The sequence below is a fragment of the Collinsella sp. CLA-JM-H32B genome, from assembly GCF_040098065.1.
In the GTDB taxonomy this organism is placed as follows: Bacteria; Actinomycetota; Coriobacteriia; order Coriobacteriales; family Coriobacteriaceae; genus Collinsella.
In genome coordinates, this window is record NZ_JBBNNA010000005.1 from 57,672 (window position 1) to 113,701 (window position 56,030).

The window sequence follows — 56,030 nt, forward strand, 5'->3', positions numbered from 1 at the left end:
GGTATGACGGGCCGATGCGGGCTCGTCGCTGATAGGCGCGACCACCGTGGTCAGGTTGTCGTCGCCCTCGGGGCCCTCATGCGCAATGTCGGTCACGCGGTCGTCGCCCTCGGGGCCACCCAGCACGGAGCGGGCGGGGTTGCCGGACTTTTTAGCACCGGCACCGCGCGAGCCGCGCGTCGTACGACGGCGTGCACCCTCGCCAGACGTAGGCACGCGCTTGCCCTGGAGGAAGCGGATGGCGTTGATGACATCCATCTTCACAAACACAACCACCGCGGCGACGGCGAGCACGGCCGCGAGAACAAACGCGGCGATCGCTACGTAAAAGTAAACGTTTTCCATGTTCGCCCCTCCTTAATCCTCGGCGACGACGGCGTTGGAATACACCGTGGTGATCTTGCGCTGGACCTCGTTCTCCAGGCGCTGGATGGTCTCGTCGCGACGCTGCTCGGCTTCGTCATCCTTAGGCGAGACGGACTTAAGACCCGAATCGACCTTCTTGTAGAGCTTCTCGGCCTGCGACTTCTTAATACCGGCGGCCTTGAACTTATCCATGTAGGTCTCCATGGCGTTGGAGATCAGCGCGTAGCTGTCCAGGCGCACCGTCTCGTTGGACTCGCTGGCAATCTCGTCGGCCAGATCCTCCAGGTTGCCCCAGTACTCCTTGTACATGGAATCGGAATCGTCGTCGGTCTTGACCGCGATGGCGATCTTGGTCGTGAACTGCGCAATGCCGTTGTAGATCTTGGCCTTGTCGCGATTCTCGAACGACGGATCCTCCGCGGCGTTCTTAAAGTACTCGGCAGACGCCTTGATGCGCGTGGTGCGGTTGGCGTCCTCGTCGTCCTTGCTGCCGCCATAGGAGTAGAAGTACCAGTACAGACGTCCCATCTCGTAAGACAGCTCCGAGAACCTACTCGAATTCTCGAGCTCGGTCAGGTTCTGCTGATACACGTCGTCGAGCTGCGCCTTCTCCTTGGTGGTAAAGGTGCCGTCGGCCTTGTAGGCATCGATGAGGCCCTCGTAGCCCTCGACGTCGCCCGGACGATAGCCAATGGCGGCGAGGTAGGCCTGCTCGGCCTTCTCGGGAGCCGACTGGGTCTGGTCGCGGCCGAGCTTCATCTGGTAGTCGAACTTCTCGGTAATCGTGGACTCGCGCAGCGCCATGCTGCCAATGCCCACGACCAGGCACACCACGCACGCGATGACACAGCCAAAGAAGGTCTTGACCTTGCGGGCCTGCTTATCGCGGAACTCGCGAGTGAGTTCCTTGTAGATCTCCAGGTCGGCAGCCAGCTCGTCGCAGTCCTGGTAGCGGCGGGCACGCTCGAGCTCGCAGCACTTGGGGATGATGACGTCGGCAAAGCCCTCGCCCACGTTCTCGTTCTTGGTGTGAACGTTGGGCAGCGGGAACTCGACCGGGGGCGCCTCGCCCACCAGCAGGTGCCACATGGTGGCGCCGATGCCGTAGATATCGGTACGGGCGTCGGTCTGGGCCTTGCCGTACTGCTCGGGCGCGGCGTAGCCCGTGGTACCAAAGGCGATGGTGTCCTTGCGGGCCTCGTCCTTGTACTCGCGCGCGACACCCAGGTCGATCAGCTTAATGTAGCCATCGGGGTGCAGCATGATGTTGGAGGGCTTCATGTCGCGGTAGACGATGGGCGGGTCCTGACGGTGCAGGTAGCCCAGGGCGTCGCACACCTGCAGCATCCACTTTTGCACGTCCTCCTCGGACTGCGGGCCCTCGCGGCGCACCACGTCGGCCAGGGACGTACCCTCGACGTGGTCCATGATGACGTAGATGAAGTCCTCGGTCTTCTCGATATCGACGATGTCGACGATATTGGGGTGATCGAGCTTGGACAGCAGCTCGGCCTCGCTTGCCAGCGACTGCTCGATGGGGCGGCCGGTGGGGTCGGTCGCGTTGCGGTCGACCTCTTTGACAGCCCACTGCTTGTTGGTGAGCTGCAGGTCGGCGGCCAGGTAGACACGGCTCATGCCGCCCTTGCCGATCACCGACAGAATCTTGTAGCGGCCCTTGATGACGTCGCCTACGCGCTTACGGCGCGCGTCGACCTCTCGCCTGCTTCTGGTAGACGGCATGGGTTATCGACCTCCCTGAGGCTGGACGCGCAGCACCAGCGCGGTAACGTTATCGGCCTCTTTGCGATCCATGACGAGCTGGGCCGTCTCGGCGATGCGCTGCGTGACGCAACCGGGCTCAAAGCCCTCGCGCTCCTCGCGGTCCAGGTCGGCGGCGGTGCAGGAGGCATAGGCGCCGCGACGACGCTCGGCGTCCCAGGCGTTGGCGTCCAGGGCGTCGGGGCCTAGGCGACGACGAAGCTCGGTGTCGGTGAGCACATGGCGGAAGCCGTCGGAGCACAGCAGGTAGATAGCATCGCGATCGAGGTTGCCGTGAATCAGATCGGGCACGACCTCCTTGGTGGAACCCAGGCACTGCAGCAGCACGTTGCGGCGCGGGTGCGTAAGAGCTTCCTCGGGCGTGATGCGACCGGCCTCGACCTCGCGGCGCACAAAGGTCTGGTCGACCGTGAGCTGGTTGGTCGCCGACTCGGTGAGCTCGTAGGCACGCGTGTCGCCCACGTGCACGATGGAATAGCGGCCGCCGATGGCGAGCATGGCGGTAAGCGTGGTGCCCAGGTTCATATGCTCGGCCATGCCGTAGCGGATCAGCGCCATGTTCATGTCCTGAACCAGGCCGCCCCACTGACCGTCGACGAAGTTCTCGAAACCGCCGACGGAGCTCTCCATGGCCTCCAGGGCCACGGGCAGCTTGTTGTCGAACCAATCGGACAGCATGTTGATGACCGCGGCAGAGGCGAGCTCGCCGCACTCAAGGCCACCCATACCATCGGCGACGGCGACCAGGGCGACATCGCCCACGGGGGTGGAGGCGACCTTGATCAGGTAGCTATCCTGGTTGGATTCGCGCGTTCGGCCGACATTGGAGTAACCGGCCCCTTCGAAAAGCATCTGCGCTCCTTTCTCGAATATCTCAACGTGGGTCGCACGCCCTTAGGCGGGCTGGACCTCGAATGCAAAGTTCTCGTCACTCATGCGCACGGTGTCGCCGTCGACGAGTGCAACCGGGAAGCCCGGATCGATGCGCTCGTTGTTGACGAAGGTGCCGTTGCGCGAGTTGTCGTCCTCGATGGTGCAGGTAGCACCGTCGGTAACGAAGATCGCGTGGCTGCGCGAAACCGTCGTGGAGCCCTTGACCATAAACGAGCTGTGCTTGGACTTGCCAACCACAAAGCGACGACCGCGGACCTCAAAGCGCTCGCCGGTGGCAATGCGCGTGAGGTAGAAGCGCAGGTGGCGCTCGGGAGCTGCGGGCGCGGGGGCCGGCTCGGGCTTGGGAGCGGGCTTGGGCTCAGGCGCGGGCGCAGGTGTGGGCTCGGGCTTGGGCTCGGGCTTGGGCTCGGGAGCAGGCTCGGGCTTGGGAGCGTGGACGGCATGCGCAGGCGCCTTGGCGTCGTTCGCATGGGAGCCATGGCGCTCGACCGTATCCTGGGAGAACAGGGACTCGTAACCCTCGGCGACCTTAAAGTCGATCGGGTTGAGCACGCCAGTGCGATCCGGGCGGGACTGGGCGATGGGCGCGTCGGCCAGGTCGTCCTCGTCCTCAGGCGCCGGCTCGGATTCGGGCTCGGGCTCAGGCTCAGGCTCAGGCTCAGGCTCGGGCTCCGGCTTCGGCTCAGGCTCGGGCTCGGGCTCCGGGGCAGGCTGCGGCTCGGGCGCGGGCGCAGGTGCAGGTTCGGTAGCGGCGATCGGCTCGTCTTCCAAATCGGAAAGAACGACCGTACCCAGCACGGGGCCGGGGGCGGACACGTCCAGGTCCTCACCATCATCGAGCACCGTCGTGCCGTGGTCATCGCCGCTATCGAGCACCGTGGTGCCGTGGTCATCACCATCGCCATCGTCGAGCACGGTGGTGCCGGCATCCATGAGCATCGCGCTCACGCTCACCTGCTTCAGATGGCGCGAGAAACCCAAGATGTCGAAGGGGCCGGACTTCTTAAAGAAAGAGCTCAGCGACGTCAGCGCGTTCTGGGCAATATCGTCGGCGGGCTTGACCGCGGCGGCGACCGACTCAAAGAAGACGCGGACACCATCCAGGTTGGGCGTGATGCCGGTCATGGGCAAAAACACAAAGCGGCATCCGGTGCCGGCGGCGTCCATAACCACCTCGTCGGCGGCAAAGCGCAGGTTCATAAGCGGCATCTGACCTGCAACCAGAGCATCAAGCGCGCTGGAGATGCTCTCGAGCAGCTCACAGGTCTCGGCGCCGTCAAAGGGGCGCGCCAGACGCTGCTCCAAGGTCTCGCCGGCAATGCGATAGCGCATCTCGAGCACGCCATCGGGGTAGCGCATAAGCGCGCCGGGCAGCAGGCAGGGCACGACGCCGCCGGTTACAGCTTCATAGAGACGCTTGTCGAGCTGACGCTGGTCGGCGACCACGTAGCCGAGTGCCATAGAACCGTCACGCTGCTGAATAACTCGTTTTTCCATTTGGCTAACCAATCGTCAGAACATGCGCGTCGCGCGCGCAAAACCAATAGGTAATTCGGCCGGCGAGCACAATGCGGTCGCCGATTTCGAGCGGAAAGGCCCGGGGGCCCTTCTCTCCCCCGCTGTCGAAAACGCAGGAAAGGGCATCGTCCTCACCGCGCAGGACGCGCGTGCCGTGAGTGCTTCCGCCATCCTCCAAAAACCAGGTGCCATCGAGCATGAACACGCGACAGTGCAGACGCGAGACCACCGGGTCGGCCTCGATCGCGTCGCAGCTGCTAAAGCGCCCGATCGAAAAGGGCCGGTCGGCATCCACGCACCACACGCCCGAGATACACGGTCCGTCTCCGGCCGTGGTGCGCACCAGGCAAGCGCCTTTGGACACGCGCTCGCCGCACGTCGCCGGCGAGTCATCGGACTCCGCAGGCGTACGAGAACAAAGCGTGCGGGCGAAGCGATCGTCCAGGCAGCCAAAGGCCATGGTGCGAAAGCAGGCAGCAAAGAGCTCGGCAAGCGGGGCACAACCGCAAGCGGCCTGTTGCTCGCCCCAGCGCACCACCTCGCGCGACTCGCAGGCCATGCGCAGCGGATCGACCTCGCGACCGGCGCGACGCTCGCTTTCCAGTCCGCGAAGCAGCTCGGGCCACGAGGTGTGGAGCGCGTAGTCAAACAGCTCCGCATCGTCCAGCTTGGTCGTCTCGTGCAGCATCTCGATCAACGAAGTCGCGGCCTTGGAGAACACCGAGCTGTCGTCGGCATAACCCTGCTGCATATCGGCTGCATAGCGGCTCGAATGCATCAGGCGGGACAGCGCCGCGGCCGTACGCTTACGAACGACCGGGTTGCTGTGGTTGATATACCTGCCACGGGTGCCCACGAGCGCGTAGATGTGCTTGTGGTTGCAGCCGCCGCACGTCAGGTTTCTGATGGTCTCGGCAAAACGGTAGAACGCACTGTCCCAGCCATGCTCGTGAACGCAATCGCAAACCTGAGAGGAGCTCGCCATAAGGCCCCCTTTCCTAACTCCCCGGCACCCCAAACTTTAGGGGTCGCCGCATTCCCGCGCTGTTGCGCAACACCTCGGGAACAGTCCAGTAACTCAACATCGCCGCCGGTGCGGGCGGCATTACAGCAGCGTGACGGGCGTCACCACATCCATCACGTGCCGATCGCCAATAAAGTCGCCCTTAAGCTGCACGTGGCGGCGAGCCAGGTCGTCAAACATGCGGGCCATCTGAGCCGCCTTTGGACGAGCATCGGGGTCGCTGGCCAGGCACGCCGCGATGGCGGCGCGCACGTCCGCCGGCAGGCCCTCGTCCACCGCAATGGCTTCGGCGCCCGTGTCTCGGCAAGCCCCGAGGAAATCCCGCCACGCGCTGCCGGAGCCACCGACATCGGGTGCACCCGGCAGGTACGGCAGGCTGCCGCAGAGCGCCTCGTGGGCAAGGACGCCCAGCGAGAACACATCGGACGCGGGCAGGGCGTAGCGTGCCCCATCGGCCTCCCCCAGCAGCAGCTCGGGCGCCAGATAGCCCGGCGTTCCATGCGGGCGGGCGCGATACGCCCCCTCCTCGGCCAAAAACGAAAAGTCCAGATCGATGAGGGCGGCCCGGGGGATATCCCCCAAAAGGTCGGGCGCCAGATCAAAGGGGTCGCTCTCGAACACGATGTTGGAGGGCTTAAGGTCCTGATGGACAAACGTCCCACCAAAGGCGGCCTGTGCCTGGGCAAGTGCCTTAAAGCACGAGGACACGAGCAAAAGCGACTGCGCAAACGAGAGGGTGCGCACGCCCGTGGCGCAGGTGCGCACCACGTCGGCAAACGACACGCCCGGAACCATGACGGTCACCACGGCCAACACCACGTCATCCCCGGGCAGGGCGACGAGCTCGTGGAAGAGCACGCGCGCCAAGCCATACGAGGAGGGCGTGAGGGTACCGCCGGCATCGGCCTGCGTGTCCGAGACACGACAGAAGAAGTCGCCCTGGCGACGCAGGTGATCGATGTCGCCGCGGATGAGCTTGAGCGAGCACGAGGTGCCACGCAGCCCGTCAGCCGTGCAGGAGCCGACAAAGACCTGCGTGCCGCCCGCCGCGCTCGAGACGAGCTTGAGCCCGTCGACGCCGGCGAGCTTGGCAACCATGTCGACCTTGGCGTCGATCGGGGCCGCCGCGACGTTCTTCTTATCGGTCGTCTGATCCATCTTGGTAAGCACCTGCCTTTCTTTGCTACCAATACCATGAGGGCAAAAATCAAAAAGTTGTTGCGCAACATTGCCTCTCATCGCAAATTTTTTTGTTTTGCCTGCTGAGCGAGGGTAAAGACGAAAAAGAAAAGCGGCCGGGGATGCTGTCCTCGGCCGCTATGGGTCACGAATCGGTCGTATTGAGCGCCGGTTTTCTAGTGAGCCGACGGAACAGTCTGCTCGCGCAGCACAAAGGTGAGCACGGCGGCGGCAATGGCAAACAGCGCCGTAAAGATGGGGGTGGTCGCCGCAGAGCCAATAGCACTCATCATGTTGGCGTACAGCAGCTCAAAGGCCAGCACCGAGAGCACCATGAGACCACAGCCAGCGGGAAGCACGACCTTGAGGCCCTGGGTGAGGTAGAGCACGATGCCGGCGATCGTGGCGAGCATGCCGAGGGCCCAAAAGGCGGTAACGGCCATCGAGATAAAGGAGACGCCGCCGGAGGAAACCTTGCCGTAGTTGGGATTCGTGATGCTCACAGCATGACCGTGGCCCGAGTCGGAATAGTCATCGTAGTAGGAGCTGCTCAGCGAGCTGGCGAGGTCGGACGCCGAGTCGTACATGCTCTGGTAGGTAACGGCGACCTCGCCGGCCTTGCCCAGGCTCCAGACGTTGTAGCTCTCGTCAAAGCCCAGGCTCGACGAATAGTCGGTGTTCTGGCCGGCAAGTTGGCTTAGGAAATTGGCGCCCTGGCTCGCGTAGCTCGATGCCTGCACCACCGTGGGCGAGATGCTAAACCACGGCATAAAGGAGAGAACGATCGCGACCACCGCAAGAGCGCAAGGGATGATGCGGGCGATGGACAGGGCCGGATGCACGGCAGAGGCGGGGGCAGCCGCATGCATGGCAGGCGCCGCGGCAAAGGCGGGGCCGGACTGGGGCTGAGCGGCAGGTACGGGCTGAGCCGGGGCGGCCGCGTGCGCAGGGGCAGCGGTCGTCGCCTGGATCTGTTGGCCGCAAACAGGGCAGAAACGAGCGCCGTCGTCGATCTTGGCGCCACAACCGGGACAGAACATATCGGGTACCTCCTTGGGGTCAAACAACAAGTCGTGCGGACCTTTGAGGTCCACACGACCATATTCACCGCTCAGCGCGCAAACTTGTTGCGCAACATGAAAAAGTTTTTGAGGTATCGTCCCCGACTGTCTAAGCCACGGTCAGACGCTGCCGATTACGCCAACTTGTGGCCACAATTCATGCAGAAGGCGTGACCCGCCTGGATGGGAGCGCCACACGAGGGGCACGTGGCAGCACCGTCAGCAGGGGCAACCTGGGCATCGACCGGCACGGGAGCCGCCTGGGCCTGGCGAGCCAACTCGGCCTGGATCTCGGCCATGGACTTGCCGCAGCCCGAGCAGAACATAGAGGACTGCTGCAGACGGTTGTGGCAAAACGGGCAATCGATGAATGCGGACGCATAGGCCGCTGCCTGCGCTTGGCGCTCGAGCTCGTCGATCTGGGCCTGAAGCTGTGCGCGCTCGTTGTCGATTGCGGCGATGCCGTCAAAGAGCTCCTCGCGGCCCTGACGCAGCTCGGCGTTGTCCTTGGTCGCCTCGTACAGGCTGGCACCCAGCTGGCCGGCAAGCTGCTGGCGGCGCTTAAGGGCGTCATTCATCTGGCTCTTGATTCTGTTAACCTGCAGGGCACGATTGGCATCCGCAGCCGTACGATCGAGCGATGCCTGCATCTCATCAAGAAAACCCATGGTGGGTCCTTTCTCGTCTAGGTATCGGGCACTATGACCCTTCTCAAAACGTGGCTATCATCGCACAGCAAAACGCCACCCGCATGCGTAACGGTGTTTTTCAACAGCACCGTTACGCGGAATGAGCGAAACTAGTCATATTCTTGACTCATTGGGGCGCGGCTGCATACCGGCGCCTCGGCAAAGCAATCGATTCCCAAGGGGGCGAACGTGGACAACCAGGGACAGCAGGAACTCGTCGTGCTCGATACCTTTGAGCCGGCAGTAGCCTTCGATCCCGCCAATCGCGACGAATCGCGACGGCGCTTTTCGATGTTCCTGGTCCATGCCGACGCGGGCAAGGGCGGCACGGGCGTGGTTCAGCGCGCCACCAACACCGCCGGCGAGGTCTTTGCGATCAAGCGCTTGCGTAATCTCGATGGCTCCGACGAGCGCATCGCCGCCGGCATGCGCGCCGTGCTGTTCGAGGAATATCGCAACCAGCTCACCGTCTCGCACCTTAAGGGCTTTCCACGCGTATACGGCTATGGCACCAGTAACGGCGAGCCGCTCATCGTTATGGAATGGGTCGAAGGCTCCACGCTCAAGCACATCACCCCGCAGCTCCCCCACGAGGACGGCGGCGTGCGCGGCGACGCGGTAGCTGCCATCGGCGTGGCCGTGCTCTCCATTCTCAATAACGTACGGCACCTGGACACGGGCGTTGCCCACCGCGACATCTCGCCGCGCAATATCATGGTCGCCACGAGCGAGCGTTCGCTCCAAGACCAGCTTGCCACACTCGACTTTGATATCCGCCTCATCGACTTTGGCAGCTCCACGGCGCTCAATCCCATCGACCCCACCTTTACCGTGCGCGCCGACGTCTGGCGCGGCGGTACGCCCGAGTACGCGCCGCCCGAGATGCTCACCCACGACATCGCGGGTATCGAGACCAGGCGCTTGAGTCCCACGGTTGACATCTACGCGCTCTCGAGCGTGCTCTACGAGCTGTATTGCGGACACACTCCGTTTAACCTGCAGGCGCTGGGCACCGCATCGCCCTACCGTGTCAAAACCGAAACTGCCTTTGAGGTGCCACAAGCCCGCACGGCCGCCGACGAGGCGCTCGTCAGCATTATCGTGGCGGGACTCGCCGTCGACCAAGAGCGGCGTCCCTCCGTCGAGCAGATGCTCGACCTGCTGCGCCGTTGGCAATCGAGCGAGCTGGGCGACTGGCCCACGCCCGAGCCGGTCTGGGGCAGCAGGGTCATGGACGCCCAGACGACCTATATCGGCCCGGGGACAAGCGTCGACGAGCCCGTGCCGGCCACGTTCGACACCGCGCAGCCGGTCATGTTTCCGCTGGACGATGACGTCGCCGCTCCGGTTGACCCGTTTGCGGCCGCGCCTGATGCCGCTGCCGAAGATGCCCCGTTGGACCACGGACATCGGGACCACGCATCCTATCTGCCCGTACCGGTTGTGCTCGAGGCGCCCCGGGCCGCCTATGGCGCCGATGCCGCCGTGTCGACTGCGGCGTCCATGCCCGCCGCCCCGGCAACGTCCGCAGTGCCGAGCATGCACGCACCCGCGACGCCCGCGGCAGGCACCGCCGCACCCGTCGCACAAAACGCGATCTTTGGTGGCGCAGCGGCAGGCCCTTCTGCATCCGCTGGCTCCGCTGGTTCCGTCGCCCCTGCCGGCCTTTCCTCGACAGCGTCCGCGGCCACCACGACGACCGCAGCGGCAACGTCCGTCTCGCGCCGCGCTTTTCTCGCAGCGGGGGGCCTCGCCTTTACGGCACTTGTCGGTGGCGGCACCTACCTGCTGTCGCGGAACCTACACAACGGCAATGACACCGCGGTTTCGGCAGACGCCAAAAGCGACGACAGCTCGTCCAAAAGCAAAAAAGACAGCGACTCCGACGCTTCGGACAGCTCCGACACCTCCGCAACGTCGTCCAACACCATCAGCGTGGAGATGCGCTATGCCGCCCAAAGCGACGGCAAGTGGGGTCTGATCAACGACACCGGCGCCTGGAAGGTCAAACCGACTTACAGCGACATGCGGCTTTACGGTGCCGGGCTTGCCGCCGCGCTCGATTCCGCCACCGGTATGTGGGGCTATATCGACCAGGACGGCAATTGGGCCATCGAGCCGCAGTTCTCGGACACCCGGCCCTTCAACGACTACGGCGCCGTCGCCCAAGATGCGCAGACCAGTTTTTGGGGCGTGCTCAACCGCCAGGGAAAGTGGATCGTCGAGGCCAAGTACTACGCCATGGGCGATATGGTACTGGGCAACTTTGTACCCTATCGCTCCAGCAACGAAGAGGACAGCTGGGGCTACATCTACATCAAGACCGGCAAGCGCAACGACGTGCCGCCGACCTTTAGGGGCCTGGGCGGCTGGGATTCGGCAAACGGCCTGGGGCCAGCGACGCAGGACGGCACCACCTGGGGCTACATCAACGGCTACGGCCAGTGGATAATCGAGCCGCAGTTTAAATCCGCACGCCGCTTTGCCAGCAATCGCGCCGCCGTGCAGTTCGATGACGGCTCGTGGGGCTATATTCTGCCCGACGGCACGCGCGCATTTTCTGCCACCTTTGCCGAGGCGCGCGAGTTCGCCAACGGCTGGGCACCCGTCAAGGACCAGGCGACCGGCCTTTGGGGCTGCTCGACGGTGAGCGGCGCTTGGCAAGTCGAGCCCAAGTTCCGTGCCATGGGCGACATCTTCTACACCTCCACCGACGTCTTTTTGCCTGTACAGGACAACGAAAGCGGCAAATGGGGCGTGCTCGACGACGCCGGCGATTGGCGCGTTATGCCCAAATTCGACGCGATTATCTAACACCAGCGCCCCAACCCGTTTATAGCAATGTAAAGACGGCGTTGACGTGCATGTTTTAGTCCGTCCAATCGGATATAGTAGATTGAACTGTCAAATTGCATGCAAGTTCGGTCTGCGTGCTGCGACCGCAAGGAGGGGACCAATGGATCGAGAGACACCGCGCTCCGTCATGTTCGACGATCTGCGCAAGTTCGGCGGAATCACCAATCGTGATACCGCTTGGATGCTGCTGCGCTCCACCCCTATGGCCGGTGGCAAAGCACCACGCGACCGTGTGGACGAGCGAACGTTCCTATCGCGCGAGGTTGTTCACGCCCCCGTCGAGCGTCCGCGCCCCGAGCTGTTTGCCGATATCACCCAGACGGCCCAAAACATCACCGCTCGTCTGATCTCCAACCTCGGTGGCAGCGAGATGGCTCGTGCCATGGTGGCAGAGCACTATAGCGGTGAGGCTGCCGACGCCATGCGCGAGTCGCTGAGCGCCTATGGACTCGACGACCGCATCTACCGCAACGCCTGCGATCGCATCGCCGCGCCCGGCACAACGGCCGCCGATTGTGCACTACCGCTGGTCACGCTGTTTGTGGCGTGCGGTTGCCTGTGCGATCCCCAAGCCGCCGTGCAGGTGACCGAGACGCTCATCGCCGACAAGATGGGCGGGCACTTCTCCACCACCGAGCTCAGCGTAGGCGAAGGCTTTACCGCCGCCGTCGAGCCCGAGGTCAAGCATGCCGAGCGCCTGGGCCTTATCCGCATTGTGGGTAACGCCGCCAAGCCTCCGCTGTACCCGCTCAACGAGGGCGAGGGCGGCACCGTAATCGGTTCGCTCGCCACGGGCACCGGTGCCATCACCGATGTCGACCGCGATGTCTCGCGCCGACATGCACGCGTTTTTGCCAAGGACGGTTACTGGTACGTGCAGGGCCTGGGTTCCACCAACGGAACCGTGCTCATCTCGGGCGCGGATATGTCCCAGCACGTGGTCGAGCCGCCGCGCCATACACGCAGACCCGGCGTCGAATACCCGCCCGTTCCCCTGTGGCACAGCGACACTATTTGTTTGGGTGCCACGACCCGTTTTTTGGTTATGAAACTCGCAATTTAGCGTTGTGCCCGGCGCCGTACGTGGCGTACCGGGCACAACGTCTATCTGGTAAGAAGCGGTGCGCCCGCGTCCGCGACACCGCAAGGTAAGGTCACCATGGCAGATACCACTCCGCAGCCCGATTCAACGACGGTTCTCTTTCAGCTCGAGTCGTTCGATACCGCCGCCCCCGTCAATCCTGCCGACGAGGAACTCGCCAAACGCCGCTTTATGACGCTCATCGTCAAAGCCGACCGCTCTTCACATGGCAACACGGGCCTTGTGCTGCAGGCGCATAACACCTCAAACGAGCGATTCGCCGTCAAAGTGCTCGCGGACAACACGCTCATGCGTGCGCTGGGAACCAATACCCCGTCGCGTACGGCAGACGAATCCGCCATGCATCTGGCAAACACCGCCGCGCTTTTTGAGGAATACCGAAACCTCTGCCGTGTGTCACACTTGCGTGGTTTTCCCCACGTCTACGGCTATGGCACGTGCCAGGGCGAGCCGCTCATCCTTATGGAGTGGATCGAGGGCACGTCGCTCGACAAAGCAGCCAGCATGCTGCCGCACGATGGCGAGGGCGTGACTTGTGCCGCCACCGCATCGGTAGGCTGCGCTGTCCTGGGCACGCTGCTGTCGACCCAAAACCTCGAGACGCCGCTTGTGCACCGCGACCTGTCGCCCGCGAACATCATGTTCCGCACCAACGAGCTTGGCATCGACGAGCAGGTGCAGGCTCTGGCGTTTAAGCCGTGTCTGGTCGATATGGGTTCCTCGGTCCCGGCCCTGGGCAGTGACACGCTCACGCAGCGCGCCGACATTTGGCGCTATGCCACGCCGGCATACGCCGCGCCCGAAATGCTCACTCGCGATATCCCCAACATTGCCGAGCTGCGTCGCTCTCCCTCCGTCGACGTATACGCCATCGCGAGCATTCTCTACGAGCTCTACAGCGGTCACACCCCCTTTAGGGCGGCCAGGCACCAAGCGCATGAAGTCAGCTCGTACTATCTGCTCAAAACGCAAAACGAGCCCGAGCCGCTTGTCGCCCACAAGGGTGACGACCAGGCGTTTGCCGACCTCATCATGTCCTGCCTCGTGACCGACCAGGCATCGCGCCCCAGCGAGCGCGAATTCTACGAGGGCCTATTGGCATTCGCTCCCGACCTGGACGAATCGGCCGCAAGCACGCCGGGGCTCTCGCACCAGCCTATCAACATCGATGCCGGCGCGCACCTTAAGATCGACGTCGCCGGTGAACGCGCCCGAGCGCTTTTGGAGCAGGCCCGTCGCGATGCCATAACCCGCCGCCGGTTTATTATCGGCGGCGTTGTCGCAGCCGTTGCGGGGCTCGGAGCCATTGGCGCCGCCACTCACGGCTTCGGCATTCCCGACTACCTCGACGGCATCCGCGGATCGCTTGACGACTACACCTGGGATCAGCTGCAGGAGATTTCGCTTAAGATCAAGGCGGCGAGGAGCAACGCCGAAGCCCGCAAGATCGCCAAGCGCCATCATCTGCTCGACGATGACGGTCATATCCCCTATCCATGCACCAAACGCGTCACGCTCACCAACGGGCTGGAGGTCGGCGCACAGCTTGTGGGCATCCGCCACGACGAGCTTCTGGACGGGACGGGCAAGGCCGGACTGACGTTTATGTTCGATGCCGGCATTGCCGAACGCGACGCCGCGGCCCAACCGTTGAGCGCCGGCTGGGCAGATTGCGAGCTGCGGGAATGGCTCGACGGCGACGGCCTTAAGCTGCTGCCCAACGAGCTGCGCGCACTCATCAAATCTGTCAAAAAGATCTCGAATAACGTTGGCGCCGCCAGAAGCGCATCGTGTCTGAGCGAGCTGCCCGCGACCCTTTGGCTTCCCGCCATGGTCGAGCTCTGCGGCAATCAGCCACCCGAGTCATTTACCGAAGACTTTCACTACCTGGCAGATATCTACAACGGCGAGGGCAAGGAATACCAGCTCTTCCGCGAGCTCAAGGTAAGTCCGTATACCACGAACGAGACGTTGGTTCGTCAGTGGAAGGGCAAGGACGTCTGTTGGTGGGAACGAACAGCGAGTCCCGACACATCGGAGAGCGAAGGCACGCTCTACATGAACCGCGTGGGGCACGACGGCGACGTCTTTACGTACGCCACCCCTGCGAGCAAGCCCAACAAGCGGACCTGCGTGATCCCTGGATTCTGTATCTAGGGCCACGGGCTGCGGCAGGACTTCCGGCCCCGGCGTTTATCTCGATCTGTAACATCTACTCGGTAAAAACAGGTCTAGTTGTTACAGATTGAGACATTAAGGTTTTTGCTGAAGGTTCGTCTCGATCTGTAACAGTAACTCGGCAAAACTGGGGCCAGATGTTACAGATTGAGACATTAAGATTTTTGCTGAAGGTTCGTCTCGACCTGTAACATCTAGAACCCAAAAACCGGCCTAACTGTTACAGATTGAGACAAACCCAAACCTCGCAAAACAAAATCTCGATCTGTAACAGAAAAGGGCCGTTTTCCCTGCTAGATGTTACAGATTGAGATGTTAAGCACCCGCCGAATTGTATGTCTCAATCTGTAACAGTAACCCGGCAAAACTGGGGCTAGATGTTACAGATCGAGACGAAGGACGGGGATGGTGCACCAACCCGGCAGCCACCCTCATCTGTATCGGAATGTCATACATTTCTTTCTGCACTGGACACCCCCAGGGGGTATGGGTGTATAGTATCGGCAGGTTAACAATTCAAACACCGAACTACAGAAAGGAGAAGCCATGGCTCAAGATAAGTTCGACGTGGGCGGCATGACATGTGCCGCCTGCCAGGCGCATGTGGACCGTGCCGTGAGCAAACTCGACGGCGTCAAGAGTGTCGCGGTCAATCTGCTCGCCGGTTCCATGATGGTGGACTATGACCCCGCACAGGTCTCCCCCGACGACATCTGCACCGCTGTCGACCGCGCAGGCTACTCGGCCTCACCTGTCGATGCGGGCGCTGGCGCCGCCAGCTCAAGCGGCAGCGCGCAAGCCAGGTCCGGCGCCGCCCATATGGAGTCGCCGACCAAAAAGTTGGAGGCCACTGCCTCCGCCATGCGCACCCGCCTCATCATCTCAATCATCTTTCTCATTCCGCTGTTCTACATAGGCATGGGACACATGCTCGGCTGGCCGCTGCCCAGCGTCTTCACCGACCACACCCACAGCATGACGCTCGCCCTCACCGAGCTCGTCCTGCTCATCCCCATCGTCTACGTCAACGACGCGTACTTTATCAACGGCTTCAAATCGCTCGTGCACGGCGCGCCCACCATGGACGCCCTCATCGCCGTCGGCGCCACCGCGTCGATCGCCTGGTCGCTCTATGCCATGTTTATCATGGCCAACCAGCTGGCCGCAGGTCAGGTGCACGAGGCCATGATGACGAGCATGGACAACCTGTACTTTGAGAGCGCGGGCACGATTCTGTCGCTCGTCACCGTGGGCAAATACCTCGAGACGCGCAGCAAGTCCAAGACCGGCGGCGCTATCGAGGCGCTCATCGATCTGGCGCCCAAGACTGCGACCGTCGTTGCCGATGACGGCACCGAGACCGTTGTGGACGTCGACAGCATCCTTCCCGGCCAGGTCCTGCGTGTGCGCCCCGGCGAGTCTATCCCTGTCGACGGCGTGGTACTCGAGGGCGCGTCGGCCGTGGACGAGAGCGCGCTCACCGGCGAGTCCATCCCCGTGGAAAAGGCCGCCGGTGACACCGTCAACGCCGCCACGGTCAACCGCACCGGATCGTTTACCTTCCGTGCCACACGCGTGGGCGCCGACACGTCGCTTGCCAAGATCATCCAGCTTGTCGAGGACGCCAACGCCACCAAGGCGCCCATTGCCCGCATGGCCGATAAGGTCGCCGGCGTGTTTGTGCCCGTGGTGTTTGCAATCTCGGCCGTGACCTTTGTGGCTTGGATGGCACTGACCGGCAGCGTGAACGAGGCGCTCACCTCCGCCGTGGCCGTGCTGGTGATCAGCTGCCCGTGCGCGCTGGGCCTGGCCACGCCCGTCGCCATTATGGTGGGCACCGGCAAGGGCGCCGAGATGGGCATCCTGTTTAAGAGCGCCGAGGCGCTGGAGAATCTGCGCAACGTGGGCACCGTGGTGCTCGATAAGACGGGCACCGTCACCCGCGGCAAGCCGGCCGTGACCGATATCGTGGTTGCAGCGCGCGCCGACGGCTCGCCCGCCATGAGTGAAAAGGCGCTGCTCAAGCTTGCCGCCGCACTAGAGCGCCAGAGTGAGCACCCACTGGCCGAGGCGATTATGGCCGAGTGCGAAACGCGCGGAATCGTCGCACGCATGGTCGAGGACTTTGCCGCCGTGCCCGGTCGTGGCGTGACGGCGCGCGAGGGGCAGAATGTCATCGCAGCCGGCAACGTTCGTCTGATGAGCGAGCTGGGCGCAGAGGTGCCCGCCGGTCTTGCCGAGCAATTTGCTACCGAGGGCAAAACGCCGCTGTTCTTTGCCAAGAACGGCGAGCTCGTTGGTACCATCGCCGTGGCTGACGAGGTCAAAGACACGAGTGCCGAGGCCATCGCCGCGCTCCGCAAGCTCGGCGTCGACGTGCGCATGCTCACCGGCGACAACCGCGTGACGGCCGAGGCCATCGCCCGCCGCGTGGGGCTGAGCAGCGAACAGGTCATCGCCGACGTCCTCCCCGCCGACAAGGAACGCCACGTGCGCGAACTACAGGATGCGGGCGGCAAGGTCGCCATGGTGGGCGACGGCATCAACGACTCCCCCGCCCTGGCGCGCGCCGATGTGGGCCTTGCCATCGGCACCGGCGCCGATATCGCCAAGGAGGGTGCCGACGTGGTACTCATGCGCAGCGACCTCATGGACGTCGCCCGAGCCATCGAGCTTTCACGCGCCACGATCCGCAACATCAAGCAGGACCTGTTCTGGGCACTGTTCTACAACGGCATCGGCATTCCGCTGGCGGCGGGCGTGTTCTTCCCGCTCACCGGATGGCAGCTCTCGCCGATGTTTGGCGCTGCGGCCATGAGCCTGTCGAGCGTGTGCGTTGTAAGCAATGCTCTGCGTCTGCGAAGCTTTAAGCCCAAGACGGCGCGCTGACGCACCCGACCTTGCCCCTCAAACCGTCGCTCGCGTACCCAAGTACGCTTCGCTCCTCTTTCGGGGCAATCTCGGGCACCTCAGCACACCTTTAAGATGACGCTGTTCACGACTAAACTGTCAGATAATCTCAATCGATAAGGAGTACACCCATGCGTTACACAATCAAGACTTCCGGCCTTATGTGCGGCCACTGCGACGCTACTGTCGAGACCGCGCTGCTCAACGTAGCCGGCGTGACCGATGCCGATGCCGATCACGAGACCCAGACCGTCCAGGTAGAGTGCGCCGACACCGTGACCGCCGAGCAGCTCGCCGCCGCCGTCGAGGGCGCGGGCGAGAAGTTCCACGCCCTGTCCGTGACCGCCGCGTAGCAGGCGCCGCCTACTCAATCCTCAGAAGTTGCGGTGAAATAGTTCCTGTTTTAGCGCTTCAAGCCTGCAAACAAGAACTATTTCACCGCAACTGACGGGGCATCCGGAAAATCGACCAGAAACGAGGACCCGCCATGATGGCAGACCAAAAATCGGTGACCCGCATGCTCAAGACGGCGCGCGGGCAAATCGACGGCATCCTGCGGATGGTGGAGGAGGACCGTTACTGCGTCGACATCTCCACGCAGCTCATGGCCACGCAGGCGCTCATCGCCCGCATCAACGCCGATGTGTTGAAGGCACACATCGAGGGCTGCGTCGCCTCGGCCATCGAATCGGGCGACGAGGAGCTCAAAGCCGCCAAGCTCGCCGAGATCGAACGCGTCGTCGACAAGCTCGCCAAGTAATTGGTGCAAGGGGGACAGGTACGTTGCACCACCTTGGTGCAGATTAACCTGTCCCCAATGCACCAAAAGGGGTATAAAGGCGTGCAGCATATCGAACGAAAGGCAATTCGCATGAATGACTTTATGAAGGGTCGCAACGGCGCCGATGAGCTCACCATCGTGATGGGCTTCGCAGGCATTATCATCGCGATGATCGGTTCGATGGCCCGTATCCAGTGGCTCAGCTGGATCGCCATCGCCGTGATCGTACTTGGCGTGCTGCGTGGCCTGTCCAAAAACATCGACGCGCGTCGCAAGGAGAACGATGCCTTTGTCGCGGCGACCGCAAACGTCCCCGGCCTAGGCAAGTTCGTCGCCAGCTTGGGCGGCGGGACTGCGGCTGCCAACGCCTCGCGCGCGGCCGGCACCAGCAAGGAAGACTTTGAGCGCGCCAAGCGAACGGCCAAGAAGATGTGGAAGGGTCGCAAGACCACGGCGTACCTCAAGTGCCCCAACTGCGGCCAGATGTTGTCCGTCCCCAAGGGCAAGGGCAAGATCCGCGTCACCTGCCCCAAGTGCCATGCCAAGATGGAAACTCGCTCCTAGCCGCTACACCATAGGACAAAATAAAAGCCGAGGCTTCGTGTTGAGACCTCGGCTTTTTGTATGGGGCGACATCATTCGATAAGGCTGTCGCCCCGTCGCGCCAGTGCCTAAGCTACGCCATCGCGGGCAAGCTCCTCTGCCAGGGCTTCTGCCGGCATGGCCATAATCGCGTCGAGCTCGGTGTCGACCTCGGGGATGCGTTTGACCTTCAGCTTGCGCGCCAGGTTGCCGCGGCACATCACGTGCATCGGTTCACGCAACACCGCAAGGTCGTCCAGAGGATTCTCGCGCGTCACCAAAATGTCGGCCGCCTTGCCGCACTCGATCGTACCGGTCTCGTCACCCAGGCCCAGCAGCTCGGCATTGACCTGCGTGGCCGTATGCAGCGCAAAGGCATTGCTCACTTTGACGTACTTGGCAAAGTAGGCCACCTCGCGCCACATGTCGTACTGCGTCACGAACGGGCAGCTCGAGTCCGTGCCCAGGCCCACCTTAACGCCGGCATCCAGGGCGGCGCGAGCGCTCTCGATAATGCCCGAGCACACAATGTCACCGTTCTTCTTTTGCGTGTCGGTCGAATGGGTCTTTTCCGGATCGAGCAATACAAACGGCAGCGCCGGGCTGATCGTGCAGGTCACGCTCGGCGCGCGCCCCTCGAGCTGTGTTCCCGCGGCACCGCGGTACAGCTCCAGAATCTCGGGCGTCAGAGGAGCGCCGTGCTCGATCGTATCGACGCCGGCCTGAAGCGCAGCGCGTACGCCCTCGGTGCTCTCGACATGGGCCATGACCGGAAGGCCAACCTCGTGCGCCGCCTTGCATGCCGCAGCGGCAACCTCGACCGGCATGCGCAGCACGCCTGGCTCGCCTACTTCGGTCGCGTCGAACACGCCGCCTGTCACGAACAGCTTGATGACGTCGGCGCCACGCGCGTACAAGTCGCGCACCTGTTCGGCCGCCTCGGCGGGGCTGTTAGCCACCTGCGCAAAGAGGCCCGCACCGTGGCCACCCGGCACCGTGACGCCCGTACCCGGTGCCACCAGACGCGGACCCTGATACTTACCGGCATCGATGGCATCGCGCACGGCGATGTCGGCAAACAGCGGGTCGCCTGCACCGCGCACCGTGGTCACGCCGCTTGCCAGCTGCTGCTGAGCGCTGCCCTTGAGGATATGGCGTACGATGGCGCGGCCCACGGGATTGTCGAGCTTCTTCATCAGCGCGCCGGCATCTCCCGCCGAGACCGGTTTGCCCGAACCGCACAGATGCACGTGCATATTGATGAGACCCGGCATGAGATACGCACCTGCCAGGTCGATGACCTCGGCACCCGCCGGAGCTTGGGCCACGGCGCTCGGTTCCATCCAGGTGATGACACCGCGCTCAACGGCCACGGCCATATCGGGCTGCGGCTCCATATGCTCCGAACCATCCAGGACGGTCGCATTGATAAACAACGTGGGACGATCGGCAGACGCCATATCGAGCTCCTCCCTCACGATTAACTTGAACATTTGTCCATTATCACCCAGCGCGACAGGGCTGCTGCGGACATATCGGTTAAAGGGAGGAAGAGAGATGTGAGGGCAAACGGAGACAGCGCGGCGATGTTCCGGTCGTTCCAGCAAAACGTCTCGATCTGTAACAGGTAGACCATCTTTAACCTTCCAAATGTTACAGATCGAGATCTTTCGGCACCGCGTCCAACCTTTGTCTCAATCTGTAACAGTTAGACCGATTTTTGGCCGTTAGATGTTACAGATTGAGATATTCTCCAGCCCCGTCGTCAAACGTCTAGGCCTGTAACAAGTAGACAGGTTTTCGGCCTCTAGATGTTACAGATTGAGATCTTTTAGCGACAGCCAACCTTCTGTCTTGATCTGTAACAGCTACGAGGCCAAACGGCCCCTTGTTGTTACAGATCGAGACAAACTCGGCAGGAACAACCACATCCGCGTCGGTTGCACCCCTCAGCGCCCATACCACTGGCGTCTCCATTCCTCAGCCAAATCGGCCCGCTGTGGAATGCCCGCCAGTCTCATCTTTTCAGCCAGCTTCCCCGGGTTCTTGAGCTCATCAAACGTAAACCGAAGCACCTTATGTCCGAGCATCGTCAGATGGGACTCTCGCTGACGTTCTGCCACGAATGGGTCGACCGACTCCCGATCCCCACCATCCTGCAGGGTATACTTTCCCTTTCCATCGAGCTCGCCAATCACGCACGCCCCGTCCTCGAGTCTCCAGAAATAGTCGACTCGAAATACCTGATTCGGATTGAGCGGATCACGAAACTCCACCTGCAACTCTGGCACCAGAAACCCGTATGCAATAAAGAACGCCCGAAAACGAGACTCGCCGCCGTTTTCGGACAGCCCGTCCGCATACGACGCAATCACCTGCGCTCTGCGATACCCACGCTTGCCTTCACAATCCATACGAAGCCGCTCACAAAAGTCATCGCGCGATACGCCCTTTGCTCGCAACGCAGAATCGGCAATCGCCAAGCCATACGAAAACGGCGCGCGCAGCAGGCAATCCTCTACCGTGCGCCAAAACGGCGTCACCCGCACGCCGTCGACTTGTTCAAGCGCACACGCCACCCGCGGACGTAACAGCCGGCATCCTGCACTCAGCGGCACCGAGCAACCTGTCTTAACAAGATATCGTGGCCCGAGCAGATCATTCGGCACCTCCAGACCCCACAAAAGCGCCGCGTCATAACCCCAAAACGCCCAATCGGGATGAAACTCCGCAAGCCCTTTAATGGTCCGCAGCGCTCGCTCCGCCGGCGTCAACGCATCCCAATCATGTTGAAAACAGAACAAATACGGCTCGGGCTCCGCAATATCATCGGTTCCCACATGACGCCGCAGCCACATGAGCTCGGCATTGTCGTGCATCACAAGCAGCACGCCTTGTTCAGCCGCCTTCGCGAGCCTAGCAAGCATCCTATTCCGCGCCAAGGTGTTACGCGTTGCATGCTTGTGTTTGAAAACGGTATTAGACACTTCCATCACCATCACATCGGACAAATGGGCCATTGTCACCGTTGCCGCTGTCGACAAACGTCTTGATCTGTAACAGTTGGGTCGAGTTTTGACCTGTAGATGTTACAGATTGGGACATTCCCCCAGCCAGGTGCCAAACGTCTCGATCTGTAACAGGTAGACCGGTTTTTTGTCCCTAAACGTTACAGATCGAGGCGAATAGACAGGCGGCGGCGCGACTGCCCATCCCCTACTCCCATTCCTGCTCGTAGATGTTGAGCGACTTCACGTACCGCCCCTGGGCGCCCATGATGTCGCGGACCAGGCGTAAAAAGAAGCTGACGCACGAGGTGTCGAAACCGTCCTCTAGGTCCTCGGGATGCACCGCGCCCGGCCCGTCAACCGCCGTGTCGCTCAGGCGCGCGATGTCATACAGGTAGAGCTGTCCCGCCGTCAGCCATACATCGTCGACGCACGCGAGTCGCACCGCAATCGCGCCATCGTTCCAGTGCTCCTTTTGCACGATATGTGGGTCGTAGACGTCAAAGCGACGGTCGGTGCGCGTGTCCTTCAGCACGACCATGCCAGTCGCGGGATCCTTGTCCAAAATGCCAAAGCGCGAGAAATACTGCGTGTCGCGCACCTGCTTAAGTCGTCCGAGCGAAACAGGAGAAATTGACGCTGGCGGCTCGTCCACAAACAGCTCCAACAGCGTCTTGCCGCGGTAATAGGGGCGCTCAAACAACAGCCAATCGGTAAACGCCATGTTGTAGGCCATGATTTCGTTTTGAGAAGGTTCCTCGCAATAGCTGAGCCACGGATCGACGACAATCTCGAACTGCTCGCGCGCCGGCTCCAGGAATTGAAACTTCCGCAGCATCCAAAAGTGAGCCATGTCGGCAATATCGTTGCCGACGGCTTCAGCCAGCTGTGCTCGGTCAAAAACTTGGTCAGTCATGGCATCCTCCTCAAACTGATGGACCTCAATTTGAGCTTACGAGGAGGGTGGGCAACCGAGGCAAGCGCGGGCAAAATAGGCCTTCGACTGCAAACCAGATGCTAACCAAACACTTGACGGGACACTTGACCGAATGAGCGCACCGCAAAGAAACCGCAGGTAGACATAGACAGCCAACCCGCCCTTTTGAGCCAGATGCCCGCAGCCACCACAGAAAGAGCAGAGTAGCACAGGCGCAAACGTCGACGAATGAACACTTGTACGTCGACAAACGAACAGGCGCCCCGCAAAGAGTGTCCCCAACGACTAGACAAAAAATGACTAGTCGTTGGGGACGTTCTTAAATGACTACCTTACAGCTCCAGCGCCTCGGCGACTTCGGCTGCGCAGGTCAGGGCATCGGCCATGGCGTTCACAACGAGCGAGCTGCCGTTGCGGGCGTCGCCGGCCACATACACCGGCGCGGCATCCGCGGCGACACCCTCCGTGCGAGCCGCGAGGTGCGAGCCCTCGGCAGCCATCACCGGCAGCGGACGACCAGAGGTGGCAACAGGCACGCTCACCGCATCGAACACACTGTGCTCCGGACCCGTAAAGCCGCAGGCGATGAGCACCAGCTGCGCCGGCACCTCGTGCTCGGAGCCCGCAATGCGCTCCGGCTTGCCGGCCGACCAGTCCAGATCGACCACGCGCAGGCTCGCGGCCGCACCCTTCTTGTCCAGCAGCACCTCGAGGGTATCCACGCCCCAGGCGCGCATCTCGCCACCCATGGCGGCAATGGCCTCCTGCTGACCGTAGTCGGTCTTCTTAACGTTGGGCCACTGCGGCCAGGGGTTGCTCGCCGCGCGCTTATCGGGCGCGGCCGGCAAGAACTCAAACTGGCGCACGCTGCGCGCACCCTGGCGCACCGCGGTACCCACGCAGTCGTTGCCGGTATCGCCACCGCCAATGACCACGACGTCCAAACCGTGCGCGTTCACCGCGGGCTCGCCACCATCGAGCACCGAGATGGTCGAAGCCGTCAGGTAGTCCACCGCGTACACCACGCCCGGGGCATCAATGTTCGCAGCCGAAAGCCCACGCGGAGCACGGGCGCCGGCAGCCACCACGACGGCGTCAAAGCCATCGAGCTTGGCGGCAACCTTGGGATCGTTCACATCGGCACCAAGCTCAAACACAATGCCCAGCTCGCGCATGAGCGCCACGCGACGCTCGACCACGGACTTCTCGAGCTTCATGTTGGGAATGCCGTACATGAGCAGGCCGCCCGGGCGGTCGTCACGCTCAAACACCGTCACACGGGCGCCACGACGCGCAAGCTCCCATGCTGCCACCAGACCGGCAGGGCCGGAGCCCACCACGGCAACCGTGGGTGCGCCCTCCCCTGCCGGCTCAAAGCGACGCGGACCGCCATCTGCCCACTCATGGTCGCTGATCGCACGCTCGTTGTCATGAATCGTCGTGGGTTGGCCCTCGACCGAGCCCAGGTTGCACGCGGCCTCGCACAGCGCCGGGCACACGCGACTCGTGAACTCGGGCATGGGCGAGGTAAGCGACAGACGCTCGGCAGCCTCGTCCCAGCGGCCGCGGTACACCAGCTCATTCCACTCGGGAATCAGGCTGTGCAGCGGGCAGCCGCTCGGGCGTGCCTTGCCAAAGCTCGCGCCCATCTGGCAAAACGCCACGCCGCACATCATGCAGCGGCTCGCCTGGGCGCGACGTGCGTCGTCATCGAGCTCCACGTACAGCGGATCGAAATCATGGCTGCGCTCCTCCACGGGGCGAAGCTCGTGGGTCACGCGATCGATATCAAGAAAAGCACCGGGCTTACCCATGGCACTTACGCCTCCTTCTTGGTCGAAGCAACAGAGCTGGCAGCGGCGGTCACAGCGCCAACACCGGCGCCACCCGCAACATCAAAGCGAGCGACATCCGCGGCGCTCGCGCGACCGGTCACAATGCCAAACGCCAACTCCTCGGCCTGCGCATGCGTCTTGCCGGCAGCCTCGCCTGCGGCGACAATCGCCAGCACGCGCTCGTACTCGGTCGGAATGACCTTCACAAAGTGCTTGCTCATCGTCTCAAAGCTGTAGAGCAGCTTGATGCCGCGCGGGCTCTGCGTCGCGTCCACGTGCTCCTGAATGAGCTCGCGAATCTGCGCCAGCTCGCCGGCCGTCGGGGCCTTGAGCTCCACGCTCTCGTGGTTTACGCGGGCATCGAGCGTGCCGTACTGGTCAAAGACGTAGGCCACGCCGCCTGTCATGCCGGCGGCAAAATTCTGCCCGACCTCGCCCAGGATGAGTGCCAGACCGCCCGTCATGTACTCGCAGCCATGGTTGCCGCAGCCCTCGACCACCACGGTGGCACCGGAGTTGCGTACGGCAAAACGCTGGCCGGCAAGACCGTTAATGAAGCCGCGGCCGCTCGTAGCACCAAAGAACGCAACGTTGCCCACGATGATGTTCTCGTCGAACTTGTAGGTCGCATGCGGGTTGGGGCGCACCGACACCTCGCCGCCCGAAAGGCCCTTGCCAAAGTAGTCGTTAGCGTCGCCGCACACGTTGAGCGTAATGCCGCGCGGCAGGAAGGCGCCAAAGCTCTGACCGGCCGAACCATCGCAATCGATGGTAATGGAGCCGGCGGGCAGGCCCTCGGGATGCGCCTTGGTCACCGCGTTGCCCAAGATGGTGCCCACACAGCGGTTGACGTTGGCGATATCGGCGCGGAAGCGAATTGGACGCAGATGCGCACGGGCGTCGGCCGTATAGGGCACAAACAACGTGGAGTCGAGCGTCTTGTCGAGCTCGCTGTCCGCGGCCATCTGCGGCAGGAAGTGGCGACCGTCGGCGCCCGGAATATGGGCACCGAACTCGCAGGTCGCGCTCGCCAGCACGGGCGACAGATCGAGCAGGTTTGCCTTGCGGTTGCCCGGGACCTCGATCTGGCGCAAGCACTCGGGATGGCCGACCATCTCGTCGACGGTGCGGAAGCCCAGGCTCGCCATGATCTCGCGCAGCTGCTCGGCCACAAAGAGCATAAAGTGCTCAACGTGCTCGGGCTTACCGCGGAAGCCGTGACGCAGGCGGCAGTTTTGCGTAGCGATGCCGGCCGGGCAGGTGTCCTGCTGGCAGTCGCGCTGCATGAGGCAACCCATGGAGATGAGCGGCATGGTCGCAAAGCCAAACTCCTCGGCACCCAGCAGACAGGCGACGGCGACGTCGGTGCCGTCCATGAGCTTGCCGTCGGCTTCGAGCACCACGCGCGAGCGCAGGCCGTTTTGCAGCAGCGTCTGCTGAGCCTCGGCGAGGCCAAGCTCCAACGGCAGACCCGCATGCCAGATAGAGTCGCGCGCAGCGGCACCCGAGCCGCCATTGTGGCCGCTGATCAAGATCTTGTCGGCAGCACCCTTGGCCACACCGGTGGCGATGGTGCCGACGCCAGCCTCGCTGACCAGCTTGACCGACACGCGCGCGCCGGGGTTGGCGTTCTTAAGGTCAAAGATCAGCTCTGCCAGGTCCTCGATAGAATAGATGTCGTGGTGCGGCGGAGGCGAGATCAGGCCGATGCCGGGCGTAGACTGACGGACCTCGGCGATCCAGGGGTAGACCTTCTTGCCGGGCAGGTGGCCACCCTCGCCGGGCTTGGCGCCCTGGGCCATCTTGATCTGAATCTCGAAGGCGCTGCACAGATAGCGGCTCGTCACGCCAAAGCGCGCACTTGCTACCTGCTTGATGGCGGAGTTCTTGGAGTCTCCGTTAGCCAGCGGGGTCTCGCGACGCGGATCCTCGCCGCCCTCGCCGGAGTTGGAACGGCCGTGCAGGCGGTTCATGGCGATGGCCATGCACTCGTGTGCCTCTTTGCTGATGGAGCCATATGACATGGCGCCGGTGTTAAAGCGGCGGACGATGTTGAGTGCGGACTCGACCTCGTCGAGTGCCACCGGAGTGCGGCCGCTGGCATCAAAGTCCAGCAGGTCGCGCAGGCGCACGGCACGGCCGGTGCGGTGCAGGCGGGCGCTGTACTCCTTAAAGGTGTCGTAGCTGTCCTCACGGCAGGCGGTCTGCAGCAGGTAGACAGTTTGCGGATCGATGAGGTGATCCTCGCCGCCGAGCGGGCGCCACTTGGTCAGACCCAGCGTGGGCAGCTGATCGGGAGCCGGGCTCTTAAGGATAGCGAGCGCGGCGTCGTAGCGCTCGTTTTGCTCGCGCTCAACGTCCTCGACACCCATACCGCCCACACGGCTCACCGTGCCGGCGAAGTACGCGTTGACGAACTCCGGCGTAAAGCCCACGGCCTCGAAGATCTGCGCCGAATGGTAGCTCTGCACCGTGGAGATGCCCATCTTGGACATGATGGAGACGATGCCGGCGGTCGCAGCCTTATTGTAGTTGGCGATGCCCTGCTCGGCCGTCACGTCCAGGTCGCCGCGTGCCGCCAGATCGCGGATGCACGCATGTGCGTTGTACGGATAGATGCCGCTCGCAGAGTAGCCCACCAGTGCCGCAAAGTCGTGCGGGGACACGGCGTCGCCGCACTCTACCACGATGTCGGCAAAGGTACGCACGCCGGCGCGGATCAGATGGTTGTGCACGCAGCCCACGGCGAGCAGCGACGGCACGGGCACCTCGCCCGCAGCGGCGCGATCGCTCAGCACCACGATGTTCACGCCGTCGCGGACCGCAGCCTCAACGTCCTCTGCAAGCTGCTTGAGCGCAGCCTGCAGTGCGCCCTCGCCGGCATCACGGCGGTACACGGCACGGAAACGGCGGGTCTTAAAGCCCACGCGGTCGATGGCGCAGATGCGGTCAAACTCCTCCTCGTTGAGCAATGGGCGCTCCAAGCGAACCAGCTGGCAGGCCGTACGGGAGTCCTCGAGCAGGTTGCCGTGGTTGCCCAGATAGAGCGTGGTCGAGGTGACCATGTGCTCGCGCAGGGCATCGATCGGCGGATTCGTGACCTGGGCGAACAGCTGATAGAAATAGTCGTAGAAGGAGCGCGTCTTCTTGGACAGGCAGGCCAGCGGCGCATCGATGCCCATCGAGGCGAGTGGCGCCTTGCCCTGCTGGGCCATGGGACGCACGACCTCGTCAACATCATCCCAGTGATACCCGAGCTTAGCCATACGCACGGCGGCGGGCACCTCGGCGTCCTCGGCCGGCGTCGCCGTGGCAGGCCTATCGAGCGCGTCGACGGTCAGCGTCTCCTCGGCAATCCAATCACGGTAGGGCTTTTCCTTGGCGTAACGGGCGCGCAGCTCGTCGTTGTAGATGACGCGGCCGCGGGCAAAGTCGACCTCGAGCATCTGGCCCGGCCCCAGACAGCCGCTCGTCAGGATGTTCTCGGGGCTCACCTCGATGGTGCCCACCTCGCTCGCCAGCATAAAGCGACCGTCGCGCGTCACATAGTAGCGGGCGGGGCGCAGGCCGTTACGGTCGAGGGCGGCACCCAGCGTGCGACCGTCGGTAAAGGCGATGGCCGCCGGGCCATCCCACGGCTCCATGAGCATGGACTGGTAAGCGTCGTAGGCGCGGCGCTCCTCGCTCAGGCTGTCGTTGTGGTCCCACGGCTCGGGCAGTAACATGGACGCGGCACGCGTAAGCGGACGACCGTTCATGACCAAAAACTCAAGCACATTGTCCAGAATCGCGGAGTCGGAACCCTCGCGGTTGATGATGGGCATCACGCGCTCAAGATCGTGCTGCAGCACGGGGCTGTACAGGTTGGGCTCGCGGGCGCGGATCCAGTTGACATTGCCCTTGAGGGTGTTGATCTCGCCGTTGTGGATGATAAAGCGGTTGGGGTGCGCGCGCTCCCAGCTGGGCGTGGTGTTGGTGGAGTAGCGCGAGTGAACGAGCGCTACGGCCGTCTTGACGGTGGCGTCGTTGAGATCGATGAAGAAGCGGCGCATCTGCGTGGCCACAAGCATGCCCTTGTAAACGATGGTGCGCGAGCTCATGGAGCACACATAGAAGATCTTGTCGCGCAGGGCAAACTCGGCGTCGGCCTTCTTCTCGATGGTGCGGCGGCACACGTACAGGCGGCGTTCAAAGGCATCACCCGCCGGCGTGTCGTCGGGACGGCCCAGGAAGGCCTGCAAGATAGTAGGCATGCAGGCGCGGGCCGTCTCGCCCAGGTCGTGCGGGTCGACCGGCACCTCGCGCCAAAAGAGCAGCGGCACGCCGGCCTCGGCGCAGCCCTCCTCAAACACGCGACGGGCAGCCTCTACGCCCTTGTCGTCCTGCGGGAAGAACAGCATGGCCACACCGTAGTCGCCCTCTGCCGGCAGAATCTGGCCGCACTTTTGAGCCTCTTTACGGAAAAAGTGATGCGGAACCTGGAACAGGATGCCGGCGCCGTCGCCGGTGTTCTTCTCGAGTCCCGTGCCGCCGCGGTGCTCCAAGTTGACCAGAATGGACAGTGCATCGTCCAGAATCTGGTGATGGCGCTCACCGTTGATATCGGCGAGCGCGCCGATGCCACATGCATCGTGGTCGAATTCGGGGCGATAAAGGCCCTGCTGCTGAGCGGAATCTGCCTGCATCGCGATCCTCCCCTAGATATTAGACAGTCAATTGAATAGGCATACTAGGAGCATCGCCGGCCCGTTGTGTTTCCCACCCGTTTCGAAACAATCGCGTAACGCGCACCCTACGAGTGGACACCGCCGACCTCAAGGGCGACAACAAGGGCCCCAGGTTCGGCCCGTAAGCTCACCGCTTCAAACATCTCAATCTGTAACAGGAAGACCCAATTTTGGCGCCTAGATGTTACAGATTGAGATGTTTTTGAGAGACGGTTCCGAATGTCTCGATCTGTAACACCTAGGCCCAATTTCCATCCCTACTTGTTACAGATCAAGACATTTCGGCAATCCCCTTTCACCATCCTATTCAAATACAACAATTTTGTTAGTCGTGGTTAACTTTTTAGCCTAAAACGGGTATCCTTTGCGGCGTTAAACAAACGGCACGCAGGAGCGCACCATGCTCAACCATCTCAAACATCATTTTGGCTCCCGACGCACCGGTGGTCACGGAGGCCTAGACATTGCGCGGCATATCGGCCCCGGGCTGCTCGTGACCGTCGGCTTTATCGATCCGGGCAATTGGGCCTCAAATATGGCCGCGGGCTCTCAATTTGGCTACGCGCTGCTGTGGATCGTCACGCTGTCCACGATTATGCTCATCGCGTTGCAGCACAACGCGGCGCACCTGGGCATCGCCACGGGCGCCTGTCTTGCCGAGGCCACGACACGTTACCTCCCCCGCCTCGTCGGGCGTGCGATACTCGGCAGCGCATATCTAGCCACGATCGCCACCGCCATGGCCGAAGTCCTGGGTGGTGCGATTGCCCTTCAAATGCTCTTTGGACTGCCCGTGCGCGCGGGCTGCGTCATCGTGGCGGCAGCATCGATGACGATGCTCATGACGAGCTCCTACAAGCGTGCCGAACGCTGGATCATCGCCTTCGTAGGCGTGGTAGGGCTCTCGTTTTTGGCCGAGCTTGCGCTGGTCAAGGTCGACTGGCCGCAGGCCGCCGCAAGCTGGATCACGCCCGGTATGCCCACCGGCTCGGCCGCAATTATCGTAAGTGTCCTAGGCGCGGTCGTTATGCCCCACAACCTCTTCCTGCACTCCGAGGTCATCCAATCCATGCACTTCGAAGGCCAAGGCGAGCAAGTTATCGAAGAGCGTCTGCATTACGAGCTCTTCGACACGCTCTTTTCGATGGGCGTGGGCTGGGCAATCAACTCGGCCATGGTCATCCTGGCCGCAACGACCTTCTTTGCGCACGGCATTGTCGTAGACGACCTCGCCGTCGCAGCGGCCACGCTCTCCCCCATCTTAGGCCCGGCGAGCTCGACCATCTTTGCGGTGGCGCTGCTGTTTGCGGGCATATCGAGTAGTGTGACGGCGGGCATGGCGGCGGGCACCATCACCGCGGGCATGTTCGACGAGGAATACGACATCCACGACCGACATTCCTCGATCGGGGTGGCAGCCTGTTTCGTCGGTGCAGTGGCGGCGTGTTTGATCGTCCCGAATCCTTTTGAAGGCCTCATCTGGAGTCAGGCGCTGCTGTCGCTTCAGCTGCCGATTACGGTCTTTGTGCTCATACGACTCACCAGTTCGCCCCGCGTCATGGGCAAATACGCCAACTCGCGCCCGCTCAACGCGCTGCTCGTAGGGATCGGTGCCATCGTGACGATTCTCGATGTCGTGTTGTTGACAGGGATGTAATGGGACGGAACACCCACCCAGGCAAACGTCTCGATCTGTAACATCTAGACCCGCTTTTGATGTCTAGATGTTACAGATCGAGATCATTCCGAGGAACAGCTCCGTTTGTCTCAATCTGTAACAAGTAGACCCCGTTTTCACTGCCAGATGTTACAGATTGAGATCTTCTGCCGGACGGTTTTAGTTTGTCTCAATCTGTAACAAGTGGACCCAATTTCCGCTTCTAGATGTTACAGATCGAGACATTTCTTCAGCTCCAACCTTTTGTCTCAATCTGTAACAGATAGACCCGTTTTGAGCCGCCACATGTTACAGATTGAGATTTTGAGAATGATGGTTTTGGTTTGTCTCGTTCTGTAACAGGAAGACCCGTTTTGAGCCGCTAGATGTTACAGATTGAGACAAATGGTCGGCCGGACTCACAACAGACAGGATCGGCTAACAGCAGCCGTGATCCCTTGGGGACGGAGGAAAAGGGCCCCGGCCGGGATGACCGACCGGGGCCCTTGGACAGAGCTATGTTCGGCTTTCGCCGTGTGCCTGCGAGCTACTCCTCGACGAGCTCAAACTGATCGGGACCGACGCCGCACACCGGGCACACGTAGTCCTCGGGCAGCTCGGGCGTGTCGACCTCAACCTCGTAACCGCAAACGATGCACACGAACTTATACGTCTTTTTCTCCTCAGCCATGATGTTCTCCTCTCGAACGCGACTGGTGATGTACTTCGCTTATTAGTATATGTTCTCAATAATATAATGCAAGTGTTTTTAAAACATTTCTAGCCTTGATACGAAGACGCCTTCGGAGGCGTCTTGCCCTTCAGAACCTTGTGATAGTAGTCGTACGTCAGCGGCGTCTCGTCGCTCAGGCGCTCGGCGTCCTCGACCTCGCCGATAAACAGTAGATGCGTACCCACATCCACAGTGTCGATCAAACGGCAGCTAAACAGAGCCGCCGCGTGCTCGGGCACATAAGGCATACCCAGAGCCGTCTCGCGGGTCTCGTATTTGGCAAACTTGTCATAATCGCTGCTGGTGCGGAACCCAAAGTTACCGATGTAGAGCATGTCGGCAGTCTGATCGATCACGGTCAGCGCGAACGCTTTGGCCGATGCGATGACGCCCGAGGTGACGTTGTCCTTGTTCACGGCAACCGAAATGCGCGGCGGCATGGACGTCACCTGCACCGCCGTATTGATGACGCAGCCGGCGCGCAGCCCGTCTGCCGCAGCGCTCACCACGTACAGACCACTCGGCATGGTAAAGAACGCAGTTTTGTCCATAACGATCACTCCCCTAACCCGGGTTGGTACCTTATGGATGTATGTACCCACAAAAAAGGCGGCGCCCATACCGGACGCCGCCTTTGAGACATATGTGTCAGAACAGTAAGCAAGATGAGACGCCCGCAGTTGCGGTGAAATAGGGACTAAATAGCCCCTCAAACAGGCAAAACAGTCCGTATTCCACCGCAACTTGTACAGAGCGCCTAGCGATTACGCTCCTTAAGCGCGCGGTCAATCTCGCGCTGGACATCGCGCTTGGCCATATCCTCGCGCTTGTCGTAAAGCTTCTTGCCGCGGCCTAGGCCCAGCAGCAGCTTTACGCGGCCGTCGGTATTAAAGTACAGCTCCAGCGGCACCAGGGCATAGCCGCGATTACGTAGTTTACCGTCGAGAAAGTCAATCTCCTTGCGGTGCAGCAGCAGACGACGGCGGCGATCAGGGTCGCGGTTCCACACGCCACCATGGCTATAAGGGTGAATATGCAGGCCCACGAGCCAGCACTCGCCACCACGAATCAGTGCAAAGGTGTCGGTGATCTGGCACGCGCGCTCGCGAATCGACTTGACCTCGGTGCCACTCAGCTCAATGCCGCACTCAAAGGTCTCATCGATAAAATACTCATGGTGTGCCGAGCGATTCTTGGAGATGAGCTTGCGCTCGCGCTTACTGGGCATCGCCGGCCCCCTTGGCTCCATCGGCATTTGAGCCCGCAGCGTCGCGCTTTGCCTTGCGCTCAGCATTGAGCTCGGCATCGCTCTCGCGCACCAGTTTGATAATCGCCGCGCAGGCCTCCTCGCCCACCAAGTCGCGAGCACGCACCGTCAGGCGCGTAGCCTCCTGCTTGTCGCCGTCGCTTGCAGCATCTGTCGCGCACATAATCAGGCAGATGGCAATCTCGGCCGAAGGCGAGGTCGGCACGCCTTGCAGGGCCAGTTCACCCATCACGTGGTCGTCGCTCTCATCGGCGGCATCCGGATAGGTGGTATGGATCTTGTTGAGCAGGCGTGTCGTGTGCGCATCGTTGGGCGCTAAGCGCAGTGCCAGACGCGCGCAACCCACGGCCGCCGAGACGTTCTCGGTCTCAGGCTCCAAGAAGTACTGGCCCAAGTTGGCATAGGCGCGGGCGGCGCACTTGCCATCGCTTGCACGCTCCAGCACCGAGAACGAGAGCGATGCCCATTCCTGTTTGTCCTCGAGTGCGCGGAACAGCTCGGCCAAGTCCAAGCGATAGTTGCAGTTCATGGGGTCCCAACGCACGGCCTGCATCAAGGCATTACGAGCGCTCACATAATCCTGCTGGCGAATGTAGGCAAACGCCATGTCAGAGTACAGGCGGTCAAACGGCACCTCGACCTGCACGAGCTCGCGCGGATCCTTCTCCACGCGGCGATAGGCCAAGCGCTCAAACTTGCTATCGAAGCTAAAGTATTGGCGCTTCTCCTCCGTCTTGCACTCGGCGTCGATATACTCCTCGGCGAGCTCCACCAGGCGCTCCAGCAGCGGTGTCGCCGTAGCCAGGTCGCCCTGCGCCAGATAGTTCTCGGCATACGTGATGTCTTGCAAGCTGATGGGCAGATCCATGGCTACTCCTCGATCTGAGCGAAACACGGCAGGCGCCGTATATACGGTCAATACACAAAACCCGGGTCTCTTGCGAGGCCCGGGCGTTCATTTGTGGGTAGCCCGTACCAGATTCGAACTGGTGATCTCCGCCTTGAGAGGGCGGCGTCCTAAACCGCTAGACGAACGGGCCATATGTAGCAAATGCAATGGCTGGGATGGAGGGAGTCGAACCCCCATTGACGGAACCAGAATCCGCTGTCCTGCCATTAGACGACATCCCAATGACTGCATCGCTGCGCTCGGCTGTGCCTTTGCGCAAGAAAGAAATATACGGGAAGTCCCGCCATGACGCAAGCCCCAATTTTGACTTTTTTGAAATTCGGTCAAATTGGCCTAATTTCGTCCAACCCGTGAAGGACCTGTGAAGTCGACCGCCGTACACGAAGGGCAAAACGCCGCGAGCGGTAGCCGTCAACCGTTGGCAGATTCTACCGCGAAAACGATAGCACCAGGCAACACAATCGAAGTATCAATGACCACGTAGATATCGAGGCGCTATGGACGAAGAGCTTGATTACCTATGGGAGACCCTGGGCCTCGAGATCACTGCTGACCTTTGGCCCGAGCGGGACAAAATCCACCCCACACTGCGCCCCGCCATCACGGTGATGCAGGCAAACTACCGCCGCGCCTCATTTTTGATCATGCGGACGTCATGGCATGCGGCGCTCCCCGACCTCAAGCGCATCCAGGCAAGTCTCGTCGAGCTATCCGGCATGCCGACCGTCATATCCGAGACGAACCTGGAGCGGCGGCAGCGCGAGCGCCTGCAGCGGCAACGGATTCCGTTTATCTGCCCCGGCATTCAGGCATACCTGCCCTTTATGGACGAAGAGTACTGGAGCGACACGCCCGACAAGCACGCAAAGATCTACGACCCACACGAATGGGCGCAGCTGGAGGACTGACTGGGACAGGCCCGCCGGCGGAAAGCGCGTCCCAGATTTCAAGCTCAAACTGGTCCCTACATTCCCGTCGAGCCCTCAATCGGAAACCGTGTCCCGGAATCAGCGCTCGAAACGGGATGTCATTTCCGATAGAGCGCTCAACCGGAAAGCACATCCCAGAATCAGCGCTCAAAACGGGACGCACTTTCCGCAGCCGCTACAGCAACGCCTCGGTCCAAGCCGCTTCCTTAAAGCCGGGGATCGCAAAGTCGTCGCCCACCAGTAGCGGACGCTTAACAAGCATGCCGTCGGTCGCCAGCAGCTCGCAGCATTCCTGGTCCGTCATACCCGCATCCAGGCGCGCCTTCAGGCCCAGCTCTCGATATTTCATGCCCGACGAGTTAAAGAAGCGTCGCACCGGCAGCCCCGAACGAGCAATCCAGGTCGCAAGTTCATCGGCCGTGGGATTGTCCGTAACGATATCGCGGTCGATATACTCAACCCCATGTTCGTCCAGCCATGCCTTGGCCTTTTTACAGGTCGAGCACTTGGGATATTCAACAAACAATACGGTCATGGGAATCCTCCGAATGTAGATCGGCCAACGCAGGTACACACCATACGAGGCGCCTTCACATGATGAGGCAATTGTAGCCCACGGGTCACACGCTAAACGAACCGTACCCCGAATCCGCGTTTGATGAACGGCAGCAGCTCCATTGCCTCGGGCGTGATATGGCCCGCAACGTTCATGCGCTCGTCACCGGGAAGATCGACCCGCGCAATCTCAAGCTCGCCTTCGTAGCGCCCATAGCCGCTATTGCTCACAGCGATCGACCCCGCCTTTCGCGGCAGGCCGGCACCGGTATCCGTCGGCACGGAATCCGGCTTAAGCGTCGTGCGCGACTCCTGAGACCTAAAGATGAGGGCGCTCGAATCGGGCCGGTCGTGATGAATCTGCCCACGTACATAGGCATAGCCGGACTCAAGCTCGCATTGCAAATCCACGTATCCGGCAGAAACTTGAGCAAACTGCGCCCAACCCGCATCGGAAAGATCGGGGTCGCCAACCAAAACGATGTCGCAATCGGCGCCGTGTGCGAGCTCAAGCATGTTGAGGGCAACCTTCGACGCGCGACCGCGCTGCGCCTCAACCGTCGGCAGTCCTTCGAATACCGGCCCGCGAACGTTGGCGTCACCTGGCACAAAAGCCATGATTTCGAAGCCAAGCGCCGCAAGACGAAGATTCGTCCGAGCAATGTCCTCCAGAGCTAAACCGGTATAAGGCTTGGGATAAAAATTGTGGCAGGCGGCAAAACGAGTCACATCGGCACCGGCTTCTCGCCACGATGCGATTTCATCAGAACTCACCGTCGATGCATTGACCACAATGCGAAATTCACCGGACAGCTCCGCGACCCGCTGGGCGCTAAAGCCATAGTCCAAACGAAGGTATTCCAGCCCCAGATCGCGCAGATCTTCGATACGCTCAAGCCCGAGCAAATCGCACGTGCGCGGCCCCACATCGGCAATGAGCGCAATGCCGCGGGCGGAAAGCAGCGACAGCACGTGACGGACCTTATCGGCATACGCCGCTCCCCCATCCTCGGGAATATGCAGCGAGGTGAACGCGTAGCGCGCACCCGCCGCGGCGCCACGCTCAATCGTCCGTTCAATATCCTGCAGAGGGCTAGAAAGATAAATCGAAATACCCGTTTTCACGCTTCAACGCTCCTTTAAAAAAGGCCGGCGGAGCAGTTAGCCCCGCCGGCACAACCATAGCATCAAGAAATCTTCCGCGCGCCGCGAGCCCTGAGCAACACGGCTCGCGATATCAAACTACTCGCCAAAGAACTCGTTGATCCTCTGCTCGTCGACGCCAAAGAACCACGTCAGGACAAAGCCGGCGGCATAAGCAAGCAGCATAGCGGCAACGTAGCCGAGCTGCTGACCAGGAACGACGATCAACAGGCCAAACAGACCGGAAACACCCTGGGAAACCGTGCCGATGTGAAGCAGTGCTGCAAGCGCGCCGCCAAATCCGGCACCCAGGCAGGCCGTCACAAACGGACGAACGAGCGGCAGCGTAACGGCATACATCAGAGGCTCGCCCACGCCCAGGATGCCAACGGGGATGGACTCGGCGACGTACTTCTTGAGCTTGGCGTTCTTGGTCTTAAAGTACAGCGCCAAACCGGCACCGACCTGGCCGCCGCCAGCCATCATAAGGATGGGCAGCAGGTAATTGATGCCCTTGGTAGCGCCGTCGGGATCGTTGAGCATAGCGTGGATCGGCGTGAGCGCCTGATGCAGGCCGACGGACACCAGCGGCAAGAAGCCTGCCGACAGGATATAGCCACCCAGGACGCCCAGCTTCTCGAAGATAAAGGTGAGGACGCTAAAGATAGCAGTCGTCAGCCATGCGCCAACCGGCTGGATGACGAGCATCAGAGCAAAGGCGCCGATGATGAGCACCAGCAGCGGGGACAGGAACGTATCGAGCGCGTTGGGCATAACCTTGCGAATCTGACGCTCCATCCAGGCAAAAAATGCGCCAGCGATGAGAGCCGCGATCATGCCACCCGCTGCGGGGTTGTACTGCGCACTGGTGAGCGGCAGCAGAATGGCAGTGGCAGGATCAGCCGCGCCAGGCGCAAGCAGGGGCATGGCACTGTTGGCGATACACATCATGCCGGCGATGCCGCCCAGCGCAGCGGAGCCACCAAACTCACGTGCCGCGTTATAGCCCACCAAGATGGGTAGATAGGCAAACAAGGCCCAGCCCATGGAACGAATGCCCTGGTACCACCACTCGCCTGCAAGCGCGCCTGCCGTCGAGACGTTAATGACGTTGCAGATACCGTTGATGAGGCCAGCCGCAATGATGCCGGGAAGCAGGGCGACGAAGACATTGGAAATCTTCTTGAGGAAGGCCTGAACCGGCTTAGACTCGTACTTGGCCTTCTGCGCGGCCTTGTTTGTGGCCGCAGCGTCAACCACGCTCTCGTCAGCAACGCCTTTCGCGAGGCCGGTGAGCTTGGAGAACTCCTCGAGCACCTTATTCACCTTGCCCGGACCCAGCACGATCTGCATCGTATCGTCCTCAACCAGGCCCATCACGCCGTCGAGCGCCTTAATACCCTCCGTGTCGACGTTGCCCGTGTTTTTGACGGTCACGCGCAGGCGCGTCATGCACGCCGCGTTTGCGAGCACGTTGTCTTTACCGCCCAAAAGGTCCAGCAGCTTTTGAGCCAGCTCTTTGTTCGTCATAACTCCTCCTTGTATTGGGTACCTCTTCTTGATGTCATATCAGCTCACGCCGTGCACCTATTGGACATCGGCATTGCTCTTCTCATGGCCACTCACCGCAGTACGGACATGGCCGTGCGCCCGTTCAAGAGCTACCGCAGCCTGCTCGGCATCGCAGTCCAACAGCACCGAGACAATAGCGGTTTTTACGTGGCCGCCGGCATCCGCAAGCGCCTGAACAGCGCGCTCGCGCGTGCAGTCGGTCGCCTCCATCACGATGTTCTGGCCGCGCACCACCAACTTCTCGTTCGTCTGCTGCACATCGACCATCAGGTTTTGGTACACCTTGCCAATCTTGACCATGGCACCGGTCGAAATCATGTTGAGAATGAGCTTTTGAACCGTTCCCGCCTTGAGCCTCGTTGAGCCGGTCAGCACCTCGGGACCAGGCACAGGCTCAATGGCAAGATCTGCGCTCTCCCCGATCTTCGACCCTTGGTTGCAGGCAATTGCAATGGTCTTGCACCCAGTTGCCTTGGCGTACACAAGGCCGCCCACCACATAAGGAGTACGACCGCTTGCCGCCAGGCCAACGACAAGATCCTTGTCCGAGAGTCCACGCTCTCGCAGGTCGTTCGCGCCAAGCTCCTCGCTGTCTTCGGCACCTTCGACAGCCTTGATAAACGCCGTCTCGCCTCCGGCAATGAGCCCGACAATCAGATCGGGTGACACGCCAAACGTGGGCGGACACTCCGAAGCGTCGAGTACGCCCAGACGACCGCTGGTACCTGCGCCCATGTAAAAGACGCGCCCGCCGCGCTCAAGCGCCTCGGCAGCCCAGTCGATTGCTGCGGCAACCTGGGGCAACACTTTCGTGACCGACTGGACGGCACGAAGATCCTCATCGTTCATCGTCGTGACGATTTGCAGCGATGTCATCGTATCGAGGTCCATTGACCTTTGATTACGCTGTTCGGTCGTGAATTTTGTTAAATCGAGCATTTCATTCACCTCATCTTTCCTGTTTCTCGATGTAGTTTTGCTTAATGACATGCGTCGCCCGTTCGTAGTCGTTGGCAACGTAAGCAGCATACAGGGCATCGACAACCATAAGCTGGGCCATACGCGAAGCCATGGCACCGCTGCGGACCAAGGGTTCACTCGCAGCGACGCCGAGCACGGCATCGGCCATGGTGGCAAGCTTGGATGATCCATCTACTTTGGTAACGGCCACGACGGGACAGTTGTGACGTTGAGCCTCGGCGGTGCAGTCCAGCACCTCTTGCGTCAAGCCCGAGTAGCTAAAGGCGATTGCCATATCGCCCTCATGCATGTTCTTGGCACACAAGAGCTGATCATGCCAGTCGTCGTACAGATGGCACTCTTTGTCGACACGCATGAGCTTTTGCGCCAGATCGTGCGCGACCAAACGAGAGGCACCAATACCGAACAGATTGACTGCGCGTGCCCGCTTAAGACGGGCCGCGCACCGCTCCAAGACGGTGTAATCGAGCGTTCGCGCCGTCGCCTCGATCGTACGCACGTTGCTTTTCATCACCTTCCCCACGATACGTTCGACGCTGTCATCCATGGAGATGTCCTCGAGGGCTACGTCTTTCTTGTCACCTAAGAGCGCCAGCTCGGCAATCAGTTCGCGCTGGAACTCCTTGTAGCCCGCAAAACCCAAACGCTTGCAAAAGCGCAAAATGCTCGAGGGCGAGGAGAACGTGACATCGGCAAGACCGCGGACGGGCAGCCCGACCACCTCGTGCGGATGAGCGCTTACATATGCGATGACATTGCGTTCCGCCGGGCTCGCGCTGAGCTCACGCTCGCGAAGCCGCAAAAGCAATCCGTTTGCCATCTCAAACACCTCCGTTGAGTAGAATTAAAGACCAACGAACGATTCGTACCGGATACAAACAGCTTTTGCGGTACATTGTGCCGCATCGTGGCGCACAAAGGGCGAGCGTTCTACCGCTCGTCCCTCAAATCCGACCGCTCGGAAATACGCGCGACACAAAATGATTCATCGAGGTCGCATCATTTGTAACAGGGTTGTTAACGGCGTCTCGCATGGGCGCCAATGGGACAGGTCGCGCGCTGAACCAGCGCGGCGGCCAACAGCACCAACAGCATGGCGACAACGTAACCCGCGGCATCGAAACCCAGGTCGATCATGTCGAAATGACGACCAGGAACAAAGATCTTGTGCACTTGGTCACCGACAGAGCAGACGGCGCAAAAGAGCAGAGCGAATACGTACCGGAATCGCGCGCACGGCAGGCACTCGCCCAGGCATGCCACTGTCGCCGAAGCAAACAGTCCTACAAAGAAGAACTCAACGGTATGTGCGACGCGACGAATGTTGGCACCCATCCACAGACGAACGGGCGCAAGCGGGTCGGGATGAACGGTGGCAGTCGTTGAGCCCGCGCCCCCGACGGCATTTCCCGCCTGGGTCTCCCCCGCAGTCTCGGACTGCACGCTGACGCTTTGTCCTTCCACCGCGCGCGCAGTGGACTCGCTGAGCGACGACGTCTGCTCCACGTTTTGCTCCGTCAGCATCCAAATACTTGCCAGCGTCACGACCAGCAGGACAACCGAAATCCATCCGACTATGTGCTTCACACGCGCCAAGGGCTAACCTCCGTCATTTTTTGAGCAGCAGCGAGTGTACCCCCAAATGCAGTTGTCGCCGTAGCGAAATCCAAAATGTTCGAATCGGGGCGCCAAAGGACCGTGGCGCCCCTACTCCATCTCGCGCATCCAGCGATCGAACGTTCCCACGCACACGCCTAGCCGCTTTGCCGCCTGACTCCGCGTGATATCACCCGCCTCGTAGGTATCGCGCACCAGCTCGAATTGCGGGGGACAGGGCTTGCGGGGCCGGCCAAAACGCACGCCGCGCGCTCGCGCCGCCGCAATGCCCTCGGCTTGGCGCCGGTGAATGTTCTCGCGCTCCACCTGCGCCACATAGCTCAGCAGCTGCAAAACAATATCGGCAATCAACGCACTCGTCACGTCCGACCCGCCACAGTCTCTGGCGCGCGTGTCGAGCAATGGCATGTCCAGCACCACGATGGCGGCGCCGAGCTCTTTGGTTATGCACCGCCATTCCTCGAGGATCTCACTGTAGTTACGGCCCAGCCGATCAATGGAAAGTACCACCAGCACATCACCGGAATCCAACGCGCACAGCAGCTCGCGATACCGCGGCCGATCGAAGTCTTTGCCGCTCGCACGATCGGCAAAGATATTCGCCGGTTCCACGCCATAGGCGCCCAGCGCATCCAGCTGCCGATTCAGATTTTGATCACGCGAGCTCACCCGCGCATACCCGTACACCGTTGTCATCTCATCCCCGCTCTCTCGAAAACCTCCCAAAAAGGAACAGGTTTATTTTGGTAGGTTTTATCTCCCCTATAGCAGGCGGAAGACGCAAGCGCGCGAGCGGCAAGGCGATTGATGCGCCACAAAAAAGGCGGCCCCAAAAGACCGCCCCGTTCTCTATCAATCACCAAATTCCGGCTAATGAATAAGCCTGAAATCCAAGTGCCCGCGCGTGGTGTTGACGCGCGAGACCTCGATGATCACACGCTGCCCCAGCTCATAGCGAGTCCCCGTGTCGGCGCCCGTGAGCGTGAGCGCGTCCTCATCAAACTCGAACCACTCGTTGCCCAGACTCTTGATCGAAACCAAACCCTCAACCTGTGTCAGATCCAGGCGCACAAAGAGGCCCATGCTGCTGACCCACGAGATCGTTCCGGCGTAGCGCTCGCCCAGGCGGTCCTCGTAGTACTGGGCGATCTTGATCTTTTGCGTCGCATGGCTGGCGGCGTCGGCCGCACGCTCGGCATCGCTGCACGCGCGGCAGATTTGCGGCAGGATGCGCGGCAGGGACTCGCGACCCTTACCGATCAGCCGCGGCGTACGTACCAAGGCGTCCTTGCCGCCGAGCTGCTCATAGGCCAACTGCAGCTTGAGTACGCGGTGCACCACCAGGTCGGGATAGCGACGGATGGGACTCGTAAAGTGACAGTAGCACGGCGCGGCAAGTGCGAAGTGGCCCTCGTTGCGCGGCTTGTACAGTGCGCGCTGCATGCTGCGCAGCAGCAACGTGTTGACGAGCGGCGCGTTGGCCGTACCGGCTGCGGCATCAACCGCCGCCTGCAGCTCGTCGGGGCTTCCCAGAGCAATGCCTGCCGCGCGACGGTCATCGATGATGCCCAGCTGTGCCAGCGCCACGGCGGCGCCGTGCAGGCTGTCGGGACTGGGATCGTCGTGCACGCGATAGCAGGCCTCGATATCGCGGTCGGCCAGCCACTCCGCCACGCACTCGTTGGCCAGCAGCATGGCTTCCTCAATCAGCGACGTGGCACACGAGCGCTCGCGCGCCACGATCCGCACGGGCACGCCGTTCTCGTCCAGCAGTGCACGGATCTCGGCCGTATCAAAGTCGACCGAACCGCGTGCGCGACGAATACGACGGCGAAGCTCGGCGAGCTCGTTGGCAGCTACGAGGAAATCCCCCAAGTCGACGTTATAGCCGCGAGCGGTTTCCTCGCACGCAAGCCCGCGCTCAAGCGCTTCCTCGCGCGAGGCTTCAACCGCGGCAACATCCTCGGCGGCACCCTCCAGCACCGAATACTCCACCGCACCGGCACGTACCAGCAGCGCCTCGGCGCCGTCGTAGTCCATGCGCACGCGCGAGCGGATCACGCTGGGATAGGGATCGTAATGGCGCACGCGACCCTGCGCGTCGAGCTCAATGTCGACGGTAAACGCCAAACGGTCCTCGTCGGGACGCAGCGAGCACAAATCGTTCGACAGGCGCTCGGGCAACATGGGCAGCACGCGATCGGCAAGATACACCGACGTCGTGCGATGGCGGGCTTCCAGATCGATATGTCCGTCCCAGGCAACATAGTGCGAAACGTCGGCAATATGGACACCCAGCTTGTAGCCACCCTCGGGCGTGCGCTCCAGCGAGATGGCATCGTCAAAGTCGCGCGCGTCGACCGGGTCAACCGTAATGACAAAGCGGTCGCGCAGGTCTCGGCGGAGCGGGTCCTTGAGTGCCGAGGCCACATCGAGCGAAAGTGCCTCGGCCTCGGTTAGCGCGGCCTCGGGATACGTATCGGTATAGCCATAGCGCGCCATCACATACTGAACGCCCAAATCGGGCGCATCATCGCCGCCAATACGGCGCTCAATCGTCACGGTGCCCGATTCCAGGCGCGTCGGATATGTCAGAATGCGCGCGACGACCGCATCACCCGGATGAACGCCCAAGCGCTCCGCCGAGGTGTCCTCCGGCAGAATAAAGAAATCGGCCTTAAGTCGAGAATCAAGCGGCTCGATCACCCCGAGCGGGCCGGCGGTCTGGTACGTGCCCACCACACTAATGGCCGCACGCTCGACGACGCCCTCGATTACGGCGCGTCGCTCGCCATGCGGGCTGTTCTTAATGCTCACGGCAACGGTATCGCCGTCCATAATCTCGCGCTTGCCGCGGCCCATGACCTTGTAGTCGCCGTTTTCGGTTACAACGTAGGCGCTATGCTCATGGAGCTGCACGCGTCCGGTCAGACTCGGGCGACGCTCGCTGCGCACCGGCCCGCGCTTATTGCGTGCTCCACGCTTATGCTTGTTATTGCGCCCCATGGCGCCTCCTTACTATCGATGGCCGTTTACACCCCAAGAGTCTACCCAAATGATCCCTAGGGGACGGCAGGATTGCGGATCGCATAGATAGACCAGCGCCACGATGATCCGTATTCCACCGTCCCCTAGGGATCAAAAAACGGGCCGCCCCAAAAGAGACGACCCGTTGAAGGAACGAATTCCAAGCACGCTTACACGCGCAGATAGCGGCGCATGGCGATGGCGGAACCAAAGAGACCGATAATGACGCCGACCAAAATCAGCGCGGCGTAGGTCACCAGGTAGTACTGCATCGGCAGCGCAAACGACATCCAGCCGATGCTCTCCTGCAGACGCGGAACCATCAGGTTACGCAGCAGCTCCAGCACGCCGATGGAAAGCAGCGAGCCCAAAATGGCCTGCAGCACGCCTTCGGTAATGAACGGCCCGCGAATGAAGCCGTTGCTTGCGCCCACCAGGCGCATGATCGCGATCTCACGACGACGCGCCGTAATGGACAGGCGAATCGTGTTGTTAATGAAAATGAACGCGATAAAGGTCAGCAGGCCGACGAGCACCACAGCGGCGATACGGATGTAGTTCGTCACCTGGAACAGGCGGCTCACTTCCTCCTGGCCGTACAGAACGCTCGCGTTAACGTCGCCGTCGTCCGCGATCTTCTGAAAATCGGCGTTCTTCTTGAGCTTCTGGGCCGTGCTCTCGACCATGGACGGATCGTCCATCTCGATGGCAAACGAAGCCGGCAGCGGGTTCTGACCGTCGAGCGCGCTCATGGTAGCGTCGGCGTTACCCGACATCTTGCTCGTGTACTCGGCCAGCGCGTCGTCCTTGTCCTTGTACGTCACGGACTTGACGTTGCTCCACGTCTTGAGCTCGGCCTCAAAGGCCTGAACATCTGCCTGGTCGGCGTCATCGCTAATAAAGGCGTTGATGACGACCTGATCCTCGACGGTGCCGATCACGGAGTTCAGCATCGCGGAACCCATAATGAACAGGCCGATGATAAACAGCGAAAGGAAAATCGTGATGACGGCGCCGAGCGAGGTGGTCCAGTTACGGAAGAAGTGGCTGATTGCCTCTTTGAGCGAGTAGCCCACGTTAGTTGGTGCCATAGTTGCCGTAACCTCCCCTCTCCTGGTCGCGGATTACGTGGCCGCCCTCGAGGGCGATCACGCGACGGTGCATGCTATCGACCATCTCGCGGTCGTGCGTAGCGACGATCACGGTGGTACCGGTGCGGTTAATGCGCTCGAGCAGCTTCATGATGCCCAGCGAAATCGCCGGGTCGAGGTTGCCCGTGGGCTCGTCGCAAATCAGCAGCGGCGGGCGGTTGACCATAGCGCGGGCAACGGCCACGCGCTGCTGCTCGCCACCGGAAAGCTGATCGGGCAGCGAGTCCATCTGGTCGGCCAGACCGACCAGACGCAGCACCTCGGGCACCTGGCTGCGAATGACGCCCTTGGGCTTGCCGATGCACTGTAAAGCAAACGCCACGTTTTCGTAGGCGGTCTTTTGCGGCAGGAGCTTAAAGTCCTGGAACACGGCGCCAATCTGACGACGCAGGAACGGAACCTTGCGGTTCTTGATCTTCATGAGATCCTGGCCGGCGACCAAAATGCGACCGCTTGTGGGCTTGACGTCGCGGTTGAGCGTCGACAGCAGCGTGGTCTTACCCGAGCCGGAGTGACCGACCAAAAAGACGAACTCGCCCGGATAGATCTCGATGTTGATGTCGTCGAGTGCAGGCTTGTTGGGCTGCGCCGGATAGATCTTGGTGACGTGCTCCATAAGGATGACGGGCTCGACACCGGCCTGCTTGGCCATCTTTTTGCGGCTGGCCTGCGGGTCGATGGGCGCAAACACCGACGTGAAGTCGGGGTTGTTGAGCGCGTTGTCGAGGCTTGCGACCTCGGCGGCCTGATCGCGCTCGACCACGGGAGCCGCAGGCTGCGTGGGGTCGGGAATGCCGGCAAAAAGACCGGACTGCGCGGGCTGCGGCGCGGGAGCCGCAGGGGCCATGGGATCGGGGATGCCGGCTATGGTGGGCTGCGGCGTGGCGGCGCTCATCTGAGGCTGAGCCACGCGAGCGGTCACCGTCTGAACGGGCTCAAAGCCAGCCGTGCCGGAAAGCGCAACATCGTTGTTGGGGTTGTAGGCAAAGGGATCTGCCGCCGGCTGTGCCTGATCTGCCGGCTGTGCGGGGATCGGGCTAAACAGCTGATCCTCTGAATCCGGAGTGGCGAAACGACTGCCCGCGACGCTCGGCTGCGTCTTGGGGGCTTCATCGCCCGCACCGGAGGTACGGAAGTGGTTACCCACTGGTGCTCCTTATCGTCGTGCGTTTAAACTACATGAGCGCTTTGTATTTTAGCAGGATTGCCTTTGCTGCACATAAGACGCACGGTTTTGCGGCTCCCACCAGCCTCTGGGTGGGGCACGCTTTGAAAACGTCCTCGCGCATGGAACCCACTTATCTTGCTCCTGCGGAGCTCCAGATAAGCGGGTTCCGCGCTGCGGATTGTTTTCAAAGCGTGCCCCACCCAGAGGCTTACGCCGACGCTACCGTTAGGAGCGTCAAGCTGATTTGCACTTTGTTGTGCTGGGCCCTTATCCCAATAGAAATCCTGCTTGATAGGGCCTCTTTAGAAGTTGCGGTGAAATAGGGACTGTTTTAGCAGTTAAAAGCCCTCATCAGTCCCTATTTCACCGCAACTAATATTGGGGGTCATTGTTGCGCAACTTTGGTTGGGGATATCGCTTTACAGTTGAGTTAGATGGATGGTTCTCGGCTTGCTGGAGGTTGATATGGTTTGTCCTTATTGTGGTGCTGAACTTGCTGATGAGGCTCGGTTTTGCGTGGGATGCGGGGCCGCGCTTGACGGGACACAGACTATGCCCGTAGCCGAGCCTGCGGTTGCGCCGGCACCCGTGGACTCGCCCGCTCCCAGCAAGAAGCCTAAGAAAGGCGTCGTGATCGCCATCGTCTTCACAGCAATACTTGTTGTTGGCGGGGGCGGCGGGCTGGCGTATCACCTGTATCAGCAGCATATCCAGGAGCAGGAGCAATATGAGTCGGCGCATTCCAAGCATGCGCTCGTGGTGAGCGTAAAGGCTGAAGGGTGGGACACCGATAACGGCGCCTCGCGTGTGCCGGTGCGTGTAAAGGGCAAGACGGTCGACGGAAAGAAGGTCGACAAGGTCGAATATGTCGCTTCTGACGGCTCGGGCATCAAGCTTATCCAGGGCAAGTACACGCTCAAGGCGGCAGGCTCCCCCATCGCCGCCGATGGCACCATCTACCAGGTGCCTTGCACAAAGGCCGAGCTCACGATCGACAACGCTTTTGCTAAGGGCGAGAAGATCGACTTGGCAGAACTCGCCGAGCAGGATTCGGTTTTGGACTTTACGCCCATCGATGCTGTCGACGTGACGGACGACGAGATCAACGACGCCGTGACGCTCGCCATGGCATACAAGGGCAAGGACGCGCCCAACGTCGATGCGCTGCAACACGCCGCAACGAACCGCCGCGACACCGCCGTCGCCGCCAAGAAAGCCGCCGAAGAGGAAGCGGCGCGCCAGGCCGAGGAACAGCGCAAAGCCGCCGCACGCCACATCGAGGCCCAAACCTTCAGCGTCGACCTGCCCGAGTACTGGGACGGCAGGGTCACGGCGAAGGTCGACGGGGATTCGATATGCTTATATTCGACCGCCTATCCAGATAAGTACATCGGCAGTCTCACCGGATACGACCACGAAGCACAGGTTGGTGGCGATGTCAGCGGCTCGTTGGTAAAGGACATCAACCTTGGCAGCGGTCACTATGTCGAGATTTGGATTCGTCGCTGGGCCTACGACGCCGCGACGGCTCATCTTTCCAAATTCTCATCGAGCTCGAGCATCTGCTCTGATGATGCCGCCCGCGAGACCCTCGACTTACAGTCCTTGGGAGCCGTCTCATTCGATACCATCGTCTCCGAAATGAAAGCAGCAGACGCGCCGGAATCCAAAACGCTCTTCAAGGCAGATGACATCTTTGCCGGCACCCTGGCCCCGACCGTAAAACCTCTCTAGCTTCTTTCCCGCCTCTCCCTAAACAAAAAGCCGGGGTGCCCCCACACAGAAGGCACCCCGGCTTATTTATTGCCAATGCGGGAACGGCCACTCTCAAGGTAAGGCCAAAGCAAAATGCCTTAGGCCAAGAACTCCTTGGTGGTCGCCACGATGTTGGCGGCGTCCAGGCCGTACTTGTGCAGGAGCTCGGCACCCGGGCCGGACTCGCCGAAGGTGTCGTTGACGCCAATCTTTTTAAGCGGCGTCGGGCACTGCTCGCACAGGACGTCGGCGACGGCGCTGCCAAGGCCACCGATCACGGAGTGCTCCTCGACGGTCACGACGTGGCCGGTCTTGGTGGCGCTCTTGACGATCAGGTCGGCGTCGATGGGCTTGATGGTGTGCATGTTGATGACCTCGGCATCGATGCCCTCGGCAGCGAGCTGCTCGGCGGCCTCGAGGGCCTCGCCGACCATCAGGCCGCAGGCGATGATAGTGACGTCGGTGCCCTCGCGCATGACGATACCCTTGCCCACCTCGAACTTGTAGGTCTCGGGGTCGTTGATAACCGGCGAGGCCAGACGGGCGAAGCGCATGTACACGGGGCCGTCGCACTCGTATGCGGCACGCGTCACGGCGCGGGCCTCGACGTCGTCGGCGGGAACAATCACGGTCATGCCGGGGATAACGCGCATGAGGGCGATATCCTCGCAGCACTGGTGCGTGGCGCCATCCTCGCCCACCGAGATACCGGCGTGCGTGGCACCGATCTTAACGTTAAGGTGCGGATAGCCGATGGAGTTGCGGACCTGCTCAAAGGCGCGGCCAGCAGCGAACATGGCAAAGCTGCTCGCGAAGGCAACGCGGCCGGTGGTCGCGATACCGGCAGCAACACCCATCAGGTTGCTCTCGGCGATGCCCACATCGAAGAAGCGGTCGGGGCAGGCCGCCTTGAACTTGCCGGTCTGCGTGGCGGCGGCCAGGTCGGCGTCGAGGACCACAAAGTCATCGTGCTCGTTGGCGAGCTCGACGAGGGCCTCGCCGTAGCTTACGCGCGTGGCGATTTTCTTGACGTCTGCCATCCTAGAGCTCCTCTCCGGCGGCCGTGAGCTCTGCCATGGCCTGCTCAAACTGTTCATCGTTGGGGGCCTTACCGTGCCAACCCACCTGGTTCTCCATAAAGGAGACGCCCTTGCCCTTCGTGGTCTCGGCGATAATGGCGGTCGGCTGACCCTTGGTAGCGCGGGCCTCGGCAAAAGCGGCGCGAATCTGATCGAAGTCGTTGCCGTCAGCGAGCTCCACCACGTGGAACTTAAAGGCGCGGAACTTGTCGGCGAGCGGCATGGGGTCGTTGACCTCCTCGACGGGGCCGTCGATCTGCAGGCCGTTGTGGTCGACGATCACGCAGAGGTTATCGAGCTGCTGGTTGCCGGCAAACATGGCGGCCTCCCAGACCTGGCCCTCCTCGCTCTCGCCATCGCCCAGCAGGGCGTAGGTGCGATAGTCGTCGCCCCAGTGTTTGGCGGCAACGGCCATGCCCACAGCGGCGGAGATGCCCTGGCCGAGCGAACCGGTGGACATGTCAACGCCCGGGGTGTCGTTCATGTTGGGATGACCCTGCAGGTGGCTGCCGATGTGGCGCAGCGTCTCGAGATCCTCCTTGGGGAAGAATCCGCGCTCAGCGAGCACGGCGTACAGTCCAGGCGCGCAGTGACCCTTGGAAAGCACGAAGCGATCGCGGTCGGCCTTGCGGGGGTCGGCCGGGTCGACGTTCATTTCCTCAAAGTACAGATAGGTCATGATGTCGGCAGCGCCGAGCGAACCGCCCGGATGGCCGGACTTGGCAGCGTGCACGCCGGTGACGATGCCCTTCCTTACCTCGTTGGCAACCTTTTTGAGCTCTTCGTCGCTCATTGTGCCTTCCTTTCATCCTCTTTAGACAAGATGCGCACGGCACAGAAGGTCGTCCCAACCCAGCCGCGATGCACGTACGCCATTCATTATGCTGGAAACTGGAAGCTTTACCAGAGTATTTATCACTATTTGAACAATTGAGCAGGCAGAACCGCTGATGAAACGGTTTATCAATGTGAACGTCTTTTGGACGGAACGCAGTCGGCCCTACGCGTTAATGTCCTTGAAGCCCTCACCGAAAGTTTCCGTAACGTCGGCCACGGTCACGATGGCGCGCGGGTCGCGCTCGCGCACGATCGTCTTGAGCGTATTGAGCTCGCGACGGCTCACGATGACCATGATCACCGGCTTCTCGGCGCCCGAGTACATACCGGTCGCCTTAAACTTGGTGCAGCCGCGGCCCAGGCCATACATGATGTCGGCCGCGATATCGGGAAACTTGTCCGAGATGATGAGCACCATACGGCGCCTGTTGCCACCATCGACCACAGCATCGATCACATAGCCGCTAATGACCATCGAAAGACCCGCATACAGCGCGTTTTCGACCGAGAAGACCGGGGCCGACAGCGCGCACACGGCAACGTCGATCGCCATGACGGTGGAGCCCACCGGTAGCGACGTATTGCGCGAGATAATCTGACCGATGGTGTCGGAGCCGCCAGTGTTGGCACCGGCGCGCAACACCATGCCGTAGCCGATGCCCGTGATAATACCGCCCCACATGGCGGGCAGCATCAGATCGGCATGTGCCAGCGGCGCCACGAACGGAGCGAACAGGTCGGTGAAAAAGCCCAACAGCACAAAGCCCGTCGCCGTCTGCACTACGTAGAACATACCGCCCGCACGCATAACCACCAGCAGCAGCAAGGCATTCATCACGATGGTTTGAATACCGACAGGCAGCGAGATGCCATGCGAGGCGCCGACCGCCTGGATAATCGTGGCGAGACCCGTAACGCCGCCGGCGGCAAGGCCGTTGGGGATCAAAAATAGATCCGTCGCGATAGCGGCCAGAGCGCAGCCCAGCATAATCTTGGGCAGATCGTGAAAGAAGTTCAGCGAAAGAATGCGCTTGATGTCCAGACGATATGCCATGCTGCCTCCCTCAAAAAAGCGCACCCAAACGAGTGCGCTTTGAACTTCTTGCTGTATTCGATTCTACCGATTCACCGAGCAAATACCACCCCTGCGAAGTGTTTGCATCGACCCGGAGCCAACCATGTGCCTAGGCGTCCGAGCCTTCCGCATCGGCGTTGCCGGTTGCCCAGCGATGGTAGCCGATCACAAACGGATCCAGATCGCCATCGTCGAGAACGGCCTCGACGTTGCTGGTCTCCACGCCCGTACGCAGGTCCTTGACCATCTGGTACGGGTAGAGCACGTAGCTGCGAATCTGGTTACCAAACCCGATCGTGGTCTTGGGTCCACGAATCTCGTCGAGCGCCTCGGCGCGCTTCTCAAGCTCGATCTCGTACAGACGGGCCTTGAGAATCTGCATGCACGCGGCCTTGTTTTGAATCTGGCTGCGCTCGTTTTGGCAAGTGACAACGATGCCGCTGGGAAAATGCGTCACGCGTACGGCGGAGTCGGTGGTGTTGACGCCCTGGCCGCCCGGGCCGCTCGCGTGATACACGTCCACGCGGATATCGTCGAGACTGATCTCGATGTCGATATCGTCAGGCAGCACGGGGATGACCTCGACGCCGGCAAAAGTGGTCTGGCGGCGCTTCTTGTCGTCGGTGGGGCTAATGCGCACCAAGCGGTGCACACCGGCCTCGGCACGCAGCATGCCAAACGCGTCCTTGCCCTCGACGGTAAAGGTCGCGCGATCAATGCCGATGACCTCGGCAGCGGGGCAGTCGTTAATCGTGACCTTCCAGCCGCGGCGCTGGCAATACTTCATGTACATCTTAAAGAGCATGAAGGTCCAGTCCTGCGCCTCCAGACCACCCTGTCCGGGCTTGATGGTCACAATCGCGTCGCCGTGATCGAACTCACCGGTAAACCAGCTCGAAAGCTCGAGCTCGTCGATAGCACGGGCCAGGCGTTCTGCCGTAGTGGCAGCCTCCTCGCGCAATGCGGCGGCATCGGGGTCGTCGCCCATCTCCTCGGCAAGCTCCAGCGCCGCGCGGGCGTCAGATAGCTCGCCGCGCGCGGTATCCACGGCAGCGATATCTTCCTTGGCGCGAGCGATCTCCTCCATGGTGGCGCGAGCGGCGTCGGCGTCATCCCAAAAGCCGGGGGCCACGCTTTTGGCCTCGAGCTCGGTCACGCGGGTGCGCTTCTCATCCAAATGAAGATACGACTCGACCTCGCCGAGCCGGTCCGCAAACGCGTCCAGCTCGGCGGGCGTTACCTCTAAAGCCTCGGCCATTAACGATTCCTGCCGTGGCAGTACTTGAACTTCTTGCCGCTGCCGCAGGGGCAAAGGTCATTGCGGCCAACGTTGACGTACGGGTCGTCGCTCTCGTCCTTGCGGTAGGTGGTCACCTTGCCGCCGTTGTTGACAGCAGCCGGGCCTCCCTGGACGGCCGTACGAGCCTGCACCTGTGCCTGTTTGCGCAGCACCGAGTTGCCGTTGTCGCCATCGACATCGGCGGGGCCGGAGAAGTGCGCACCCTCGAGCGCGGGGTCCTCTTTGTGCTCCACGGCGTGCGGGGCAGCCTTGATCTCGATGCGCAGGACGGTGCGCAGGTAATCCTCGTACATGGTGTCGACGAGCATCTGGAACGCGCCGTAGGCCTCGGTCTTGTACTCGACCAGCGGGTCGCGCTGACCAAAGCCGCGCAGTCCGATACCGGTCTTGAGGTAATCCATCTCCTGCAGGTAGTTCATCCAGCGGGTATCGATGACGCGCAGCATGACCTGGGTGTTGAGCTCGCGCATGAGGTCCTCACCCAGACGCTCGGCCTTCATGTTGTAGCACTTCTCAACGTAGGCCAGGACATCGGCAGCCAGGGCCTCGTAATCCTCGTCGGGGAACTTGGGCGTATCGATATGCCCGGTCAGCTCCACGACCCACTTGCGCAGGCCCTCGAGATCGCGCTCGCCATCGTGGCTGTCCTTGGTGCAGAACTCCTGCACGCAGCGGTACACGGTGTCGTGCATGACCTCGGTGATGTGGTCGGTCAGGTCCTTGCCATCCAGAATCTTGTTACGCTCGGCGTAGATGACCTGGCGCTGCTTGTTCATGACGTCATCGTACTCGAGGACGCTCTTACGCATGGAGAAGTTGATGCTCTCGACCTTGTGCTGGGCGCTCTCGACGGCCTTGGAGATGATCTTGTGCTGGATGGGCATGTCGTCGCCCATGTCAGCCGTGACCATCATCTTGGAGACGCGGTCCATCTTGTCGCCGCCGAACAGGCGCATGAGGTCGTCCTCGAGCGACAGGTAGAACTGAGTCTCGCCCGGATCGCCCTGACGACCGGAGCGGCCGCGCAGCTGGTTGTCGATACGACGGGACTCATGGCGCTCGGTGCCGATGACGGTCAGGCCGCCGGCGGCAAGCACGCGCTCGCGCTCGGCCTTGCAGGTCTCCTTGGCCTCGGCGTTAAACTGCTCGAGCTGCTCGGGCGTCACGTCCTCCATGGTCAGGCCCTCGTACTCAAGGCGCTCGCGCACCAGCTCGTCGGGGTTGCCGCCCAGCAGGATGTCGGTACCACGACCGGCCATGTTAGTAGCGATGGTCACGGCACCGTAGCGTCCGGCCTGGGCAACGATATGAGCCTCGCGCTCGTGATGCTTAGCGTTGAGGACCTCGTGCGCGATGCCGCGCTTGGTAAGGGCGGCCGACAGCTTCTCGGAGCTTTCGATGGAGACGGTGCCCACCAGGACCGGTTGGCCCTTGGCGTGACGTCGCTCGACGTCGTCGGCAACGGCGTTGTACTTGGCCTGGACGGTGCGGTACACCAGGTCCTCGTGGTCAACACGCTGCACGGGCTTGTTGGGGGGGATGACCTCGACGGGCAGTTTATAAATCTCACGGAACTCGGCGTCCTCGGTGAGTGCCGTACCGGTCATGCCGGAGAGCTTGTCATAGAGACGGAAGTAGTTCTGAAGGGTGATGGTGGCCAGCGTCTGGTTCTCCTCGCGCACGAGCACGCCCTCTTTGGCCTCGATGGCCTGGTGCAAGCCCTCGGAATAGCGGCGGCCTTCCATGATGCGACCAGTGAACTCGTCGACGATCTTGACCTCGCCATTAGTGACCACGTACTGCTTGTCGCGGTGGAACATGTACTGGGCCTTCAGCGCCTGCTGCAGGTGGTTGACCAGCTGGCCGGAGAGATCGGCATAGATGTCATCGATACCCAGGCGGCGCTCAATCTTCTTAAGGCCGCGCTCGGTGGCGGCGATGGTGTGCTTGGCCTCGTCCATGACGTAGTCGCCCGTGGGCTCGACGTCCTCGGTGGCGGTGAGCATGTCGTGCGACACGTCCTCGCCGCGCTCAAGGCCGCGCACGGCACGCGCGAAGTCCTTGTAGGTGCTGGCGGACTTGGTACCGGCGCCCGAGATAATGAGCGGCGTTCTGGCCTCATCGATCAAGATGGAGTCGACCTCGTCGACGATGGCGTAATGGTGACCGCGCTGCACGCGCTGCTCGGGGCGGGTGACCATGTTGTCGCGCAGGTAATCGAAACCGAACTCGGAGTTGGTGCCATAGGTGACATCGGCCTGGTAGGCCGGGCGCTTAAGCTCGAGCGGCATGTTGTTCTGGAGCAGACCGACGGTCATTCCCAGGTACTTGTAGATGCGGCCCATCCACTCGGAGTCGCGCTTTGCCAGGTAATCGTTGACGGTAACGACGTGTACGCCCTTGCCAGCAATAGCGTTGAGGTAGCCGGCCAGCGTGGAGACCAGGGTCTTGCCTTCGCCGGTCTTCATCTCGGCGATATGCCCCTCGTGCAGCGCCATGGCGCCGATGAGCTGTACATCAAAGTGACGCATGCCCGTGATGCGCTTGGAAGCCTCACGCACGGTGGCAAAAGCCTCGGGGAGCATGTCGTCGAGCGACTCGCCGTTGGCGTAACGCTCACGGAACTTATCGGTCTGGGCGCGGAGTTCCTCCTCGGTCATCTTCTCAAACTGGGGCTCAAGACCGTTGATCTGGTCGACGATCTTGTAGTAGCGCTTAAGGTCCTTATCGGATCCAAAGGACAGCAGCTTTGACATGAATCCCATGTGGTTTTCCTTTTTGGCCATCGCCCACGCCATGCAGCCTTGGGCGAGTTAAACACAGATAAATGTACTTTAGCCAAACAAGGCGCGGCCTATACGGTCGACCTCGACCGCCACGTAATAACTACGACCAACCTGCCAAAAAGGGACAGGTTTATTTTGGCAGGTTTTATCTGGGAAAACGCTGCCACTCTGCAATTTGGCGCAAGCTAACCCGTCCCCTTCGCACCAATCTGGTGCAATGGGGGCAGGCTCGTTTGCACCAATAAAAGAAAAGGGCCGCGTACCCAAATGGATACGCGGCCCTTTAGCCATGAATGCGAGCGATTCCGCGGCGAGCTATTTACTCAGCAGCCTCGGTGGTCTCGGCCTCGGCAGCGGCCTCCTCAACGGGAGCCTCTGCGGGAGCCTCGGCGGCCTGCTTGGCAGCCTCCTCGGCGAACTTAGCGGCACGCTTAGCCTTCTCGGCAGCCTTAGCCTCAGCGGCAGCCTTGCGAGCGGCCTCGGCCTCAGCAGCCTTGGCGGCCTTGGCAGCCTTGGCCTCCTCAGCCTTCTTGAGCTGGGCGGCAGCGGCGCCACCGAACTTGTCGGCGAAGCGCTGGACGCGTCCACCGGTGTCGACGAACTTCTGCTGGCCGGTGTAGAACGGGTGGCACTCGTTGCAAAGCTCGACCTTCATCTCGGACACGGTAGCGTGCGTCTTGAAGGTGTTGCCGCAGGAGCACGTCACCGTGCACTCGACATACTGGGGATGGATACCCTGCTTCATGGTAGGACTCCTTATTGGTCAGGCGCTGGTTACCGATCAGCGCATAAGGCGTCTTGGTTTCCGACCAAGACAACAAACTCGGCTATGGTACCACGGCGCCGCGTGTCCCACAAAAGGTTCACGGTCTTTTCGGAACGACACGAATCTGACCCATCGAAACACATCTCCACCGTTCCTTCAACTGGGAAAATGCCGTCCCCGGGGCCTGAGAAGGGCCCCGGGGACGTTCGACTGACTGCGGGAACGGCCTTTCCGCTCAATGTGTTCGGCTGAGATCGGAAATCAACCAAACTGAACCAGGTTCAGTTGACATGGTT

At 61.5% G+C, this 56,030-nt stretch carries 43 protein-coding genes and 2 tRNA genes (1 of these 45 only partly in view); 10 read left to right on the plus strand and 35 right to left on the minus strand.

All coding sequences use genetic code 11. The annotated features are described in order from the left end of the window. The 8 genes from AAA138_RS04680 to AAA138_RS04715 all read right to left on the minus strand — a co-directional run. A protein-coding gene (locus tag AAA138_RS04680) for a hypothetical protein (RefSeq protein WP_349089735.1) crosses the window boundary here: on the minus strand, positions 1 to 345 show its 5' end (the start). The gene continues 561 nt to the left of window position 1, outside the view; 345 of the gene's 906 nt are visible here — the first part of the coding sequence; it begins with the start codon at positions 343 to 345; the stop codon falls past the left edge of the window. A 12-nt stretch (positions 346 to 357) separates the two neighbouring features. Then, positions 358 to 2,106 (minus strand): serine/threonine-protein kinase, encoded by a 1,749-nt coding sequence (locus AAA138_RS04685; protein ID WP_349089736.1) that lies wholly within the window; start codon positions 2,104 to 2,106, stop codon positions 358 to 360. 3 nt (positions 2,107 to 2,109) lie between these two features. Beyond that, a complete protein-coding gene (locus tag AAA138_RS04690; RefSeq protein ID WP_349089737.1) occupies positions 2,110 to 2,997 on the minus strand; it encodes a PP2C family serine/threonine-protein phosphatase in 888 nt (295 codons plus the stop codon). Between the two features lie 42 nt (positions 2,998 to 3,039). Next, positions 3,040 to 4,536 carry an FHA domain-containing protein gene (locus AAA138_RS04695; protein ID WP_349089738.1) on the minus strand — a complete coding sequence of 499 codons (1,497 nt, stop codon included), beginning with the start codon at positions 4,534 to 4,536 and terminating at the stop codon, positions 3,040 to 3,042. Positions 4,537 to 4,540: 4 nt separating this feature from the next. Next, positions 4,541 to 5,542: an FHA domain-containing protein gene (locus AAA138_RS04700; RefSeq protein WP_349089739.1), complete on the minus strand. Its 1,002-nt coding sequence runs from the start codon at positions 5,540 to 5,542 to the stop codon at positions 4,541 to 4,543. A gap of 120 nt (positions 5,543 to 5,662) precedes the next feature. Continuing rightward, on the minus strand, positions 5,663 to 6,739 hold the full coding sequence (locus AAA138_RS04705; RefSeq protein WP_349089740.1) for a hypothetical protein: 1,077 nt from the start codon (positions 6,737 to 6,739) through the stop codon (positions 5,663 to 5,665). A gap of 197 nt (positions 6,740 to 6,936) precedes the next feature. Further along, complete coding sequence (locus AAA138_RS04710; RefSeq protein ID WP_349089741.1) at positions 6,937 to 7,800, minus strand: zinc ribbon domain-containing protein; 864 nt, start codon at positions 7,798 to 7,800, stop codon at positions 6,937 to 6,939. 155 nt (positions 7,801 to 7,955) lie between these two features. Beyond that, positions 7,956 to 8,489, minus strand: coding sequence for a zinc-ribbon domain-containing protein (locus AAA138_RS04715; protein WP_349089742.1), 534 nt, complete (start codon positions 8,487 to 8,489; stop codon positions 7,956 to 7,958). A gap of 210 nt (positions 8,490 to 8,699) precedes the next feature. Between AAA138_RS04715 and AAA138_RS04720 the strand changes: the two genes are divergently transcribed. The 7 genes from AAA138_RS04720 to AAA138_RS04750 all read left to right on the plus strand — a co-directional run bounded on the left by AAA138_RS04720 (position 8,700) and on the right by AAA138_RS04750 (position 18,901). Beyond that, positions 8,700 to 11,324, plus strand: coding sequence for a WG repeat-containing protein (locus tag AAA138_RS04720; protein ID WP_349089743.1), 2,625 nt, complete (start codon positions 8,700 to 8,702; stop codon positions 11,322 to 11,324). 142 nt (positions 11,325 to 11,466) lie between these two features. Beyond that, positions 11,467 to 12,429: an FHA domain-containing protein gene (locus AAA138_RS04725; RefSeq protein ID WP_349089744.1), complete on the plus strand. Its 963-nt coding sequence runs from the start codon at positions 11,467 to 11,469 to the stop codon at positions 12,427 to 12,429. A 96-nt stretch (positions 12,430 to 12,525) separates the two neighbouring features. Then, positions 12,526 to 14,625, plus strand: a complete 2,100-nt coding sequence (locus tag AAA138_RS04730) for a protein kinase (protein WP_349089746.1) — start codon at positions 12,526 to 12,528, stop codon at positions 14,623 to 14,625. A 567-nt stretch (positions 14,626 to 15,192) separates the two neighbouring features. Continuing rightward, positions 15,193 to 17,535, plus strand: a complete 2,343-nt coding sequence (locus tag AAA138_RS04735; protein ID WP_349089747.1) for a heavy metal translocating P-type ATPase — start codon at positions 15,193 to 15,195, stop codon at positions 17,533 to 17,535. Positions 17,536 to 17,687: 152 nt separating this feature from the next. Further along, a complete protein-coding gene (locus tag AAA138_RS04740) occupies positions 17,688 to 17,909 on the plus strand; it encodes a heavy-metal-associated domain-containing protein (protein WP_006235338.1) in 222 nt (73 codons plus the stop codon). 134 nt (positions 17,910 to 18,043) lie between these two features. Continuing rightward, the gene (locus tag AAA138_RS04745; RefSeq protein ID WP_349089748.1) at positions 18,044 to 18,316 is read left to right on the plus strand and encodes a metal-sensing transcriptional repressor; all 273 of its coding nucleotides are present in this window, start codon (positions 18,044 to 18,046) and stop codon (positions 18,314 to 18,316) included. An 81-nt stretch (positions 18,317 to 18,397) separates the two neighbouring features. Beyond that, entirely contained in the window at positions 18,398 to 18,901 is a 504-nt protein-coding gene (locus AAA138_RS04750) for a hypothetical protein (protein ID WP_349089750.1), read from the plus strand. A gap of 107 nt (positions 18,902 to 19,008) precedes the next feature. Here AAA138_RS04750 and AAA138_RS04755 read toward each other — a convergent pair whose 3' ends face one another. From AAA138_RS04755 to gltB, 5 genes are all read right to left on the minus strand, one after another. Further along, a complete protein-coding gene (locus tag AAA138_RS04755; protein ID WP_349089751.1) occupies positions 19,009 to 20,379 on the minus strand; it encodes an amidohydrolase family protein in 1,371 nt (456 codons plus the stop codon). Between the two features lie 489 nt (positions 20,380 to 20,868). Next, positions 20,869 to 21,930 (minus strand): hypothetical protein, encoded by a 1,062-nt coding sequence (locus AAA138_RS04760; RefSeq protein ID WP_349089752.1) that lies wholly within the window; start codon positions 21,928 to 21,930, stop codon positions 20,869 to 20,871. Positions 21,931 to 22,135: 205 nt separating this feature from the next. Then, complete coding sequence (locus tag AAA138_RS04765) at positions 22,136 to 22,843, minus strand: hypothetical protein (RefSeq protein WP_349089753.1); 708 nt, start codon at positions 22,841 to 22,843, stop codon at positions 22,136 to 22,138. A 353-nt stretch (positions 22,844 to 23,196) separates the two neighbouring features. Further along, entirely contained in the window at positions 23,197 to 24,678 is a 1,482-nt protein-coding gene (locus AAA138_RS04770; protein WP_349089754.1) for a glutamate synthase subunit beta, read from the minus strand. 5 nt (positions 24,679 to 24,683) lie between these two features. After that, a complete protein-coding gene (gene gltB / locus AAA138_RS04775; RefSeq protein WP_349089755.1) occupies positions 24,684 to 29,384 on the minus strand; it encodes a glutamate synthase large subunit in 4,701 nt (1,566 codons plus the stop codon). Positions 29,385 to 29,826: 442 nt separating this feature from the next. Between gltB and AAA138_RS04780 the strand changes: the two genes are divergently transcribed. Then, the gene (locus AAA138_RS04780; protein WP_349089756.1) at positions 29,827 to 31,083 is read left to right on the plus strand and encodes an Nramp family divalent metal transporter; all 1,257 of its coding nucleotides are present in this window, start codon (positions 29,827 to 29,829) and stop codon (positions 31,081 to 31,083) included. Positions 31,084 to 31,630: 547 nt separating this feature from the next. Here the strand turns inward: AAA138_RS04780 and AAA138_RS04785 are convergent. The 6 genes from AAA138_RS04785 to AAA138_RS04810 all read right to left on the minus strand — a co-directional run bounded on the left by AAA138_RS04785 (position 31,631) and on the right by AAA138_RS04810 (position 34,214). Further along, entirely contained in the window at positions 31,631 to 31,774 is a 144-nt protein-coding gene (locus tag AAA138_RS04785) for a rubredoxin-like domain-containing protein (RefSeq protein ID WP_117638060.1), read from the minus strand. A gap of 89 nt (positions 31,775 to 31,863) precedes the next feature. Beyond that, on the minus strand, positions 31,864 to 32,367 hold the full coding sequence (locus AAA138_RS04790; protein ID WP_117746556.1) for a flavin reductase family protein: 504 nt from the start codon (positions 32,365 to 32,367) through the stop codon (positions 31,864 to 31,866). A gap of 206 nt (positions 32,368 to 32,573) precedes the next feature. Next, on the minus strand, positions 32,574 to 33,044 hold the full coding sequence (smpB, locus tag AAA138_RS04795) for an SsrA-binding protein SmpB (protein ID WP_006235325.1): 471 nt from the start codon (positions 33,042 to 33,044) through the stop codon (positions 32,574 to 32,576). Further along, positions 33,034 to 33,951 (minus strand): hypothetical protein, encoded by a 918-nt coding sequence (locus AAA138_RS04800; RefSeq protein ID WP_349089757.1) that lies wholly within the window; start codon positions 33,949 to 33,951, stop codon positions 33,034 to 33,036. The genes smpB and AAA138_RS04800 overlap by 11 nt, the downstream gene beginning before the upstream one ends. 98 nt (positions 33,952 to 34,049) lie before the next feature. Beyond that, positions 34,050 to 34,123: transfer RNA gene (locus AAA138_RS04805), tRNA-Glu, on the minus strand. A 17-nt stretch (positions 34,124 to 34,140) separates the two neighbouring features. Beyond that, positions 34,141 to 34,214: transfer RNA gene (locus AAA138_RS04810), tRNA-Gln, on the minus strand. Between the two features lie 276 nt (positions 34,215 to 34,490). Between AAA138_RS04810 and AAA138_RS04815 the strand changes: the two genes are divergently transcribed. Further along, positions 34,491 to 34,901, plus strand: coding sequence for a hypothetical protein (locus AAA138_RS04815; protein ID WP_349089758.1), 411 nt, complete (start codon positions 34,491 to 34,493; stop codon positions 34,899 to 34,901). 196 nt (positions 34,902 to 35,097) lie between these two features. On the opposite strand, the gene AAA138_RS04820 is transcribed toward AAA138_RS04815, so the two are convergent. The 10 genes from AAA138_RS04820 to ftsE form a co-directional block, all read right to left on the minus strand. Beyond that, complete coding sequence (locus tag AAA138_RS04820; protein WP_347479471.1) at positions 35,098 to 35,457, minus strand: arsenate reductase family protein; 360 nt, start codon at positions 35,455 to 35,457, stop codon at positions 35,098 to 35,100. A gap of 92 nt (positions 35,458 to 35,549) precedes the next feature. Further along, positions 35,550 to 36,602: a MupG family TIM beta-alpha barrel fold protein gene (locus AAA138_RS04825; RefSeq protein ID WP_349089760.1), complete on the minus strand. Its 1,053-nt coding sequence runs from the start codon at positions 36,600 to 36,602 to the stop codon at positions 35,550 to 35,552. 117 nt (positions 36,603 to 36,719) lie between these two features. After that, positions 36,720 to 38,150, minus strand: coding sequence for a PTS transporter subunit EIIC (locus AAA138_RS04830; RefSeq protein ID WP_349089761.1), 1,431 nt, complete (start codon positions 38,148 to 38,150; stop codon positions 36,720 to 36,722). A gap of 57 nt (positions 38,151 to 38,207) precedes the next feature. Then, positions 38,208 to 39,131, minus strand: coding sequence for an N-acetylmuramic acid 6-phosphate etherase (murQ, locus tag AAA138_RS04835; protein WP_349089762.1), 924 nt, complete (start codon positions 39,129 to 39,131; stop codon positions 38,208 to 38,210). 10 nt (positions 39,132 to 39,141) lie between these two features. Further along, the gene (locus tag AAA138_RS04840) at positions 39,142 to 39,993 is read right to left on the minus strand and encodes a MurR/RpiR family transcriptional regulator (RefSeq protein ID WP_349089763.1); all 852 of its coding nucleotides are present in this window, start codon (positions 39,991 to 39,993) and stop codon (positions 39,142 to 39,144) included. Positions 39,994 to 40,190: 197 nt separating this feature from the next. Beyond that, positions 40,191 to 40,760, minus strand: coding sequence for a VanZ family protein (locus AAA138_RS04845; protein ID WP_349089773.1), 570 nt, complete (start codon positions 40,758 to 40,760; stop codon positions 40,191 to 40,193). A 120-nt stretch (positions 40,761 to 40,880) separates the two neighbouring features. Beyond that, positions 40,881 to 41,486, minus strand: coding sequence for a recombinase family protein (locus AAA138_RS04850; protein WP_349089764.1), 606 nt, complete (start codon positions 41,484 to 41,486; stop codon positions 40,881 to 40,883). A 174-nt stretch (positions 41,487 to 41,660) separates the two neighbouring features. Then, positions 41,661 to 43,796, minus strand: a complete 2,136-nt coding sequence (locus AAA138_RS04855) for an RNB domain-containing ribonuclease (RefSeq protein WP_349089765.1) — start codon at positions 43,794 to 43,796, stop codon at positions 41,661 to 41,663. 191 nt (positions 43,797 to 43,987) lie between these two features. Beyond that, complete coding sequence (gene ftsX / locus AAA138_RS04860) at positions 43,988 to 44,908, minus strand: permease-like cell division protein FtsX (protein ID WP_343006266.1); 921 nt, start codon at positions 44,906 to 44,908, stop codon at positions 43,988 to 43,990. Then, positions 44,895 to 46,115: a cell division ATP-binding protein FtsE gene (gene ftsE / locus AAA138_RS04865; RefSeq protein ID WP_349089766.1), complete on the minus strand. Its 1,221-nt coding sequence runs from the start codon at positions 46,113 to 46,115 to the stop codon at positions 44,895 to 44,897. The genes ftsX and ftsE overlap by 14 nt, the downstream gene beginning before the upstream one ends. Before the next feature lie 573 nt (positions 46,116 to 46,688). Between ftsE and AAA138_RS04870 the strand changes: the two genes are divergently transcribed. Further along, on the plus strand, positions 46,689 to 47,870 hold the full coding sequence (locus tag AAA138_RS04870) for a hypothetical protein (RefSeq protein WP_349089767.1): 1,182 nt from the start codon (positions 46,689 to 46,691) through the stop codon (positions 47,868 to 47,870). Positions 47,871 to 47,989: 119 nt separating this feature from the next. On the opposite strand, the gene AAA138_RS04875 is transcribed toward AAA138_RS04870, so the two are convergent. The 6 genes from AAA138_RS04875 to rpmE form a co-directional block, all read right to left on the minus strand. Further along, a complete protein-coding gene (locus tag AAA138_RS04875) occupies positions 47,990 to 48,931 on the minus strand; it encodes a transketolase family protein (protein WP_117735983.1) in 942 nt (313 codons plus the stop codon). 1 nt (position 48,932) lies between these two features. Next, positions 48,933 to 49,763 carry a transketolase gene (locus AAA138_RS04880; RefSeq protein ID WP_099432020.1) on the minus strand — a complete coding sequence of 277 codons (831 nt, stop codon included), beginning with the start codon at positions 49,761 to 49,763 and terminating at the stop codon, positions 48,933 to 48,935. Positions 49,764 to 49,970: 207 nt separating this feature from the next. Beyond that, positions 49,971 to 50,861, minus strand: a complete 891-nt coding sequence (locus AAA138_RS04885; RefSeq protein WP_349089768.1) for a YitT family protein — start codon at positions 50,859 to 50,861, stop codon at positions 49,971 to 49,973. 130 nt (positions 50,862 to 50,991) lie between these two features. Continuing rightward, on the minus strand, positions 50,992 to 52,140 hold the full coding sequence (gene prfB, locus AAA138_RS04890) for a peptide chain release factor 2 (protein ID WP_349089769.1): 1,149 nt from the start codon (positions 52,138 to 52,140) through the stop codon (positions 50,992 to 50,994). Then, entirely contained in the window at positions 52,140 to 54,947 is a 2,808-nt protein-coding gene (gene secA, locus AAA138_RS04895; protein WP_349089770.1) for a preprotein translocase subunit SecA, read from the minus strand. Before secA ends, prfB begins: the two co-directional genes overlap by 1 nt. 340 nt (positions 54,948 to 55,287) lie before the next feature. Then, positions 55,288 to 55,713 carry a 50S ribosomal protein L31 gene (rpmE, locus tag AAA138_RS04900; protein WP_006235303.1) on the minus strand — a complete coding sequence of 142 codons (426 nt, stop codon included), beginning with the start codon at positions 55,711 to 55,713 and terminating at the stop codon, positions 55,288 to 55,290. Positions 55,714 to 56,030 lie beyond the last annotated feature (317 nt).

What these genes read in the sequence shown, in the direction of transcription:
- AAA138_RS04685 (WP_349089736.1), bottom strand. Translation starts at nt 2,106, where the DNA reads ATGCCGTCTACCAGAAGCAGGCGAGAGGTCGACGCGCGCCGTAAGCGC.
- AAA138_RS04690 (WP_349089737.1), bottom strand. Translation starts at nt 2,997, where the DNA reads ATGCTTTTCGAAGGGGCCGGTTACTCCAATGTCGGCCGAACGCGCGAA.
- AAA138_RS04695 (WP_349089738.1), bottom strand. Translation starts at nt 4,536, where the DNA reads ATGGAAAAACGAGTTATTCAGCAGCGTGACGGTTCTATGGCACTCGGC.
- AAA138_RS04700 (WP_349089739.1), bottom strand. Translation starts at nt 5,542, where the DNA reads ATGGCGAGCTCCTCTCAGGTTTGCGATTGCGTTCACGAGCATGGCTGG.
- AAA138_RS04705 (WP_349089740.1), bottom strand. Translation starts at nt 6,739, where the DNA reads ATGGATCAGACGACCGATAAGAAGAACGTCGCGGCGGCCCCGATCGAC.
- AAA138_RS04710 (WP_349089741.1), bottom strand. Translation starts at nt 7,800, where the DNA reads ATGTTCTGTCCCGGTTGTGGCGCCAAGATCGACGACGGCGCTCGTTTC.
- AAA138_RS04715 (WP_349089742.1), bottom strand. Translation starts at nt 8,489, where the DNA reads ATGGGTTTTCTTGATGAGATGCAGGCATCGCTCGATCGTACGGCTGCG.
- AAA138_RS04725 (WP_349089744.1), top strand. Translation starts at nt 11,467, where the DNA reads ATGGATCGAGAGACACCGCGCTCCGTCATGTTCGACGATCTGCGCAAG.
- AAA138_RS04730 (WP_349089746.1), top strand. Translation starts at nt 12,526, where the DNA reads ATGGCAGATACCACTCCGCAGCCCGATTCAACGACGGTTCTCTTTCAG.
- AAA138_RS04735 (WP_349089747.1), top strand. Translation starts at nt 15,193, where the DNA reads ATGGCTCAAGATAAGTTCGACGTGGGCGGCATGACATGTGCCGCCTGC.
- AAA138_RS04740 (WP_006235338.1), top strand. Translation starts at nt 17,688, where the DNA reads ATGCGTTACACAATCAAGACTTCCGGCCTTATGTGCGGCCACTGCGAC.
- AAA138_RS04745 (WP_349089748.1), top strand. Translation starts at nt 18,044, where the DNA reads ATGATGGCAGACCAAAAATCGGTGACCCGCATGCTCAAGACGGCGCGC.
- AAA138_RS04755 (WP_349089751.1), bottom strand. Translation starts at nt 20,379, where the DNA reads ATGGCGTCTGCCGATCGTCCCACGTTGTTTATCAATGCGACCGTCCTG.
- AAA138_RS04765 (WP_349089753.1), bottom strand. Translation starts at nt 22,843, where the DNA reads ATGACTGACCAAGTTTTTGACCGAGCACAGCTGGCTGAAGCCGTCGGC.
- AAA138_RS04770 (WP_349089754.1), bottom strand. Translation starts at nt 24,678, where the DNA reads ATGGGTAAGCCCGGTGCTTTTCTTGATATCGATCGCGTGACCCACGAG.
- gltB (WP_349089755.1), bottom strand. Translation starts at nt 29,384, where the DNA reads ATGCAGGCAGATTCCGCTCAGCAGCAGGGCCTTTATCGCCCCGAATTC.
- AAA138_RS04780 (WP_349089756.1), top strand. Translation starts at nt 29,827, where the DNA reads ATGCTCAACCATCTCAAACATCATTTTGGCTCCCGACGCACCGGTGGT.
- AAA138_RS04785 (WP_117638060.1), bottom strand. Translation starts at nt 31,774, where the DNA reads ATGGCTGAGGAGAAAAAGACGTATAAGTTCGTGTGCATCGTTTGCGGT.
- AAA138_RS04790 (WP_117746556.1), bottom strand. Translation starts at nt 32,367, where the DNA reads ATGGACAAAACTGCGTTCTTTACCATGCCGAGTGGTCTGTACGTGGTG.
- smpB (WP_006235325.1), bottom strand. Translation starts at nt 33,044, where the DNA reads ATGCCCAGTAAGCGCGAGCGCAAGCTCATCTCCAAGAATCGCTCGGCA.
- AAA138_RS04800 (WP_349089757.1), bottom strand. Translation starts at nt 33,951, where the DNA reads ATGGATCTGCCCATCAGCTTGCAAGACATCACGTATGCCGAGAACTAT.
- AAA138_RS04815 (WP_349089758.1), top strand. Translation starts at nt 34,491, where the DNA reads ATGGACGAAGAGCTTGATTACCTATGGGAGACCCTGGGCCTCGAGATC.
- AAA138_RS04820 (WP_347479471.1), bottom strand. Translation starts at nt 35,457, where the DNA reads ATGACCGTATTGTTTGTTGAATATCCCAAGTGCTCGACCTGTAAAAAG.
- AAA138_RS04830 (WP_349089761.1), bottom strand. Translation starts at nt 38,150, where the DNA reads ATGACGAACAAAGAGCTGGCTCAAAAGCTGCTGGACCTTTTGGGCGGT.
- murQ (WP_349089762.1), bottom strand. Translation starts at nt 39,131, where the DNA reads ATGCTCGATTTAACAAAATTCACGACCGAACAGCGTAATCAAAGGTCA.
- AAA138_RS04840 (WP_349089763.1), bottom strand. Translation starts at nt 39,993, where the DNA reads ATGGCAAACGGATTGCTTTTGCGGCTTCGCGAGCGTGAGCTCAGCGCG.
- AAA138_RS04850 (WP_349089764.1), bottom strand. Translation starts at nt 41,486, where the DNA reads ATGACAACGGTGTACGGGTATGCGCGGGTGAGCTCGCGTGATCAAAAT.
- AAA138_RS04855 (WP_349089765.1), bottom strand. Translation starts at nt 43,796, where the DNA reads ATGGGGCGCAATAACAAGCATAAGCGTGGAGCACGCAATAAGCGCGGG.
- ftsX (WP_343006266.1), bottom strand. Translation starts at nt 44,908, where the DNA reads ATGGCACCAACTAACGTGGGCTACTCGCTCAAAGAGGCAATCAGCCAC.
- AAA138_RS04870 (WP_349089767.1), top strand. Translation starts at nt 46,689, where the DNA reads ATGCCCGTAGCCGAGCCTGCGGTTGCGCCGGCACCCGTGGACTCGCCC.
- AAA138_RS04875 (WP_117735983.1), bottom strand. Translation starts at nt 48,931, where the DNA reads ATGGCAGACGTCAAGAAAATCGCCACGCGCGTAAGCTACGGCGAGGCC.
- AAA138_RS04880 (WP_099432020.1), bottom strand. Translation starts at nt 49,763, where the DNA reads ATGAGCGACGAAGAGCTCAAAAAGGTTGCCAACGAGGTAAGGAAGGGC.
- AAA138_RS04885 (WP_349089768.1), bottom strand. Translation starts at nt 50,861, where the DNA reads ATGGCATATCGTCTGGACATCAAGCGCATTCTTTCGCTGAACTTCTTT.
- prfB (WP_349089769.1), bottom strand. Translation starts at nt 52,140, where the DNA reads ATGGCCGAGGCTTTAGAGGTAACGCCCGCCGAGCTGGACGCGTTTGCG.
- secA (WP_349089770.1), bottom strand. Translation starts at nt 54,947, where the DNA reads ATGGGATTCATGTCAAAGCTGCTGTCCTTTGGATCCGATAAGGACCTT.
- rpmE (WP_006235303.1), bottom strand. Translation starts at nt 55,713, where the DNA reads ATGAAGCAGGGTATCCATCCCCAGTATGTCGAGTGCACGGTGACGTGC.